At 60.1% G+C, this 56533-nt stretch carries 50 protein-coding genes and 13 pseudogenes (2 of these 63 cut by a window edge); 25 read left to right on the forward strand and 38 right to left on the reverse strand.

The window, feature by feature from the left end:
* Nucleotides 1-551 carry the 3' portion of an ATP-binding response regulator gene (locus ACZYHG_RS37165; protein WP_464615417.1) on the forward strand. It extends 547 nt beyond the left edge of the window, so 551 of the gene's 1098 nt are visible here — the last part of the coding sequence; its start codon lies off the left edge, out of view; it ends in the stop codon at nt 549-551.
* A gap of 1755 nt (nt 552-2306) precedes the next feature.
* Here ACZYHG_RS37165 and ACZYHG_RS37170 read toward each other — a convergent pair.
* The 5 genes and pseudogenes from ACZYHG_RS37170 to ACZYHG_RS37190 form a co-directional block, all read right to left on the reverse strand.
* A pseudogene (locus ACZYHG_RS37170) lies at nt 2307-2459 on the reverse strand (IS5/IS1182 family transposase); the annotation flags it as partial.
* A gap of 72 nt (nt 2460-2531) precedes the next feature.
* Entirely contained in the window at nt 2532-4103 is a 1572-nt protein-coding gene (gene tnpC / locus ACZYHG_RS37175; RefSeq protein WP_464615418.1) for an IS66 family transposase, read from the reverse strand.
* A 54-nt stretch (nt 4104-4157) separates the two neighbouring features.
* Nucleotides 4158-4511 (reverse strand): IS66 family insertion sequence element accessory protein TnpB, encoded by a 354-nt coding sequence (gene tnpB / locus ACZYHG_RS37180; RefSeq protein ID WP_464613070.1) that lies wholly within the window; start codon nt 4509-4511, stop codon nt 4158-4160.
* Nucleotides 4492-4944, reverse strand: coding sequence for an IS66-like element accessory protein TnpA (tnpA, locus tag ACZYHG_RS37185; RefSeq protein ID WP_464614636.1), 453 nt, complete (start codon nt 4942-4944; stop codon nt 4492-4494). Before tnpA ends, tnpB begins: the two co-directional genes overlap by 20 nt.
* A gap of 79 nt (nt 4945-5023) precedes the next feature.
* A pseudogene (locus tag ACZYHG_RS37190) lies at nt 5024-5863 on the reverse strand (IS5 family transposase); the annotation flags it as partial.
* Nucleotides 5864-5998: 135 nt separating this feature from the next.
* Here ACZYHG_RS37190 and ACZYHG_RS37195 point away from each other — a divergent pair.
* A pseudogene (locus tag ACZYHG_RS37195) lies at nt 5999-6692 on the forward strand (IS6 family transposase).
* A gap of 470 nt (nt 6693-7162) precedes the next feature.
* Here ACZYHG_RS37195 and ACZYHG_RS37200 read toward each other — a convergent pair.
* The 3 genes and pseudogenes from ACZYHG_RS37200 to ACZYHG_RS37210 form a co-directional block, all read right to left on the reverse strand.
* The gene (locus tag ACZYHG_RS37200; protein WP_464615419.1) at nt 7163-8521 is read right to left on the reverse strand and encodes an AAA family ATPase; all 1359 of its coding nucleotides are present in this window, start codon (nt 8519-8521) and stop codon (nt 7163-7165) included.
* Between the two features lie 917 nt (nt 8522-9438).
* Entirely contained in the window at nt 9439-10515 is a 1077-nt protein-coding gene (locus ACZYHG_RS37205) for a winged helix-turn-helix domain-containing protein (protein WP_464615420.1), read from the reverse strand.
* Between the two features lie 135 nt (nt 10516-10650).
* Nucleotides 10651-11744, reverse strand: a pseudogene (locus tag ACZYHG_RS37210) (IS1595 family transposase).
* Nucleotides 11745-11828: 84 nt separating this feature from the next.
* On the opposite strand from ACZYHG_RS37210, the gene ACZYHG_RS37215 reads away from it, so the two are divergent.
* From ACZYHG_RS37215 to ACZYHG_RS37230, 4 genes are all read left to right on the forward strand, one after another.
* A complete protein-coding gene (locus ACZYHG_RS37215; protein ID WP_464615421.1) occupies nt 11829-12137 on the forward strand; it encodes an FtsB family cell division protein in 309 nt (102 codons plus the stop codon).
* Between the two features lie 140 nt (nt 12138-12277).
* The gene (locus ACZYHG_RS37220; protein WP_464615422.1) at nt 12278-13906 is read left to right on the forward strand and encodes an IS1634 family transposase; all 1629 of its coding nucleotides are present in this window, start codon (nt 12278-12280) and stop codon (nt 13904-13906) included.
* 136 nt (nt 13907-14042) lie between these two features.
* Nucleotides 14043-14564, forward strand: a complete 522-nt coding sequence (locus ACZYHG_RS37225; protein WP_464615423.1) for an IS66 family transposase — start codon at nt 14043-14045, stop codon at nt 14562-14564.
* A 178-nt stretch (nt 14565-14742) separates the two neighbouring features.
* Nucleotides 14743-15351, forward strand: a complete 609-nt coding sequence (locus ACZYHG_RS37230) for an IS66 family transposase (RefSeq protein WP_464615535.1) — start codon at nt 14743-14745, stop codon at nt 15349-15351.
* Here ACZYHG_RS37230 and ACZYHG_RS37235 read toward each other — a convergent pair.
* From ACZYHG_RS37235 to ACZYHG_RS37250, 4 genes and pseudogenes are all read right to left on the reverse strand, one after another.
* Nucleotides 15350-15794: pseudogene (locus ACZYHG_RS37235) on the reverse strand (IS6 family transposase); the annotation flags it as partial. The gene ACZYHG_RS37230 and the pseudogene ACZYHG_RS37235 overlap by 2 nt on opposite strands.
* Before the next feature lie 235 nt (nt 15795-16029).
* Nucleotides 16030-17028: an ATP-binding cassette domain-containing protein gene (locus tag ACZYHG_RS37240; protein ID WP_464615285.1), complete on the reverse strand. Its 999-nt coding sequence runs from the start codon at nt 17026-17028 to the stop codon at nt 16030-16032.
* Entirely contained in the window at nt 16991-17524 is a 534-nt protein-coding gene (locus tag ACZYHG_RS37245; RefSeq protein ID WP_464615424.1) for an ABC transporter transmembrane domain-containing protein, read from the reverse strand. The genes ACZYHG_RS37240 and ACZYHG_RS37245 overlap by 38 nt, the downstream gene beginning before the upstream one ends.
* A gap of 20 nt (nt 17525-17544) precedes the next feature.
* Nucleotides 17545-17790 carry a hypothetical protein gene (locus tag ACZYHG_RS37250; protein WP_464615425.1) on the reverse strand — a complete coding sequence of 82 codons (246 nt, stop codon included), beginning with the start codon at nt 17788-17790 and terminating at the stop codon, nt 17545-17547.
* 165 nt (nt 17791-17955) lie between these two features.
* On the opposite strand from ACZYHG_RS37250, the pseudogene ACZYHG_RS37255 reads away from it, so the two are divergent.
* The 4 genes and pseudogenes from ACZYHG_RS37255 to ACZYHG_RS37270 all read left to right on the forward strand — a co-directional run bounded on the left by ACZYHG_RS37255 (nt 17956) and on the right by ACZYHG_RS37270 (nt 21066).
* Nucleotides 17956-18128: pseudogene (locus ACZYHG_RS37255) on the forward strand (phazolicin family TOMM bacteriocin).
* A 115-nt stretch (nt 18129-18243) separates the two neighbouring features.
* Entirely contained in the window at nt 18244-19092 is an 849-nt protein-coding gene (locus ACZYHG_RS37260; protein ID WP_464615287.1) for an McbB family protein, read from the forward strand.
* Nucleotides 19093-19109: 17 nt separating this feature from the next.
* The gene (locus tag ACZYHG_RS37265) at nt 19110-19907 is read left to right on the forward strand and encodes a nitroreductase family protein (RefSeq protein WP_183454955.1); all 798 of its coding nucleotides are present in this window, start codon (nt 19110-19112) and stop codon (nt 19905-19907) included.
* Nucleotides 19897-21066 (forward strand): YcaO-like family protein, encoded by a 1170-nt coding sequence (locus ACZYHG_RS37270; protein ID WP_464615288.1) that lies wholly within the window; start codon nt 19897-19899, stop codon nt 21064-21066. The genes ACZYHG_RS37265 and ACZYHG_RS37270 overlap by 11 nt, the downstream gene beginning before the upstream one ends.
* A 37-nt stretch (nt 21067-21103) precedes the next feature.
* Here ACZYHG_RS37270 and ACZYHG_RS37275 read toward each other — a convergent pair whose 3' ends face one another.
* The 6 genes from ACZYHG_RS37275 to ACZYHG_RS37300 form a co-directional block, all read right to left on the reverse strand.
* Nucleotides 21104-21550: a Ros/MucR family transcriptional regulator gene (locus ACZYHG_RS37275; protein WP_464615289.1), complete on the reverse strand. Its 447-nt coding sequence runs from the start codon at nt 21548-21550 to the stop codon at nt 21104-21106.
* 316 nt (nt 21551-21866) lie between these two features.
* Nucleotides 21867-22571, reverse strand: a complete 705-nt coding sequence (locus ACZYHG_RS37280; RefSeq protein WP_464615426.1) for an IS6 family transposase — start codon at nt 22569-22571, stop codon at nt 21867-21869.
* Nucleotides 22572-22726: 155 nt separating this feature from the next.
* Entirely contained in the window at nt 22727-23932 is a 1206-nt protein-coding gene (locus ACZYHG_RS37285) for an FAD-dependent oxidoreductase (protein ID WP_464615427.1), read from the reverse strand.
* Nucleotides 23929-24120 carry an FAD-dependent oxidoreductase gene (locus tag ACZYHG_RS37290; RefSeq protein ID WP_464615428.1) on the reverse strand — a complete coding sequence of 64 codons (192 nt, stop codon included), beginning with the start codon at nt 24118-24120 and terminating at the stop codon, nt 23929-23931. Before ACZYHG_RS37290 ends, ACZYHG_RS37285 begins: the two co-directional genes overlap by 4 nt.
* Nucleotides 24101-24421, reverse strand: a complete 321-nt coding sequence (locus ACZYHG_RS37295) for a (2Fe-2S)-binding protein (protein WP_464615429.1) — start codon at nt 24419-24421, stop codon at nt 24101-24103. Before ACZYHG_RS37295 ends, ACZYHG_RS37290 begins: the two co-directional genes overlap by 20 nt.
* Complete coding sequence (locus ACZYHG_RS37300; RefSeq protein ID WP_464615430.1) at nt 24405-25541, reverse strand: NAD(P)/FAD-dependent oxidoreductase; 1137 nt, start codon at nt 25539-25541, stop codon at nt 24405-24407. Before ACZYHG_RS37300 ends, ACZYHG_RS37295 begins: the two co-directional genes overlap by 17 nt.
* Nucleotides 25542-25912: 371 nt before the next feature.
* Between ACZYHG_RS37300 and ACZYHG_RS37305 the strand changes: the two genes are divergently transcribed.
* Nucleotides 25913-26206 carry a Rid family hydrolase gene (locus ACZYHG_RS37305; RefSeq protein WP_464615431.1) on the forward strand — a complete coding sequence of 98 codons (294 nt, stop codon included), beginning with the start codon at nt 25913-25915 and terminating at the stop codon, nt 26204-26206.
* A gap of 116 nt (nt 26207-26322) precedes the next feature.
* On the opposite strand, the pseudogene ACZYHG_RS37310 reads toward ACZYHG_RS37305, so the two are convergent.
* A pseudogene (locus ACZYHG_RS37310) lies at nt 26323-27035 on the reverse strand (IS6 family transposase).
* A 745-nt stretch (nt 27036-27780) separates the two neighbouring features.
* Here ACZYHG_RS37310 and ACZYHG_RS37315 point away from each other — a divergent pair.
* The 4 genes and pseudogenes from ACZYHG_RS37315 to ACZYHG_RS37330 all read left to right on the forward strand — a co-directional run.
* Nucleotides 27781-27915 (forward strand): annotated as a pseudogene (locus tag ACZYHG_RS37315) (IS6 family transposase); the annotation flags it as partial.
* A gap of 701 nt (nt 27916-28616) precedes the next feature.
* On the forward strand, nt 28617-28940 hold the full coding sequence (locus tag ACZYHG_RS37320) for a hypothetical protein (RefSeq protein WP_464615432.1): 324 nt from the start codon (nt 28617-28619) through the stop codon (nt 28938-28940).
* 1170 nt (nt 28941-30110) lie between these two features.
* Nucleotides 30111-30252: pseudogene (locus tag ACZYHG_RS37325) on the forward strand (DUF736 family protein); the annotation flags it as partial.
* 81 nt (nt 30253-30333) lie between these two features.
* Entirely contained in the window at nt 30334-30525 is a 192-nt protein-coding gene (locus tag ACZYHG_RS37330; protein ID WP_464615433.1) for a hypothetical protein, read from the forward strand.
* A 40-nt stretch (nt 30526-30565) separates the two neighbouring features.
* Here ACZYHG_RS37330 and ACZYHG_RS37335 read toward each other — a convergent pair whose 3' ends face one another.
* From ACZYHG_RS37335 to traC, 5 genes are all read right to left on the reverse strand, one after another.
* Nucleotides 30566-30826 (reverse strand): WGR domain-containing protein, encoded by a 261-nt coding sequence (locus ACZYHG_RS37335; protein ID WP_464615434.1) that lies wholly within the window; start codon nt 30824-30826, stop codon nt 30566-30568.
* Nucleotides 30827-30910: 84 nt separating this feature from the next.
* The gene (locus tag ACZYHG_RS37340; RefSeq protein WP_464615435.1) at nt 30911-31519 is read right to left on the reverse strand and encodes a thermonuclease family protein; all 609 of its coding nucleotides are present in this window, start codon (nt 31517-31519) and stop codon (nt 30911-30913) included.
* 266 nt (nt 31520-31785) lie between these two features.
* A complete protein-coding gene (traG, locus tag ACZYHG_RS37345) occupies nt 31786-33711 on the reverse strand; it encodes a Ti-type conjugative transfer system protein TraG (protein ID WP_464615436.1) in 1926 nt (641 codons plus the stop codon).
* Nucleotides 33698-33913 carry a type IV conjugative transfer system coupling protein TraD gene (gene traD, locus ACZYHG_RS37350; protein ID WP_464615437.1) on the reverse strand — a complete coding sequence of 72 codons (216 nt, stop codon included), beginning with the start codon at nt 33911-33913 and terminating at the stop codon, nt 33698-33700. Before traD ends, traG begins: the two co-directional genes overlap by 14 nt.
* 4 nt (nt 33914-33917) lie before the next feature.
* A complete protein-coding gene (gene traC / locus ACZYHG_RS37355) occupies nt 33918-34214 on the reverse strand; it encodes a conjugal transfer protein TraC (RefSeq protein ID WP_464615438.1) in 297 nt (98 codons plus the stop codon).
* Nucleotides 34215-34461: 247 nt separating this feature from the next.
* Between traC and traA the strand changes: the two are divergent.
* The 5 genes and pseudogenes from traA to ACZYHG_RS37380 all read left to right on the forward strand — a co-directional run bounded on the left by traA (nt 34462) and on the right by ACZYHG_RS37380 (nt 40579).
* Nucleotides 34462-37764, forward strand: a pseudogene (gene traA, locus ACZYHG_RS37360) (Ti-type conjugative transfer relaxase TraA).
* Nucleotides 37761-38288 (forward strand): annotated as a pseudogene (traF, locus tag ACZYHG_RS37365) (conjugative transfer signal peptidase TraF); the annotation flags it as partial. The pseudogenes traA and traF, both read left to right, overlap by 4 nt.
* A 19-nt stretch (nt 38289-38307) precedes the next feature.
* A complete protein-coding gene (locus ACZYHG_RS37370) occupies nt 38308-39447 on the forward strand; it encodes a conjugal transfer protein TraB (protein ID WP_464615536.1) in 1140 nt (379 codons plus the stop codon).
* Between the two features lie 14 nt (nt 39448-39461).
* On the forward strand, nt 39462-40094 hold the full coding sequence (locus ACZYHG_RS37375) for a TraH family protein (RefSeq protein ID WP_464615439.1): 633 nt from the start codon (nt 39462-39464) through the stop codon (nt 40092-40094).
* A gap of 161 nt (nt 40095-40255) precedes the next feature.
* The gene (locus tag ACZYHG_RS37380; protein WP_464615440.1) at nt 40256-40579 is read left to right on the forward strand and encodes a transcriptional repressor TraM; all 324 of its coding nucleotides are present in this window, start codon (nt 40256-40258) and stop codon (nt 40577-40579) included.
* A 14-nt stretch (nt 40580-40593) separates the two neighbouring features.
* Here ACZYHG_RS37380 and traR read toward each other — a convergent pair whose 3' ends face one another.
* Entirely contained in the window at nt 40594-41298 is a 705-nt protein-coding gene (traR, locus tag ACZYHG_RS37385; RefSeq protein WP_464615537.1) for an autoinducer-binding transcriptional regulator TraR, read from the reverse strand.
* 514 nt (nt 41299-41812) lie between these two features.
* Nucleotides 41813-42097 (reverse strand): annotated as a pseudogene (locus tag ACZYHG_RS37390) (transposase); the annotation flags it as partial.
* 114 nt (nt 42098-42211) lie between these two features.
* On the opposite strand from ACZYHG_RS37390, the gene ACZYHG_RS37395 reads away from it, so the two are divergent.
* The 4 genes and pseudogenes from ACZYHG_RS37395 (at nt 42212) to ACZYHG_RS37410 (ending at nt 45794) form a co-directional block, all read left to right on the forward strand.
* Nucleotides 42212-43825, forward strand: a complete 1614-nt coding sequence (locus ACZYHG_RS37395; RefSeq protein ID WP_464615441.1) for an RcgA family putative transporter — start codon at nt 42212-42214, stop codon at nt 43823-43825.
* On the forward strand, nt 43815-44840 hold the full coding sequence (locus ACZYHG_RS37400) for an RcgR family putative quorum lactone hydrolase (protein ID WP_464615442.1): 1026 nt from the start codon (nt 43815-43817) through the stop codon (nt 44838-44840). The genes ACZYHG_RS37395 and ACZYHG_RS37400 overlap by 11 nt, the downstream gene beginning before the upstream one ends.
* Before the next feature lie 73 nt (nt 44841-44913).
* A pseudogene (locus tag ACZYHG_RS37405) lies at nt 44914-45180 on the forward strand (biotin synthase BioB); the annotation flags it as partial.
* Nucleotides 45181-45191: 11 nt separating this feature from the next.
* Entirely contained in the window at nt 45192-45794 is a 603-nt protein-coding gene (locus ACZYHG_RS37410) for a poly-gamma-glutamate hydrolase family protein (RefSeq protein WP_464615443.1), read from the forward strand.
* Between the two features lie 164 nt (nt 45795-45958).
* On the opposite strand, the gene ACZYHG_RS37415 is transcribed toward ACZYHG_RS37410, so the two are convergent.
* Nucleotides 45959-46438, reverse strand: coding sequence for an Lrp/AsnC family transcriptional regulator (locus ACZYHG_RS37415; protein WP_464615444.1), 480 nt, complete (start codon nt 46436-46438; stop codon nt 45959-45961).
* 126 nt (nt 46439-46564) lie between these two features.
* Between ACZYHG_RS37415 and ACZYHG_RS37420 the strand changes: the two genes are divergently transcribed.
* Nucleotides 46565-47563, forward strand: a complete 999-nt coding sequence (locus tag ACZYHG_RS37420; RefSeq protein ID WP_464615445.1) for a hypothetical protein — start codon at nt 46565-46567, stop codon at nt 47561-47563.
* 300 nt (nt 47564-47863) lie between these two features.
* Here ACZYHG_RS37420 and trbI read toward each other — a convergent pair whose 3' ends face one another.
* The 11 genes in view from trbI to trbB are tightly spaced (at most 31 nt apart) and all read right to left on the reverse strand, a layout consistent with a single transcriptional unit that may run on beyond the window.
* Nucleotides 47864-49192 carry an IncP-type conjugal transfer protein TrbI gene (trbI, locus tag ACZYHG_RS37425; RefSeq protein WP_464615446.1) on the reverse strand — a complete coding sequence of 443 codons (1329 nt, stop codon included), beginning with the start codon at nt 49190-49192 and terminating at the stop codon, nt 47864-47866.
* The gene (trbH, locus tag ACZYHG_RS37430) at nt 49183-49635 is read right to left on the reverse strand and encodes a conjugal transfer protein TrbH (RefSeq protein ID WP_464615447.1); all 453 of its coding nucleotides are present in this window, start codon (nt 49633-49635) and stop codon (nt 49183-49185) included. The genes trbI and trbH overlap by 10 nt, the downstream gene beginning before the upstream one ends.
* Nucleotides 49636-49638: 3 nt before the next feature.
* A complete protein-coding gene (gene trbG, locus ACZYHG_RS37435; RefSeq protein WP_464615448.1) occupies nt 49639-50478 on the reverse strand; it encodes a P-type conjugative transfer protein TrbG in 840 nt (279 codons plus the stop codon).
* 17 nt (nt 50479-50495) lie between these two features.
* Nucleotides 50496-51158 (reverse strand): conjugal transfer protein TrbF, encoded by a 663-nt coding sequence (locus tag ACZYHG_RS37440; RefSeq protein WP_464615449.1) that lies wholly within the window; start codon nt 51156-51158, stop codon nt 50496-50498.
* Nucleotides 51159-51176: 18 nt separating this feature from the next.
* Nucleotides 51177-52370, reverse strand: a complete 1194-nt coding sequence (gene trbL, locus ACZYHG_RS37445; protein ID WP_464615450.1) for a P-type conjugative transfer protein TrbL — start codon at nt 52368-52370, stop codon at nt 51177-51179.
* Nucleotides 52364-52573, reverse strand: coding sequence for an entry exclusion protein TrbK (trbK, locus tag ACZYHG_RS37450; protein ID WP_464615451.1), 210 nt, complete (start codon nt 52571-52573; stop codon nt 52364-52366). Before trbK ends, trbL begins: the two co-directional genes overlap by 7 nt.
* Nucleotides 52570-53310, reverse strand: coding sequence for a P-type conjugative transfer protein TrbJ (gene trbJ, locus ACZYHG_RS37455; protein ID WP_464615538.1), 741 nt, complete (start codon nt 53308-53310; stop codon nt 52570-52572). The genes trbK and trbJ overlap by 4 nt, the downstream gene beginning before the upstream one ends.
* A 31-nt stretch (nt 53311-53341) precedes the next feature.
* Complete coding sequence (locus tag ACZYHG_RS37460; protein WP_464615452.1) at nt 53342-55798, reverse strand: conjugal transfer protein TrbE; 2457 nt, start codon at nt 55796-55798, stop codon at nt 53342-53344.
* 9 nt (nt 55799-55807) lie between these two features.
* Entirely contained in the window at nt 55808-56119 is a 312-nt protein-coding gene (locus ACZYHG_RS37465) for a conjugal transfer protein TrbD (RefSeq protein WP_464615453.1), read from the reverse strand.
* Nucleotides 56112-56480, reverse strand: coding sequence for a TrbC/VirB2 family protein (locus ACZYHG_RS37470; RefSeq protein WP_464615454.1), 369 nt, complete (start codon nt 56478-56480; stop codon nt 56112-56114). Before ACZYHG_RS37470 ends, ACZYHG_RS37465 begins: the two co-directional genes overlap by 8 nt.
* Nucleotides 56470-56533, reverse strand: partial view of a P-type conjugative transfer ATPase TrbB gene (gene trbB / locus ACZYHG_RS37475; protein WP_464615455.1) — the 3' portion only. It continues 905 nt past the right edge of the window; only the last 64 of its 969 coding nucleotides appear in the window; its start codon lies beyond the right edge, outside the window; it ends in the stop codon at nt 56470-56472. The genes ACZYHG_RS37470 and trbB overlap by 11 nt, the downstream gene beginning before the upstream one ends.

Below are 56533 nucleotides of genomic sequence, written 5' to 3' on the forward strand. Positions count from 1 at the left end.
ATACCGTGGAGGTTTATGTTGGCCGGCTCCGCAAAAAGATCGGCCGGAACCATATAGCGACAGGGCGTGGCGTCGGGTACAGTTTCGTGGCCGAATCGGCGAACGGCATCACAGATCACGTCGATCTTGTCGGACAGGTTCGGTCAGAGGTTAATGACCTCTTGAAAAAGCCGTGGTTTGCCGGACGGCTAATCCTTGACGTCGACGGCTGCCCCCCTTTGGTGCGCAAATTTGAAGACGCCCTTGCGGTTTCCCTCGCGCTTGATTACCTACTCGACAACGCACTCACACATGGGCTGCAGGATACCCCGACAACAGTTTCCGTCCGAGCTGATGCCATCGCCATTGTAAACGCAGGACCGGTGGTGCGCCTCCCAGACCTTGACGAAATAACAGAGCTATTTAAGCGTCGTACGACTCAGGCGGACTCAGGCCGTGGTCTACCCACCGCTAATCATGTTATCAAGCACGTTGGGGGCAGCCTTGAATTTGCCTCGCCTGCCCCAGGTCGCGAGGATGGTTTTGAGGCGATTATTCGAATCCCTCAATGACACTGGTTTGCTGCAGCGACCAGGTTGGGCGTAGGAAGCATTGTAGGCTGCTGGCAACGGAGAATGTCAAACAGGGGTGGTAACCAAACCCGCGGTGGGCCGGCTCGCCAGAGGAAGTCAGCACGGGCACACCACATCCCAATCCACTGGCGTGAGACAAGCATGCCACCCCAGCCGAAGCTTAAAGGCGTTTACGCCTGCACTCACAACTTCGGATTCCCTCCGTGAGAGCCCGTGCTGTAGCGTTGTTCTGAACGGTCTTTTTCATTCACATGGGACGTTGTTTGCAGTATGCCACGATCGGTGGAAGAACATGGCCGGCAACGCATCGGCGGCATGGCTCATCCCCATGAGGAGCGCCGGTGAGGCCCTTTCTGTGGAACTAATGCCCAGGCATTGCATTTATGCTGCAGCCAGATTGGACCCTTGGCTACTCCATTATCTCCCGCTGGCTTCGGCCGGCGGGTTTTTTCGTTCGCCCTCGGAACTTCTTTCCGACAGCTTGTTCATTCCCGGAGGCATCGGGGTCTGCCGCAGTTCCCTATGCTCTTGATCGGGTTCTCCTCGCTTATCCCAGTCGGTCCGCGCTTCCCCTACGTTGGCGCGGGGCACGCTTCCTTGCAAGACTAGGATCGAAGAGACTATGACCGTCATCTGGCTCGCGTTCGTTCTTATTCCGATCGTGCTGCTGGTGGTGGCTTGGGTGGACCACGGTGCTAATATATGATCACCGCCTTCAAAAGGCTGCGATTGCCGAAGCCAACTCGCTTGGCATCAGGCGAGGAGAGCGACGAAGATGTCGACAGCCTGTACCGAATTGACGGGCGGGCCGATCCAGTTTCAGTAGCGGCGCCAGGACTGACCGTTCGTGTAGAGCGGCCCATGCAGCCGATCCGATCAGTCGAGCAAGCAGGGCGTATTCCACCATGCCCCAAAGGCGCCTTCCAAGCGCGATATTCGTAGCGGGTCGGAAGTCGGCTAATGCTTCGGACCTTCAATGGCCTCTCGGTGACTCGTGTCCAGTCATCCTCACCCATCTTTCGTCCAGCGAAAGAGTTAATCATCTCGAACCTCGATCATTGACTCTTCCTGCCCACTCGCGCTTAGTAATCAACGTCAGCGACCACTTAAGGGCGTCGCTGCTTGAGAGCTAAGAACGCACTCTCGCCCGTCTAAGAGGCGCAAGAGATGCTGAAACGCTACCTTCCTAGTTGCACGCTATATCCTGCCAACTTAGCGCTGCTTCAGCGTGTGTTTGACCAGGTGTGTTGCGAGCGCGCCTACGAGGCACAATCGCTAGATGCGGAGATTGCGGCAACGACATTGCTACACCTGTTTCAGCATGGGATGACCAATGAGGCCGCACTTTTGGCGCAAATGCGAAGATGGCAGCAAGAATTCATCCGACGAGCGAGCTGAGCTGGCGCAATCGCGAGTGAAGCCGACCTTTGATCGCAAGAGAGAGCGCCAAAGCAGAGATTGTGGTACACACAAGAATACTTCACGCATTGCCCTGATGGGCGTCCAGCCCATTTTCGTAAATCCGCTTTAGCACGTCGCAGGCAGTCTCGGCACGCTGCCGCGCGCCCCGATAAGCATTTTTCCTCCCAACATCGAGAGCATGGGGACCGGAGCATCCGAAGGCCCTGCTTGCGACGCGTGCGCATTCAGTGACCGAAATTGGACTGACTGTCGGTTATTGGCGTTGGTGCGCGGATATGACATCGAACGCATTTCGATCTTTAATGTAGTTGGTTATGCCTGCGTGACTTGACGCCGGATAGACTCCGGGCGTGCCCATGCCAGCATGCGGTTGAGAACGATGCAACCGATGGCAACCTCGGTCTGTTGAGCCGGAAGAGAGCGTGCTCGCAGGCGCCGTCCGATCAGCCCCTTGTATCGTCCGATGGTAAGCGCTCATTTCCATGCGCGTTGACGCGGCCCGTTTGACCGGGGTCGCTGTCGGCCAGTTGCATCGGATCAAGTAGCGGCGGTTTTGGCGAAGTTGAATGGCAAGAGATCGGTGATGTCGGCATTGTCCGCGCGCTGCGGCAATTCCGTGAGGACGTGGCGCAAATAGGCCAAGGGCTCGATGCCGCAAGCTCGGCATGTCAGCATGAGGCTGTAGACGACGGCACTGGCCCTGGCTCCGTCCACAGTGTCGCTGAACAGCCAACTCTTTCTTCCAGTGGCAAAAATCCTGATGTCGCGCTCAAGCAGGTTGTTGTCGATCGGCATCCTGCCGTCTTCGGTGTAGCGCGTCAGGTACTCCCACTGGTTCAGGGTGTAGGACACGGCGTCGCCGATCTTGCTGTCGGGCAGGACCTTCGGGGCTATGTCGTCGAGCCATGCCTTGAGAGCGTTCATGATGGGGACGCTGTGTTGCTGGCGGAAACGGCGGATGCATTGATGTCGCGTTTCGCCCTTGTCCGGCTTTTCGTTGCGCGTCTGGCTTTCAATCCGGTAGAGCTGTTCGAAGAACTTCAGCGCCTGCTCCGGCGGGCCGCCGCCTTTCTTTCTGGTCTTCAGTGCATCGACGAAGCGACGTCTGGCATGGGCCATGCACCCCAGATGGGTCGCTCCTGCCAGCGTGCGCCAGGCGGTATAGCCATCGCTCATCAGGATGCCGCGGTAATCACCGAGGAAGGCCTGCGGATAGATCTGGCCGCGGCCGGGCTGATAGTCGAGCAGCACGGTCGGTTCGTCGCTGTCCTCTCCACTCCGATACGCCCACATGAAGGATGTGCTGGTGGCTTCCCTGTCCTTTTCCTTCAGGACCTGGACCGTCGTCTCGTCACCATGGATGAGCGGTTGTGACCGAAGCCGCAGCTTCAGTGCGTCATAGATGCGGGAGAGATGCTTCTCGCTCGATCCGATCACCCAATGCCCCAGAGCGCCGCGGCTGACGGGCACGCCGGCTCGCTCGAATGCCTGGCTCAAGCGGTAGAGCGGCGTGCCATCGACATATTTGTGGACGAGCGCGAAGGCCAGCGTCGAGGCCGTGGCGATGCTGCCCGGCAAGGGCTGCGCGGGCATCGGGGCAATGACAACAGGCGTATTGATGCCGGTCCGGTCGCAATGGCGGCATGCATACTTGAACCGCACATTCTGCAGGACCTTCGCCTTCACCTCGATATGGAGCTGCTCGGTGACGGCCTCACCCATGCGATGCATCTGGTGGCGGCAGCAAGGACAGGCCTTCTGACCGTCGGCAAGGTCATACTCGACGCGCTCGCGCGGCAGGTGTTCCGGCAGAGGCTTGCGGCCACGCTTCTTTCCCTCCGGCTTTTCGGTGGACGGAAAGCCGGTGTCCGGCAGGTCGACGACATTGCCATCTTCGCTGCTGGCGTCGTCTTCATCGGCAATCTGTTCGGCTTCATTGAAGAGGCGATCAACGTGCTTTTCGCTCTTCGGCGCAAAACGATGCAGCCGCGCTAGCGCCAACTCTTCCTCGAGCTTGGCCACGCGTTCTGCGAGCTGGCGGTTCTGCGCCTGCAGCGCAGCAATGCGCGCCATCAACTCCTCAACAGTCGGTTCGCCAGGTCGATTCATCGTAGTTTTGAATCTGAACCGCACCGACGCGTCAACCGCACAATTCGGGAGCCGTCAGCCCGCAACCTGATATTGCCGCACCGGATGGCGCACCATTGCATCGATGTCGATGCCGTCGAGAATCCAATGGAGCTGCTCGGTCGTCAGCGTAACCACCGCCGTCTCCCGGCGTGGCCATCGGAACCTGTCTTCGGTCAGCCGCTTTAGAACCAGCATGAAGCCGGACCGGTCAAAGAACAAGAGTTTCATCCGGTCGCGACGGCGATTGCAAAAGGCAAAGACCGCAGGCGCAAACGGGTCGAGCTCCATCACCTCCTGAACCAGGACCGCAAGGCTGTTGATGCCGGCGCGGAAGTCGATCGGTTCGCGATGCAGGTAGACTGTCAGGTCAGCGCCCAGTCTGAACATGACCCAGTGCTCCGATGATCGCCGTCAATGCATCCACATCACCGCATTCCAGCGTCAACTTCACGCCGTTCGGCAAAGACGCGCTCACCTTGGCTGGGAGTGGCGACGACTTCGACAGCCGCTCTTCACCACGCGTGGCAGGCCTCTCTACCGAATTGCCCTGCATAGGCAGGCTGTACTCCGCGGCGACGCTGACTTGAACTGGAATGAACGCCGACGGCGCAGGTGGCGGCAAAGCAACGGCGTCTTTGGTCGTCTTTATCCACTTCCGAAGAAGGTTGGCATTGATCCCATGTTCAAGCGCAAGTCGCGATACCGACACGCCAGGCTCAAGGCAGGCCGCAACGAGCCGCTCTTTTGACGCCGCGTCGTACCGCCGGCGGCCGTTACGCAAAATTCGCCTCACCAGCAGTTTCTGTTCATCGTCCTCAATCACGTGGTGTCCACCTCCAAAGTGGACACTTCATGCCAAAACACGCTCAATGGAAAAAGGTGCAGAGAAATTCGCGCTTTCTTCCGATGGCTGTTTCGCTCAGCGCCCGCTTGCCGTAGCCGGTGGCTGCCTGCCATTTCAGCCGACCATCGCTTGCGATTGCGGCAATGTGCTTGTCCCTTTGACCAGGCGGTCCGGTATCACCGCTTTCCACCGCCGTGGAACGCGGTGGAATGACGATGTTCGCGGTTGCGCTGTGCTGCAGGATAGACCGATAGGTTGGCTTGCCGTCATAGGCTCCGTCGGCTGTGAACTGGTCGATCTCGCCGGCGATCTGATCGAGCAGCGGTGCCACCTGGGAAGGATCATCCGTGTCCTGATCTGTCAGCCTTTGGGCAATGATCGCGCCACTTTTGGCATCCACTGCCAGATGCAGCTTGCGCCAGTTGCGACGTGATCTGGCGCCATGTTTCTGCTCCAGCCATTGCCCGGCGCCGTAGACTTTCAATCCCGTGCTATCGACAAGCACATGCAGCGGGCCGTCCGGCAGCGGCGGGTTTCGTCGGGCTGATGGCTCCCACTTCTGTGCCCGACGGCTCAGCGTCGTATGATCTGGAACTGGGACTTTCAGCCCCATGAGATCCAGCAGCGAGTGGAGCAATCCCTCGGTCTGGCGCAGCCGCATTGCCAAGACGCAACCCAGCGTCAGCGCTGTCTCAATGGCGAGATCGGAATACCGGGCTTGGCCGCCGCGGGTCTTGCGTCGCGGAGCGCGCCATCCCGCCAGTGCCTCCGGCGTTACCCATAAGGTCAGGCTACCACGCCGGCGCAGACCTGCTTCGTAGTCACGCCAATTCGTCACCCTGAATTTCATCTTTCCGACGTGATGACGACGATCTGCGTTGTGTTTGTACGGCATGGCTCTCGCATCAAGCTGATTTCGATCCTGCCTGCCTATCGCCAAACCGTTGACAAAGGATCCATGCACCAACGCTCTGTCACATTGATTTTGGCTTAACGGTTTGACGATAAGTCAGGTTGGCATGGTCGAAGCATGCGCCACCTGCAAGAACCATCGCTTCCCGATCGAAATCGTTGCTCATGCCGTCTGGCTTTATTACCGGTTCGGGCTGAGCCTGCGCGATGTTGAAGAAATGCTGCTGGAGCGGGGGATCGTCGTCTCCTACGAGACCATCCGCCGCTGGGGAAAGAAGCACAGTCCCGATTATGCACGTCGCCTGCGCCGCAAGGCGCCATCGAAAGACGATGTCTGGCATCTTGATGAGGTAGCCGTGCGCATCAACGGCAGGCGGTGCTGGCTGTGGCGCGCCGTCGACCAGGACGGCTATGTGCTGGATGAGATCGTGCAGACCCGCCGCAATACCAAGGCGGCCAGGCGTCTGCTCATTCGTCTGCTGAAGAAGCAAGGCCTGTCGCCGAAGCGTATCGTCACCGATAAGCTGCGCTCCTATTCAGCGGCAAGACGTCAGGTCATGCCCGATATCGAGCACCGGTCGCACAAGGGCCTCAACAACCGGGCGGAGAACTCTCACCTGCCGTTTCGAAAGCGGGAGCGAATTCGGCAAGGCTTCCGCAGCATTGGCTCCCTTCAGCATTTCGTCTCCGTCTTCTCCGCCATACGCAATCTCTTTGTCCCCTCCCGCTCAAACAGGTCCGCCACGCAGATCCGAACTCACCGCCTCAATGCCATGGCAGAATGGAAGGCCGCGGCGTTGCAGATTGCCTGAAAACAGCTGTGGGCTTCCCCGCGCCCACGCTTCAAACAATGTGACAGCGCCGTAAAGGTCCTTCGATGCTTTGCCGGTACTGGGCCAGTAGCGTAGTCCACCCTCGAACGAAAAGACTGAGGCCGCCGCCCCGGCTTCCGACGCCGACTCGGCAATCACCGGCACCGCGGCGGCGGTGGCGCCCGCCGTCAGACCACAAAGCGCCACACATGTCAGAAACAGTCGCTGCATCAGATATTTTCCTTATTTTCCTTGGATTCGATTGCCGGTTCTGTCGCAAACTATTCGCGTTGAAGGTTGAGGCTTGAGCGCTCTATAGCGCGACGATCTGGGAGACAGGTCGAATCTCATCCTGATCGCCGCGCCGCATAAGGGCTCGGGACAGCTTTCCATTCCGAGGTAGGCGCTTCCTTGGCTTCTCATACCGGCAAGGAAGGTGCCAACATAACGCGTTGGACGCCTTGCAAGCGTCAGCAACCGCAATCGTCTTCATCGTCTTCCTCGACGATGTGTCTCCTTACCGTTTCCTCATCCCTCTTGAGGGGGTTGAGCACTGCTTCAGCGTCGGCGAAGACCACCTTCACATCCTCGCATGAGACACTGAGGCTGCCGCCTCGCGCAACGCTTCGTTGCGCGAGACGGCGCACCATCTCCTTGACATAAGCCGCGCTGCCGCCCCTTGAACGGGCTACGGCTTCGGCCAAAGCTTCGCCCTGGAAGTTCAGCGCATGACCGTACTGCTCGATCAACCGCTCGCGGCAATCGTCATCAGGGAGAGGAATCTCGAGGGCCACATCTACGCGGCCCGAGCGCGAGGCGAGCGCCCCCTCGAGGGAGTTCAGCCGATTCGTGGTCATGATGATGATGATGTCTGAATCTACGCCAAGTCCATCCAACTCGTTCAACAGACGGTTCAGGCGGGTTTCTGCCTTTTGACCAGAAATATCTTCGCGCGAACGGCCAACCAGATCCACATCCTCAATCACCATCATGCATGGCTGCAGGACGCGAGCCAGCGCGAAGTATGGCTCCATATTCAGCATCTGCTCAGCCGTGACCAGAACTGTGGTGTGCTCGGGCAGGTTGGCAGCAATATAGTGGACGACATGGGTCTTGCCGGTGCCAGGATGTCCGTGGAGAAGAATACCCTTGCGCCCCGATTGGCCGAGGCGCTTCAACTCCTCCCGGCATTTAACAAAATCGAAGATGTGCGTATCGAGCTGGGCCATAGTCGCCTTGGAAAGCACTACGTCGTTCCGGCTTACAGCAGGAAGCTTATGAACCCGCATTGTTTCCTGCGTGCCCCCGAATTCAGTGGACTCGAAGGAGACAGCCTTGTTGCGGTAATAGCTCTTGCCCTGCGCCTGGATTGTGCGCAGAAAGCGCTTGGCGAAGGCATGGCCCAGCTCATTAGGCAGATGACCTATTTCGACCTGGACCATTGGCCCATAGCGGGTAAGGAACTTCGACAGCATGACTGCTGCAGGCATGTCGTCGTCGATCGTTATCAGCCAAATACCGTTGTTAATCGAAGGATATGGCTCATCTTCGCCAATGTCGATGCCCTGACGCTGGACGGGCGCCAGCTGCACGACGATTCTTCCCTCGGAAGTGGTCAAGTCTGACAGCTTCATCGGCAAAAACTCGACCATTTGGTGGAAGCCCAAGAGCTCAGGGGACCGAGGTGCGATTAGGTCCTCAATAAGGGATTGAAGATCCGGCAGGAGATGTGCGTTAAACTCCCAGCGGGAGCTCACGAGAGCTGTCAAATCATCGGTGTTGAAATGGCGACGAAGTTTCTGCCACACAAAGAGTACTGGTTCAGTCATGACGATGTTCCCTTGAATGTTGAGTGGAAGGCCTGGGTCTGTAGAAACAGCATTCGCATTAGATTTCTCTCCAAACGTTCTTCGGCAGATATCGGTCTTCGGCGGCCGCGAGCTCGCCATAGCCCGAACACCTCATCGAGTGTCGCTACCTCCGGCTCGATGCCAGCGACGCTCTCCTCGGCAATAATGCGGCCGCAGACCGACCCTGTCGTCGTCGACGATGAGAACCTGGTCCGCCATGCTCGTTTGTCTGCTCCGATTCGAAACTGTGCCGGCCCGACATGTAGCTTTCCTTCTTCTGTTCGATTCATCGCGGCTGCCCGCGACATGAATGCCGGTCGGCAGCTCTCGCCGCCTCGCACCGAAGGGCTTCAAGACTCGTGCCAACTTGGCCGAGTTGGGCCGAAGTTCTCATTTTATAAGGTCTCCTGATTGGTTGTTCCGATAACAACCCTTCTGCCAGCCCTAGCTGACAGCAGCCTGAAAGCTACCGGCGATTTTGCGCGACGGTGTAAGTTCCTGTCGGCCAGGCCAGAGTCTCCCTTCGAACTGGAAGCTCGGCACACCTGATTCGTATGCTGCTCATGAAAACGACATGACAAAAGCGTTGTTGAGCTGGAGACGAACGTTGGGTTGAAGAGGACGGATCAACGTCCCATGTGAATGAAAAGACCGTTCAGAATAACGCTACAGCACTGGCTCTCACGGTGGGAATCCGAAGTTGTGAGTGCAGGCGTAAACGCCTTTAAGTTTCGGCTGGGGTGGCATGCTTGTCCCACGCCAGTGGATTGGGATGTGGTTTGGCGAGCCGGCCCACCGCGGGTTTTGTCGCCACCCCTGTTTGACATTCTCGTTGCCTGCCAGCAGCGTACAATGCTTTCTACACCCAACCTAGTCGCTGCAGCAAACCAGTGTTATCAAGGGATTCGAATAATCGCCTCAAAACCATCTTCGCGACCTGAGGCAGGCGACGCAAATTCAAGGCTGCCACCGATCTGCTTGATAGCATAATTAGCAAACAATAGCCCCTCGCCTGAGCCCCTCGCTTCTAGGTCTGGGAGGGGCACCACCGGTCCTGCGTTTACAATGGCGATGGTTCCATCAGCTCGGACGGAAACTGTTGCCGGGGTATCCTTCAGTCCATGTACGAGTGCGTTCTCGAGTAGCGGCCCAAGGACGAGGCAAGCCCATTCGATCTTGTATGCTTTGCGCTTCAAAGTGGGGCAGCCGTCGACGTTAAGGATTAGCCGTCCGGCACCCCACGGCTTTTTCAAGAGGCGATCAATGTTTGACCGAACAAAGCGGACAAGATCGAACTCGCGGTCGTATGCGGTCGCCGATTCGACCACGAACTTGTACCCGACGCCACGCACTGTCGCTATACGGTTCCGGCCGATCTTTTTGCGGAGCCGGCCAACATAAACCTCCACGGTATTGCTCTCAACTTCCGCACCTGACGACAAGAGTACATCTTCGATCTTCGCCTTCGAAACTGTCTCTCGGCCGGGTCGCTTTAGAAGGCAGTCGAGAATCGTCCATTCGCGTCTCGACAGGGGGATCTCCCGGCCGTCGAGTTCGAGGCGCCGCTCAGCCGAGTTTATGTACAGCCTCCCGTCCTGATATGAGTGCGGGAACTGCCCACGATTACGCATCACGGCATGAATGCGCGCGGAAAGTTCCCTGGGGACGAGATGCGGCTTGACCAAATAGCCGTTGGCACCAGCGTTGAGCCACACGCAGTCCGAACGCTGACGGCGAGCTGCCACGATCATGACCGGTGTCCAATCAGACCGCTTCCTCATCTCCCGCAGGTAGTCGATGCCGTTACCGTCTGGCAGGTCAATTTCGAGCAGAACAAGGTCGTAGTTGGGCCCAGCGTGATACTGCGCTTCGGACAGGTCCTTGACCCATTCGAGCAAGTGGCCATACTCCGTCGCAAAACTGCGTACAACGCTGTAAAAGTCCTGGTTGTCGCCAATGAGCAAAATTTGCAAGCCGACCTCCATAATAGGGCAGGGTTCGTGCGTTATAGACGAAACCTGACAATAAGCTGAACCCTCGTGGCGCAAATATCCGGGGGCTTTCATGTTGGGGTCAGAAGAGCAGTTCAAAATCTTGCGCGGCCTTTATCAACCAAAGACAGCGACGGCTGATTTGATGATGATGCCGCCATCCGGGCTTCGGCGCATCTGACGACCCGTGGCGGTGCGAAAAACATTCGTCAATTGCAGCGCAGGCGGCACGCGCGACCACAAGGTTCGCACGCTCTCCCGGCCATGCCGGGTTTTGCGAATGACGTTTCCTGTGACGACGCGCTGCGACCATCGGAAGCCGACCTCGTGGAAATACAGGTCGGCATGCTGCGGGCTGATATGATGAAAGACGCCGGCGATGGTACGGCGGACGCGGGAGTTGAAACCTTCGACCGAATTGACGTGGACGGCGTCGCGCACATACTCACCGCTGGAATGCTTCACTGTCTCATGCTTGGCAAAGCTCTACCAATGGCCATGAATGCCTTCCACTCGTCGCTCATCAAATGAGCTCCCAATTCGATCTGCGCTTCAATGACGCGTTCGCTTGCTCGCGCCGAGAGACTGGTCACGACCGCGGCACGCGCGTCACCGGCCAGAGTGCCAGGCATGACGTCACTCGGGCGCCGCACCATTGCCATGACTGGCGTTTTGTCCGTATTCGCCTGGCCTTTCCGGCCGCGGCCCGGAGGCGGGTCGTCGGGATTCTTTCTGGGCCTTCCACCGAGATGGAAATGGTCGATCTCCACCGTGCCGGCGAGCATGTTCTCCCGCGCCACCATGAGACGCAGTGCATGTCCCATCCGCCAGGCCGTTGGCTGGCTCACCCCGAGCGCCTCGGCCAGGCGCACCGACGACAAGCCCTTGTCGGATTGCAGTAACAGCCACATGGCCTTCAGCCAAACACGCAAGGGAAGCTTCGTGGAGTGCAGAGGCGTGTGTGTCGTCACCGTGAACTGGAACCGGCAATCGCCGCTGGAACATTGATAAAGACCCGGTCGGGCGCGACGCTTGCCGGTATCGCGACCGGCAAGCGCAATCGAGCGTTTGTATCCGCAGGCGGGGCAGATCCGGCCATCCGGCCACACCATGCTTTCCAGCAACCGACGGCAATGCTGCTCATCCCGGAAGGCCGCGATCATTTCTTCAACAGTCCGAATGTTGGAAAGCGCTGCAAGTATTTCAGGCATTCTCACCTCCTTAGACCAGCCCGAAGAATCGCATGAAAAGCCATACATCACAAGGATATTGCGGTCTTTGGTTGATAAAGGCCCGTGACGCTACCATCGACTGATTCGCTTGAAGGCCTGTCGCTTGCGGAACTCCGCGGGCTGGTTTCTGCGCTGATCGGCGAAGTGCGCGGTCTTCAAGGCCGGGTCGAGAGCCTTGAGATTGAGAACCAGGCGCTACGCGCCGAGAACCAGACCCTGAAGGATGAGATCGCCCGGCTGAAGGACCTGCCGCCGCGTCCCCCGGTCAAGCCGACCAAGCCATCGGGCATGGAGAAGGCGACGCAGCCGACATCTGGCAAGGGCAAGCGCCGCCGGCGCGGCGCCAAGCCCGACTTGAACAGTTGGAGGTGAACGGATGGCGAACGCTGTCCGTTAAGCTATTGACTTCACTCGCCTCGAGTTTTCGGCGCGAAAATGTGTGGTAACAACATTTGATCTGCTAGCTGCATGTTGTATGGATTTTATGGCATTTATTCGCTAACAACGCTGGCATGTTTGTCGTTGAGAGAGTCGCGCGCGGCCACCGCTATCTTTACCTCGTGGAAAGTGTCCGCGACGGCAAAACCGTTCGCCAGCGCACGATAAAGGCGCTGGGCCGCAAGGATGCGCTGGTTGCCAGCGGCGAACTTGACAGATTGGCGGCCTCGATTGCGCGCCATGGCGAGCGCAGCCTCATCCTGTCCGACATTGACGCGGGGCGAATTGCCTCTCGCCGCATCGGCGGTCCGCTGTTGTTCGGGCGGCTGTGGGAGCGGCTCGGGATCGGCGATGTGCTGGAAGAGGTGCTGGAAGGGCGCCAGTTCGGCTTTGCGGTGGAACGGGCGGTGTTCATTGGCACGTTGCATCGGCTGTTCGTCTCGGGCTCGGACCGCGACTGCGCGAACTGGATGGCCGATTATGGTATCGAGGGCGCCGAGGGTCTGGCGCTCCATCACTTTTACCGGGCCATGGCGTGGCTGGGCGAGGAACTCGGCGAAAAGGCGCAAGGCGCGCTGGTGGCGCGCTGCGTGAAAGACGCGATCGAGGAAAAGCTCTTCGCGCGCCGGCAGGACCTGTTCACCGACCTCAGCCTTGTATTCATGGACACCACCTCGTTGTCCTTCCATGGCGCGGGCGGCGAGACGCTGGGCAAGCGCGGGCATTCCAAGGACTTCCGCCCCGATCTGGCGCAAATGATCCTGGCGCTGGTCGTTGATGCCGAGGGCCGGCCGATCTGCACCGAGATGGTGCCCGGCAACACCGCTGACGTGACCGTCCTGTTGCCGGTGGTCGATCGGCTGCGAACGCGCTTCGGCGTCACACGCGCCTGCGTTGTCGCCGATCGCGGCATGATCAGCGCCGATACCATCGCCGCGCTCGAAAAGCTGGGCATGGAATACATTCTGGGGGCCCGCGAACGCTCGAGCAGCGTGATCCACAACGTCGTGCTCAATGACGCGGCACCGATGGTTCCGCTCGTTCTCGAGCGCCAGCGCGGTGAAACTCAGTTGTGGGTCAAAGAGGTCAAGGTCGGTAAAGACCGCTACATTGTCAGCCGCAATGACGCCGAGGCCGAGAAGGACAAGGCCGACCGCCAGGCGATCATCGCCGGCCTCGAGGCACAGCTCAAGAAGGGCGACAAGGCACTGGTCGGCAACTCGGCCTACCGGCGTTACCTCAAGGCCAGCGGCAAGAACTTCAAGATCGATGTCGGCAAGCTTGCCGAGGAAGCCCGGTACGACGGCATCACCGTGGTGCGGACCAACGCGAAGGTGACCCCGCTCCAGGCCGTGCTGCGGTATCGCGATTTGCTCGAGGTCGAGAGCCTGTTCCGCGCCGCCAAGGCAACCTTCAATACCCGGCCGATCTTCCACCAATCCGATGCCGCCATCCGCGGGCATGTGTTCTGCTCGTTCCTGGGGCTCGTACTCAGCAAGGAACTGTACCGCCTCTGCCGGGCCAAAGGCCTGACGCCCGAATGGCAGCCGCTTCTACGCGATCTCGACCGCCTCCAGGAAGCCACCATCGAAAAGGATGGTCGCATCGTCACCACCAGAACCCACGTTACGGGCCAAGTAGGCAACGTCTTCAAGGCAGCTGGCATCGCTCTGCCACACAACCTCGACGAACAACTCGCCTGAGATCATCCCCAAAATGTAGTGGTAACACGCGCCGGCGCGCGCCTAACGTGCTGATATAATAACATATTCTTACAGGCGGTGTTTAAGTGGGGCCAAGCGCGACGGCGGTCGCGTGAGCCGCGAGGTGACGGTTGCGGTGAGCGCTCCTGCGGGCTCTCGCTTCAAGGGGTATGAGACGATCCTGGTGCGCGATCTGGCGTTGTCGGCCGAGGTGGTGCGCTATCGCCGCGAGCGCTGGGTGACACCGACCGGCGAAACGATGGTGGCGCCGTTGCCGGCGGGGATCATCGGCGGCTGGGGCGCGAACCTGCGCCGCTTCATTCTGGCCTGTCACATTCAAGGCCAGGTGACGACGGAGCGGTTGACGGCGTTGTTGACCGGGATCGGGGTCGACATTTCGAAGCGCCAGGTGGTGCGGCTGATTTCGGAGGGCCTGGAGGCCTTCGCGGCGGAGGACCGTGACGTGCTGCGCGCCGGGCTGGCTACGGCGCCCTGGATCACCGTCGATGATACGTCGGCGCGCCACGCCCACCAGGACGGCTACACCACCCAGATCGGCGATCGCCGCTTCACCGCGTTCCGCACCGGGCGATCGAAGTCACGGGAGGCGTTCCTGGCGACGCTTGCGTGCCGGGCACAGCGATTACTTCATCAATGAAGAGGCCCTGGCCTATATGCGCGGCCGCAACCTCGCCGGTCCGGTGATCGCGCGGCTGGCGGCTGCGCCGCACAAGGCATTTGCCGACAGCGCCGCATGGCAGGCGCATCTGGCCGCACTCGGCCTCGACCAGCTCGCGGTTGAGCCCAACCCAGTCAGGATCGCCACCGAAGGGGCGATGTGGGGAGCGATCCGCCACCACGGCTTTCTTGGCGATACCGTGGTCGTGTCCGATGATGCCGGCCAGTTCCGCATCGGCGACCATGCTCTGTGCTGGGTCCACGCCGAGCGGCTCGTCCACAAATTGATACCCGTGACCCCGGATCAACGTCAGGCCGTCGACATCATGCGCCAGTTGATCTGGTGGTTCTATCGCGACCTCAAGAGCTACCAGCGTGCTCCTTGTCCGCGCCACGCGGCGGCCCTGCGCGCCCGCTTCGAGCGCCTGTTCAAACGACGAACCGGCTACGTCATGCTCGACCGGCTTCTTGCCAGGCTGCATCGCCGCAAGCATGAACTCCTGCGCGTTCTCGATCGTCCCGAGATCCCACTCCACACCAATGGTTCCGAAAACGACATCCGCACCTTCGTCACCAAGCGCAAGATCTCCGGCGGAACCGTCAGCGAGGCAGGCAAGAACGCCCGCGACGTCCTGCTCGGCCTGATGAAGACCTGCATCAAGCTCGACGTCTCATTCTTCCGCTATCTCGGCGACCGCCTCGGCATACCAACACAAGAGTCGATTCCGCCGCTCCCGGATCTCGTTAGGCAAGCCGCTCAAGCCTGACTGCCCGGTAATCTGCCCCGGTTACATAGGAGCGCAGCTTATCGGTGACGATACGCTTCGGCGACAGGCCTTGCTTCTTCAGCAGACGAATGAGCAGACGCCTGGCCGCCTTGGTATTGCGGCGGGTCTGCACGATCTCATCCAGCACATAGCCGTCCTGGTCGACGGCGCGCCACAGCCAGCACCGCCTGCCGTTGATGCGCACGGCTACCTCATCAAGATGCCAGACATCGTCTTTCGATGGCGCCTTGCGGCGCAGGCGACGTGCATAATCGGGACTGTGCTTCTTTCCCCAGCGGCGGATGGTCTCGTAGGAGACGACGATCCCCCGCTCCAGCAGCATTTCTTCAACATCGCGCAGGCTCAGCCCGAACCGGTAATAAAGCCAGACGGCATGAGCAACGATTTCGATCGGGAAGCGATGGTTCTTGCAGGTGGCGCATGCTTCGACCATGCCAACCTGACTTATCGTCAAACCGTTAAGCCAAAATCAATGTGACAGCACCTTTCCTCGACATGGCGCAGGCCCAAGGGAAATCGGTAATAGAGCCAAACGGCGTGAGCAATGATCTCGGTCGGAAAGCGATGGTTCTTGTAGCGGCAGCTTCAGACATGCCCGGTGCCTATCGTCAATCCGTTAACGCTGAACAACGTGACAGCGCCAATCAGGGAGCGCGCCTAAGCGCGCTCACCATTATCGGGTTTGGACACGCCGGCAGGCACATCACTGTTGCGTTCTATTCCTTCTATGAACTGACGATATGTCGGATTTTCGGCCAGCAATTCGTTTTGCATGCCGTAAAAGGCCGTGTCGGACGCGCAAAGAAAGAGAACGCGTGACATTGGTTTTATCAACGAGAGGTCATGGGTAATGAACACGCTGGAGTTGTCTTTTTGAAGCGTCTCAATGGCAGCCAGAGCGCGCTTCCGGTTAACTTCGTCTAGCGCAGCTGTGGCCTCGTCCAAAAGAAGCAGACGCGGTTTTTTCAGTAGGGCACGGGCAAGCGACACACGCTGTTTCTCACCGCCAGATAATCGATTGCCGCGCTCTCCCACCGTTGATTCGGCTTGCGCCTCATGCCGATTAATGACGTCTGTCAGCCCAAGGATGGAAATCACCTCGTCGATATCCGTTTTCGGTCCGGAATAGCCGAAGGCAATGTTCTCCCGGATCGTCCAATCGAACAAAAGGCAGTCCTGCTGTACCACGGCGATGTCTTCCCGCAGCGCGCTTGCATTTTCGTCCGAAACAGCCTTCCCGTTTATCATGTACGCCCCATCGCTCGGCATGGTAAGGCAGGATAAGAGCTTGAGAAGAGAGGTTTTCCCAACACCCGACGGGCCCACGATGAAGAGCGGTTCCTTCGGCTGAACACTGAAGCTAAGGCCGGACAACACCGGATGGTCAGCGACATCAATTGAAACATGGCGAAGTTCCAGGGTGAAAGGCTGCTTTTCCGCCGGCAGCAGGACCTTCGTTGGTGCCGGAACGTCGACTGCCAGCAGATCGGCAAGAAGTCGGGCCTCCCCGAGGGCCGCATGCACGTCACGATAAACGCGTGCAAACGTTTCGACCGGCTGCAGCAGTCGAATAATGTAGGTATTCAGCAGGACGAGTTCCCCGATGCTGAGAATACCCTCACCGGCATTGACACCGCCGCGCCACAAATACGCCAAGTACGACCAAGCCGAAGACGAGCGCCTGGAGACCACCATAGTAGGCCCTCTGTCGGAACGTTATTGCCCAGGCCCGATCGTTCACTTTCAGTTTGTCGTCAAGTTTGCTGGTGAATTCGGAACCCAAATTCGATTGTTGAACCAGCTCGGCATTTGCCACCCCGTCGAGGCCGAAGCTCCAGGCATCGATGCCGCTTTCCATGGCTTCTTCCGTCGACGAGCGAATGCGCCGGGCAGCGATGTTTGCGATGAACCCGTACAAGAACAGTGCGACGACAAGAAACCCTGCGATCCAGCAATCAATCATGAAGGCAATCACCGACGCCGCGATTCCCAGTTCGATGATCGTTGGGATCAGAACGAACGTCAGATTCGACGTAATGTCTCTGACGGCATCCAAACCCTTTTCTATCGTACGGCCGATCTCGTAGGTCGTGTAGGTCTTGAGACGGTAGTAAGGTAACGAGACGGCATGTTGAAAGACATGGGTAGTCAAGTTGCGTTGGAGCCTCAGATTCATGGGCCCGAAGGTACCAGCGTTAAGCCTATGCCGAAGGAGAGGATGTAGGTAACGGCAGCATTGATCCGTCCGTTACCCTCTGTGAGGGCATCAATACCCAGTGAAAAGAACACCGGAAAGATCGCAGCACCTACCGCTGTCGCCGCAATGGTTAGGATCACCAGCGCAAGCAATGCCTTTTGCCTGCGATTTTGCGTAATTACCAGGAATACGACCTGTAGTATCTTTGATAGATCTGTCATCTAACCACCGTTACCATGTACAACCGAATGACTACCAATGTATAGCTAAACACAGATTGGTCGAATCACAATATACATTGAAACATACACATTGACAAATCGGAGTTATATCTTATGAATCGACCGTCACCGCGAGGTGCGGTGCGCTAACAGAAGGAGATTCCTATGAATCAGAACCTGAACCCTCCGCAGTTTGGTACGGCAATCGAATTCCTCGATGACGAAGACGCCACTCCGGGCGTCGCCCGGCAGCAGCATGCTCACGTTGCGACAGCTCCAGCCGCAGCGGCGCATCGGGCAAGTCTTCCGGCTCGTCGCGTTGCGGCCAGACCGCCTGATCTGACCAAGCCCACCCCGGCGCCAGCATCCTGAGCGCCGGGGTGACCACGAGCACACGCATGCAGAACAATTGACTGCATCGGTACCGCTGTCGCCATTCTAGGATCGGAAACTATGTACACAATATCGCCGTTTGTGCTTGAGCCCGCCGACATTGACGGGGTTTGCAAACTGTTCACGCCGACCGGGGCCGCTTCGATTAGCGATGCCAATCTTGCAGCGGCTCTGCGGGAATTTTCATCGATACGGCCGTACATCGATGAACACTGTGTCTCGGAAATTCTGGAGCGCAATGCCCTGCCCATCGATGCAGCGGAGCAGTTCCTGACCAAGCTCAAAGTTCTGCGTCGCATGAAATCCGATGAAAGCGTTGTGATCTATTGCCCTTCGGATGAGATTTCGCGATCCTTGGGGAAGTGCATTGAGAACAACGACGCCATAACCTGCACTTCGGTTGACGACCTGGCGCTCATAGGCAATCCGACCTTCCTTGTTGCGATTCAAGCCGCCTATTCTTCAACCACGGCGCGGGAAATCTACGCCGCATGTGCGCGGAGCCCTGAGTGCATCGTACTCCACGCATATTTTGTTTTTCGACACTTTGTCATTGACGGGTTCTACTCAGCGTCGATCGGCTTGCCTGACCATTTCAGTGGCCTTCATAACCTGGCCGGTCTCGACAGAAACCCAGGCTTCAAGCCAACCAGTTGGGCCGACTTCTTCCTTTCTGACCCCTATGCCCTCAACTCGCTCTCAGTTCCAACGTTCGCTGCGTTAGAGATAGAAGCGGCAGCAGCACTACACCTCCTATACACGCGCCTGCGCCCCCTCCTTGCCGACGGCGTTGCGCCGCTTTTCCCCGATGACCTCAGCACCATTATTGAGATGAATCTGGATACGGGTCGCATTGAGCGCCATCGAGGAGCCCATTCCACCTACAGTGCGGAACCGCGAACCATTTGAACGAGGGAGCAGATGCCATGCCGACCAACGACATATCAGCTTTGAACCAGATCGGTTTTACAAGCCAATTCGTCGACCCTGACGTCGAACATACTGTTCGCACCTTTCACCATCATTGTTTTACCTGCGCAGGGTCCACTCTGGAACAACGCATCAGTGCGCCGTTTCTTTCGAAGGAAACTCTACTTCTCGCAGAGACTAAGGAATCTCGATTTTCTCATTTCAGTCACATCGTCACCGGCCACTCCACCTCAACGCAGACAGCCGTTTCACGCTGGCCGTCCCTGAAGGAAGGGCAGCTTGGTATTGTGGAATTCGAAAAGATTGCCTCGATCCTGGGCCAGGCAATTGGAGCGGATGGCTTAGGACGCAGGCCATATCCATCCGGCGGCGCGCTCTATAGCGCTGAGGCCATCGTAGTAACCAGCGAAATGGTTGAGGGCATACCTCCATTTTCTGTCGCGCATTACCTCCCGGGCAGCAACCGCTTCGAACTGCTGCCGGCGCAATTTGATCAGGATCGGTACAATGCCATCGCCACCATTAACGGGGCCGTTTTCTACGTCGCCTACTTCATCAATTTGAAGAAAGCGACCTTCAAATACAGGTCGCGGGGCTACCGGCTTGCCTTACTAGAGATCGGTTCGATGTATCATCACATCACAACTGTAGCTCAGGAAAACGGGATTGCTTCGCGCGTCTTGGCCGGCTTCTCCGAGTATGAGTTTACCAAGACCTGTGGCCTGGACAGCAGGTTGCTTCTCCCCGCTGCCATTCAAGCCTTTGGTTTTCCGGGAGATGCGAATGTCCAATAGCTTCCGCAATTTCGACCTAAAGACGCCGAGATTCCGCCTGTCGGCAAGCTACCCTGCCTCTATTTACGAACCTGCCGTTTTCTCCGCTGTCGACCATCTTGCGGTCAACGGGCATGGTTTTGGTTTTGATGGCGACGCACATATCAAGGCAATTGGGGAATATTTGGAACGGTACGCCGCTTTTCGTACCATTCAGCCGACCCATACCGGGCGGTTACACGAGATGGGACTTTCAAACGCGGAGCAAGTGGCCCTCCAAGGTGTATTGCTGCAGACCTGCCAACCCGATATCTCCAAAGAAGATCTCGTGGAACACGCCTTTAACCTTGTCGAAGTGCAGCGGTTTTCGACGGGCGAACGTTGCCTATATCCTGCCGTCTATCTTTCTCTGCACAGGTTCAGCGGCTGTCGCGACGCTGATTTTCTGCCGGTGCGCGACACCTCCGGCAGTGCTATTCACCCGGATCGCGCCACGGCGTTCCGATCGGCGTTGTTAGAATTCGTTGAACGGCAATGTACAACCGCTATGTGGGTGTCGCGACGCTGCAACAAGATGGCGCCCCTTTACGAAAATCTCCTCGGCCGCGGCAAAGCCGGCACCACCTGCCGGCAGATGACGCGGGAGGGTTCTGTTACAGTGTACGACATCTCGTTTTTGAAGGGCGTTTCAGTGCTGTTTGCCGAGTACCGGTCACGCAAGGAGGACGACATTATCAATTTCGCATGCGGCTGTGCCGCAGACTACGACGCAGAGACCGCGGTGTTGAAGGCGTTTACTGAGGTATGGCAGACCTCGCTGTTGCTTCCGCAGATGGAATTCTTTGGCATGCACGAGTATGGAAGCGACAAACTAAAAGCAGATTTCAGGGCGGCCAACAGGCCGGATTTCGAACTAGAGGTGCGGGTTGCCCCCCTCCACATCGGCCCCGAAATCGAAAAAGGAACGCTGAAAGATAGCCTGCTCTCGGTCTCTCACAACATCTACGTCTACGAGAAGGCCATCACGGTCTCCGGCGCAAAGGTGTGGTTCTGCCGTGTCGTCTCCCCCGACTTCTTTGTTCACATGAGCCCTGGTGAGGGCAATAACAATGAGAATGATTGGATCAATCTGTTCTGCGCGCCGGGGACCGGAAGGCTGGAGCCGCTGCCATTCTCATGAAAGAGAGAGGGAGGTTTTGCCCCCCTCTAACTTACGTCTAGGTACTGCAGCGGCGCTTCGAGATCGTTACTCCCAATCCGACGTCTCTGGCGATTTTAGATCGGGCTCGTGCATAAGCAGGGGCGACCATTGGATAGTCCGGGGGGAGGTGCCATTTCTGCCTGTATTCATCAGGTGTCATCTGGTACTTCGTCTGCAAATGTCGTTTCAACGACTTGAAACGTTTACCATCCTCCAGGCAAATGAGATATTCCTCATTTATTGATCCTTCCTCTTTTACAATCGACCCCAGCTGCATGGTGCCGTTTTCCGCAAGACCAAGGGAAGGATCGTCATGACCCTTGCTGAGAATGTGCTGAAGACGCGCCACAAGCGGCGGAAGGTCGGCCGGCGATATATCGTTTCGATTGAGATAAGCCACAATAATGGCCGTTAGAGATGCGACAGTAACGTTCTCGGAAGTAATTGGAGACTTGCGATCCATATCTTACCTACAATAAAGATGGCCACGTCCCAGCTAAAAAGCCTTTTTTACGCGTTTCGCAGCCAAAATACTGTTGATCTGCTCAAACTCTGCCGGCTATCGCGGGCGAGTGTTGAGAATTACCGTAGATACAGAGCCGGTATTAGATCAGGTTGGATCGCAAAAAATCATCCCCCATAACTGTCCAAAGCTCTACCACAGCATCTGGTTTTGTTGCAACGGCTGAATAGGGGCGCAGAGAGGCCCTGATGCGAGGTCAATCAGGGGCGTTGTCACGTTGTTTGAATGTGGCCGCGTGAAGCCGATACCGCGCTTTTCAGGCAGGCCGTGCACTCACGGCTTCCCACGCGGCCATTGCCTGGCGTCGATGGATTCGAATTTGTGCGGCGGAGCGGTTGGTCTGGGATGGGACGAAGAGATTTCGGACGGCGGAGAAGATCGACACGAAATGCTGCAATGAGCCGACCGACCGGAAACCCTGTCGCGTTCGTTCCCGTTTTCGGAACGGCAGGTGAGAATTCTCCACCCGGTTGTTCAAGCCTTTATGCGAGCGGTGTTCCACGTTCGGCATGAGCTGGCGTTTGGCCGCCCCGTAGGAGCGCAATTTGTCGGTGATCATACGCTTTGGCGGCAGACCCTGCTTCTTCAGAAGTCGCGTCAGCAGGCGCCCGGCGGCCTTGGTGTTGCGACGCGTCTGGACAATCTCGTCGAGCACATATCCGTCCTGATCAACCGCTCTCCACAACCAGCATTTCTGACCGTTGATGCGCACCACGACTTCATCCAGATGCCAGACATCATCTTTCGTCGGCGACTTGCGGCGTATGCGGCGCGCATAATCAGGGCCGTGCTTTCGGCACCATCGGCGGATGGTCTCGTAGGAAACGACGATCCCGCGATCGAGCAGCATTTCCTCGACATCGCGCAGGCTCAGATTGAAGCGGAAGTAGAGCCAGACAGCACGGGCCACGATTTCGATCGGATAGCGGTGGTTCTTGTAGGTCGGTGCACTCACGGTCATGGGCGCGCTGCTACCTCAATTTCCTTACCGCTCAATCAATGTGACACCACCCATGGTTCTCCTCCAGTGAGTTTTTGAGCAACCTCACTTTGCCACAACGTAGGTCGCTATCCACTCCCCATAGGATCTCATGCTCCCCTGGAGGCAAAGCTCAGTCAATCCGGAAATACTGAGTCGGCGAGTTGCCCGAGTGTCAATGGTCGAATTGGTGGACGCACCGTCGCAGGCTCGTTCGGGCGCTTACCAGTGCGCAATCCTCGCGTCATGATCGCCATGGTCGCCATCGAGCACATCTGTGCACGGCAAACGCCCATGCCCACGCGGGTATGGACCTTGACCTGGCGTATCCCTGCGCCACCGCGAGCAATTGCTGCCTCAATGTCACCGGCTGAAATTTCTTCACAGCGGCAAACGATCGTCTCTCCGCTCGGTATCAACATACTTTCCGGTGTACGAAAGATCGCATCGATAAACGCCCGCCCGCCGGCGAGTCGAGCAAGTCCGCTCTGCAGTGGTCCTGCCAACCTGTTGAGCGACTGATCCGAGAGACGGCCCATCCGGTGAGCAATCCGATGTATACTCAGTCGCCCGGAGATTTCAGCGGCCTGGTCGCCCAGAATTCCGCCGCCATCCCCGGCGACCGTGAGGTTCTCGATCGATGTCTCCTGCCATTTGTCCACAATAGGGAACCAGTATTCCTGCATCTCATGCCAGCCATGGGCCGCACCGGCAAGGCGGGTGATCTGCGTGTTGGGAATAACGCCGAAGTGGAGCAAAACCGTATCGCATTCGACGAACCGTGAAGCCCCTCTGGCTTGATACTCCACTCCCTCGACACGGTCGTCGCCGACGATGTTCGCCTGACCCACCGAATATACCTTGGGAATGTGTGGCATCCGTCCGAGCAGTAGGATCCCTTGTTTGAGCAGAGCCGGCGATCTCAAGGCCGCAGGCAGATGATGGATGGCCTGCATGAAATCGAAAGGCGTGGTGGTCTGAAGCAGGGCGACGATGTTGGCCCCGGCATTGGCAAGTTGATGTGCCGTCAAAAGAAGGAGCGGGCCGCAGCCCAGCAGCACGATCCGACCTTCCATCGCGCGGCCAGATATTTTCAACATCGTCTGCGCCGCACCTGCGCCCAATACTCCGGGTAAGTCCCACCCCTGAATTGGTACCGGCCTCTCGTAGGCGCCAGCCGCGGCAACAACGGCCTCCGCGCGAATTGTGAAACTTCGACCCTGGCGAAGGTAGCTGATCTTCCGTCCGCCCGCAGCGATATCCCATACGGAGGCCTGGTCGAGATAAAGACTTCCGCTCTCGCGAAAACGGCGGGCGAGTTCCAAACCGCGTAGTTCGGTCACGGGAAGCGCTTTGCCGGCCGCGCGAAGGCGCCGTTCCCTAAGCTCGACCGCGCGAAACCTCTGCCCCCCGGGCCCGGCTGCTCATCTAGAACGAGTGCCTTCAGTCCGAAGGCCGAGGCTTCGATGGCAGCTGCCATTCCGGCCGGCCCAGCTCCAATGATCACGACATCATGGCTCATGCGTCTCATTCCCTGTCATCAACCGGTGGGGCGCTGTCTGTCGGCGAACCTTCATGTGTTGTCGCACTGTTGTCAGGCAGGCCCGCTGATCTGAAATGTCGTTTATCTCGACCAGACATTCATGGCAGACGCCGATGAGACAGAATGGTCCGCGCGCGCCACCGCTCACAGCTCGGGTCCCGGTGATTTTCACCCCCGATGCAAGAAGAGCCGTCGCAACGGTCTCACCTTCTGAAGCCTGGATCGTCCGGCCTTCGAAGTCGAATGTTACATTCGAAGCGGCGACTGCGGGATCATGCTGGGGGCGCATTTTTCAACCTCCCCAACCCAAAAGGTTCGATTAACGGATCTTTTGCTCCACCCAATATCCATTCGGCGAGCAGGCGGCTGTGAAGTGCCGCCAGCGTGATCCCACTATGACAGGTGACTACGAACGCACCGGGATGATCGGAGGACTCTTCATAAACGGGATAGCCGTCATCCGTACGAGGTCTCAAAGCGGCCCAGCACCGATTGATTTGCACCGAACGGAGAACCGGCAGTCGTTCAATGGCTTTCATCGCCAGTGACTTCAGGATGTCGACGGTGGTGCGATCGTCGTACCCCGCCTCTTCGGTGGAAACGCCGATCATGATCGTTCCCTCCGGGTTCTGACGCAGAAGCCCGCTGATTGGGTAGGGAAAGGAATGCTCGACACGCTCGGTAACCATCATCTGGCCCCGTTGGGGACGGACATTGACCTGAATGCCGATTTGTGATGCTAGGTCAGGAGTTCCCAGCCCTGCGGCAACCACCAATCGCGGAGCCGAAAATGTGCCACAGGCCCCATCGACGGTGAATAGACCTCTTTCGTGCCGAATGCGGGAAACGCGGTGATCCCGAAGGATCCATCCTTTGTTTTGCTGGATGGCGGTCAGAAGGCCTGAATATAGCCTCAGTGGCTCGGCAAGCCCATCAAGCGGACTGAAGGAACCGCCAGCCACTCGCTCGCCCAGTTTCACTTTGCCAAGTATTTGTTGCAGATCGGTCCGGCCCAGGATTTCATGGCTGTAGTCCGCACCGATCCGTCGAGCGTATTCGGCGATCTTGTCGGCATGGGCGGCGAATTCAGATTCTCCGACCGAGAGGTAGATCTTCCCCCTGAGATCAAAAGCCGGATCGACGCCGGTCCGGTCTCGCAATGTGCTGGCAAATTCTGGCCACAGTCTGCTCGAAGCCAGAGACAGGCGATAATATGGGATGTTATTGAACCCCTTGTTGGAGATCGAGATCATTCCGAAGTTGCCCCGGCTGGCGCTGAAGTCGGACTCATTGCCATCAAGGACTCCGACGCAAACACCGCCGACGGCCAGACCATAACCGATGCTTGCCGCGACTACGCCCCCGCCAACAATCAGAACGTCGGGATCTTGCAGACTTCCGCTATTCATTCAACCAACCCAGCTCCCGGATTTCGCAGCATGACAAACGTCCGTCCACCAACAAGTTGGCCATTCTTTAGAACACTCGAATAGCACAATTCTCTCCAGCCCTTCGATTGTGGCAGTGCTGCCAATCAACATTGGAGTGCGACATCCAGTATGTTGCACTATTTTATGCGCTATCTTCAAGAGATCACTCGAATATATTCGAGAATGCATTATGAAATACATCTGAGGAAACGTTGACATTCAGATCTCCGCTACTTATCTCTCTCGAAGAGGCCATCGAAAATGGGAGGCGAGGAGTGACAAATGACTTTCCCATTGAACGAGCACCCGGCGTGGCGCCCGGAAGGAGCTCTGCTTCGTCTTACGGAGGAATGGTCTGGACGGTCGCGACGGCGCTGGACAAGACCCTCGAGTTGAAGGGCCAGATGGCGGCAAGTTTTGATAAAATAGAGCGTATGCTTGACCAGTTCGGAACCGACAAGCGCTACCTTCTCTCCGTCAATGTCTTTCTTTCCAACCTGGAAAACAAAGACGAATTTGACGTTGCGTGGAAAGAGTGGCTCGGCGACAATCCCAACCATTGGCCGCAGAGGGCTTGCATGGGTGCGGTCCTGTCACCGGGCACCCTGGTCGAGATTGCCATTGTCGCCGCAAGGCCAAGGTGATCGGCCTCAACGCAAGAATCGTCGTTCGTTCGCTTTGGTTTCGTCTCTGCGCTGCAGCCGAAAGGGCACCGTAAACTTAACGCTGTGAAAACAAGATCTGGGAGTGAGGCTTTGGTTCATTCGGCGTGAAGGCGCGCGATTTGGCGCCATGCTTGCATGGCAGTTGCTCGCAGTTCTCGATGGTGGGTGGATGGAATATCGTGGCGGAACGTTAAAGAGGTTGGCGATCGGGTCGTGGACGGAAACGAAACGCTGAAGATGTCGCGCTGACTTGAAGCGCTTCATGATCCTCTCCCGCCGTCGGACGGGTTGATGAGAGTTCTCCGCCCGATTGTTCAGGCCCTTGTGCGAGCGATGCTCGACGCCTGGCATGATCTCCCGCTTCGCCGCACCGTAGGATCGAAGCTTGTCGGTGATCATCACACGCGGCGAACGGCCTTGCCCTTTCAGAAGCTTTCGCATCAAGCGCTTTGCCGCCTTGGCATTGCGACGGCAGCACCAACACGTCGAGAACAAACCCGTCCTGATCAACGGCGCGCCAAAGCCAGTGTTTCTTTCCACCGATGGTGATGACAACCTCATCGAGATGCCATTTGTCGCCGAGCTTGCCGGCCGATCGCTTCCGGATATCATTGGCAAAGTGTCTGCCAAATTTCTCAGCCCAAAGTCGCACGGTCTGGTGAGAGACGATGAAGCCACGAGCTGCCAGCATATCCTCGACCATCCGCAGGCTGAGCGGAAACCGGAAATAGAGCCAAACGGCATGGGCAATCACCTGCGCCGGAAATCGGTGGCGACGATAAAGAGGATCAAGGGAAAATCTGGTCATGCCGCCAGATCCCACATTTTGATCGATGCACGGTTAACGTTACGGTGCCTTCTGGCCAGTTCGTCACCCTGAACTTCATCTTCTCAATATGATGGCGGCGGCTGGTGTTGTGTTTGAAAGGCATGGTTACGCTACAAACGCTATTGCGGTTACCGCTTGCCTAAACCCACACCAATAAACGATCCGTGCACCAACGCCCTGACCAATGCGCCGACGTGACATCACATCCCTCAATCCATTGTATTGATTGAGACAATCACACATCAACACGCCAGTCCAGACACCCGCGCACAGGTCTCCTAGAAGCGCGCCGGCAGCCTGGGCGGGGGGCTTGGGGTTAGACTGCCGGCGCACGCCACTCATGAAGAGCGGCCCCTTTTTGCGGTTCCGACACCCATAGTCAACCCGGCAGTGTCTGGGTGCAGGGCAACGAACTCGGGTTAACGCGCTTTTTGGATTGCAGTTGATCTGATTTGGTGTCCGTGACCGCGCCTGCCGGCGCCACGAACGCGATCCGCATGAAGAAGCGGTCGTCTGGCGGTCCCAGACTGGTTGCTCTCGGCGATGTTGGCGCAGTAGCGCGGCCCGATCACAGTGTCCTATCTGATCGACGATCAACCAGAGCACGGTATGAGACACCCTGTGTCCAGCCTTAATTCTTCGGGCTGTGATTTTGATGGATGTGTTGCAAAGTTTTTGGTCACGAGGCGAGGCATTGGGCTCCGGTGTTCCCCGGAGAGTTGAGATGTTCAAAGGCCGCCATTTCGACCAATCTGTGATCTTGCTTTGCATTCGCTGGTATCTGGCCTACGGACTGAGCCTACGCGATCTTCGAGAAATGATGGCGGAGCGTGGCATTAGTGTCGATCATTCAACGATTCCTCCCGCCGCATCGAAGGAGAATTTCTGTTCCACGGCCGGGTCCGTTGGCTCAATGTGATTAGCCGGCGTCCAATCTCCCTTGTGATCGCCACAGATCCGCAGCGTACCCTTTTCGTTGGCTGGCCCGCAACTCGCATAGAGATTGCCCCAGCTGAATCGAAGGGTCGCAAATTTCGACGAAGGCCAGAAATGCTCGATGTGCGCGTCGGGCATCAACCCTAGGACGACGGGCGGCGCCCAGGCTGCTGTGATGATCAGGAGGCTAAATCTCGACGATCCCAGCTTACGATACCAGCGCGGCGATCATTAGCGCGCTCAACGCCCTGATTGAGGCGGGAACCATCACGGCAGTCAATGTCGCCGATGAAATCGCGATGTGGCGTAGCGTAGACGGTGATGGCCGGCTTAAGTCCTTCGGGCATGTCGCCGCACGCTATCTCGAGGACGAGCCGATTGCGTAGGTTACCGCTGGACATCTATTGTCTGGGAACCGACCTTTTGCTGACGGCGAAATGCGGTCGGGAGGCGACGTCTCATTTGCGCCGAACGCTCAGTACAGATTGAGATCGAGCAACATTTGACTACTGATCCAGAATGAGTCCCTTGCGAGACACGACGATTCTCTATTACTTGCTATTTGAACTCATGAGAATACGTCTGCCGCCGCAATAACGCAGGCGCGTTATTCTGGATGGAAAGATGACGGAAGAGAATGAGGAGCCGGTGCTCCCAGCGGACGGTTCCGACGGGCAGGATGCAGGTTCAGGCGCCTATTCGCTCGCTGGCTACGACTATCAAGTCGACGTCTCCATCTGGCTGGCCCTTGACCTGATGCTTGGTTCCGGTCTGACTCAGATGGTCGAGCTTGAGCCCGCTACCGAAGAGGATCTCGAAGCGCAACTGGCCAACGACGGGCCGGGGCGCGTAGCGACCTGCGTTGTCTGGATGGCTACACGCTCGTTGTGCAGGCGAAATTGCGTGGCGGCGACGCATGGACTGTCGGCGGCATCAACCGTCTGCTGAAGCATGGAAGTGCGACCCGGCTGTCGGCCGCGCGACGGCTGGCCACCCCGACCATCCGATACCTTCTGGTCACCAGCGCGGCGTTGAACGGAGGGACAAGAGGGCTAAAAGTGAAGCGCGCCGGAAGCTGGCCGAAGCAGAGTGGAATGCCAGCCTCGACGGCGAAGGCGCTCCCGGGTGACGCTCCGGGACGGGTGGCCATCATCGGCAACTTAGACGAAGACCGGGTGGTCGAGGAAATCAGACGGCTTTTGACCGAACGATTTGGCGTTCCGAATTCGCGCTGGGTGGAGTGTCTTCGCGCGCTTCGGGAGGAGGCCCGCCTGCGTGTCCGGCGCGTCGGCGAAGGGCGATGGCGTCGGGAGGAGCTCTCGCATATCATCCGGACCCACGACGGTTATCTCGCAAGCTCGCCGCAACTCGACGATTATGTGCGTCCCCGAAACTGGCAGGAACTGCGCGACGTCATGGGGGCGCCCAAATACGCCGCCATCATCGTCGGGCAATCGGGAACAGGAAAGACGCTCGCGACGAGCAAACTCTACGAAGAGCTTCGCCGCGAAAACCCGGGGTTGACGCGCGTTCCGATCCGCCGGGGTCCGCAGCAGCTGCGCGATGACCGGACGCCTCGGCCGGTTCTTTACGACATCGAGGACCCTTGGGGCCGCTACGACTTCGATCCCGCAAGCCGCCCTTGGAACGACGAACTCGCTCAATGGCTGGGACGGGCGCGCGCCGACAGCATGATCATAGCCACGAGCCGGCGGGACGTCGCCATGTCGTCCGGCGCGCTGAAATCAGTCGAGCGGTGGGTCGTCCCTCTTGAAGCCGAACACTACGGCAAGCCTGAACGGCAGCGGCTCTATCGCACGAGGATCGACACCCTGCCGCGTGACGTGCGCCTGCTGGCGGCCGGCGCCGAGCGGCAGGTGCTCGACAACTTGGCGACCCCGCTTGAAATCGAGAAATTCTTCGATGCGCTGCGCACCATGGGGCGCCCGAAACGAAACCGGGAGCATCCTTTCATAAGCGATGCGATCGCCAAAGCTCATGAGCAGTCGATCGAATTGACTGTCATCCAGCAGATCGAGGAACGGGACGATGTCCGTGCGGCCAGCGTCATCTGGGGGTTCCTGAAGGCAAACGATCGCCTGTCGATCCGGGTCCTTCGCCGCCTGGCAGAAGACCTCGAAGGAGACGGAGCGCGACTACCTCTCGGTCAAGCTGGACGACCCGAGCTTCCCCGCCCCGATCTACGCCACCCTGCGAGGAGGGCCCGCAGCTGATCTGGTCCAGGCCGAACCGGGACTGAGGCTCCCGCAAGAGGGCTCCGCTGCAAGGCGGGGCCTTCAGCTTCATTGGCGGCGAACAGCCACAACCGAAGGAACCTGACATGACCACCACCGGAACCGCGGCAGCACGAGCCCTCCACCGCGACGATATCGCCATCCGGCCGGACGGAACCTGGGGCCATCTCGACGATGTCTGGAACGGCGGCTACAGCTTCATGTCCGACGACTACGAGATCGTGCGCCTCGACGAAGCGGCGCGGCTGAAGAAGCACGGCATCGACGTTGACGCGTAGAACACGGCGTTGCCGGCCGGCCCCACCAACGCGGGGGCGGTTATGGCGCGTTCCTCACCCGTTCCGCATATCCACGCCTGCGCTTTCGGCGCTCGAGACGTGCGAACGCCTTGCCGGCATCCGCGCTCTCGTCAAACGTCTGCATCATCGCCTGGCCATTCGTGCCGATCCGGCCCCAGTTACGGATCAAGGAAGCACCGCCGAACAAGGTCGGCTGAACGGACAGCACGTAGAAGCGCCGCATGTTGCGGGCGTCGTCGATATGGCGAAGATGAAGCGGTCCTGGATCGGGTTTCGGCATGGACGGATTCTCGCTTCCTGCGGAAGCGAGGTCCAACGACTTTGGTGAATCGATGAACGCCGACCGATTCACGCTGCTGATGCATCAGTCGCACCAGGGATGCCGCGATCCGTCCCACTGTCGAGCAAGCCCTTCCGAGACAAGTATGTCGCCGATCGAGCGGCCCTGGCGCGTGACGGTGCGGAGCTTGCGTCCATACCGGTCTTCGTCGCGCCAGCCGGCGTTGAGCGAGAAGCGGCCGGCATTGAGCAGGGCGTGCAGCCGGCGCTTTGCGGCTTCGCCGAGCTGCCTCTCGCGCGCGCAACGCGGCGGGCTGAGTTCCGGCGTATCGATATCGGCGATCCTGATCTTTTCGCCCTGATGCCAGAAGGTGTCGCCGTCAACGACGCAATTGGTTCGAGCTCCGGCATCGCAGATCGAGAATGACGCTGACAGCGCGTCTGCAGCGGGACCCGTGAACGACGTCAGCGAGCTGTCGAGGCGGCCCGGCTCCTTCAGATGAAACGCGCCCAACGCTCCAACGGCGATGACGGCCACAACTGCGAAGGAACGCAGGAGCGGCGCCGATTGCCGCGCCGACGCACCTCGTCTCGAACTTCCGGACGATGACGACCTTGTGCTGAAGCGCCTCGGCGGACGGCTTTTGTATCTGTCGACGTTGCTCAAGTCCGGCCCTGTCTCCCGTTCGGTCATGGCGAAACTACCACCTCATGCTTGAGTCCTGTTTGCCAGGATCATTCAAAAGCCAGCGATCAGAACTCGCTCCGGCACCGCATTATGCAGGGGGGTTGGGCGAGCCGCCTGCGGCGGACGGCTCCATTCGCTCGCACGGAGCCCGCAAGCGGTCTCCGCCTGTCCGTGACGATCCTCTCGCGGCATGAGACCGTCCGGATCGACCGGCCGCCTCATCACGAGGGGCATCCCCTCGCTCACCCCGCCGGCTGGATGCTAGGTGACGATCATGCCTCGGTCTCCTTCCGGTGGAAGCGGTTCTCGCCGACGCAGGCCTTCATGTCAGCGCGCCGGAACCAGATGGCACGGCCGCAGCGCAGCGGTGGATTGCCGGCGGTGAAGATAATCTGCTCGTCGGCCCGCATCTGCATCACCTCATGCGGCAGAATCAGCGGCCGGCGCGTGAGCTGCTTGGAGCGTGTGCGCGACGAGCCCGACATTTGCGATGAGCGGCTGGTCTGGTCGACCTCGACCGTCGTGTCGCCGCAACGCTTCGAGATGTAGTCCGCCGTCTCCGGATCGTTGATCGCGGCGAAGGAGACCCATGATGCGCTCTCGAACCATTTCGAGGTGGCGTCACGGCCGCCATAGGCCTCGCGCATCTGCCCAATCGATTGGTAGAGCAACGTCATGGTGATGCCGTACTTGCGCCCGGCGTCGCGTGCGGTTTCGAGGACGCGCAGGAAGCCCAGCCTCGCAACTTCGTCCAACAGGAACAGCGTGCGGCCCTTCACGTCGCCGTTGCGATTATAGATCGCGTTCATCAGCGCGCCGATGATGACGCGGGCGAGACCCGGATGGGTCTCCAGCACCTTCAGGTCGAGCGCGATGAAGATATCGGTCTCGCCGGCCGCGAGTTCGTCCGTTGTGAAGCTCGATCCTGAGACCAATGCAGCATAGTTCGAATAGGAGAGCCAGTGGGTCTCCTTGACTGCATTGGCGTAAACGCCGCTGAATGTTTCGGGGGTCATCGCGATGAACGGCGCGACATTCTCTTTCACGAATACGGATTCCGATTGGTCGTGGATTGCCGTCAGACGCTCCCGCAGCTTCGGTTCCGGCTCGGACAAGTTCGACCGGACCCGCCGAAGCGTCTGGTCCTTTTCTTCCGTATGACCTGACAGGCAGACGTCAGCGATCAGCACCGTGAGGAGCTGAAGCGCCGAGGCGCGGAAGAAGTCGTCGCGGGCTGAAGCTTGGCGCGGATTGTCAGTGATGATCCATGTGGCGACCGCGACGATGTCTTCCTCCTTCGTGCTGCCGAACCGGCCGATCCAGTCGAGCGCGTTGAAGCCGATCGCCGCGTTTCCCGGATCGAGTAGAAAGACATTGCGCCCCGCACGCCGCCGATGGTCGATGACCATCGGCGCGACCTCGCTCGACGGATCGAGCACGACGAGGCTGCCGCCCCATTTGAGCGCCGTTGGCACGGTGACGGAAGTGGTCTTGAAGCCGCCCGAGCCTGCGAAGACGACGCCGTGCGACGAGCCGAACGAGCCGTCGAAGCAGAGGAGGGGAGATCGCCCACCGGCCCCCCATGTTTCTCGCGCGTCGGCGCGGAACGATTGCGCCGACACGCTGTCGCGACCGACGCGATAGCGCTCACCGATGACGATCCCGCCGCTATCCGGAAACAACCGCGCCGCCGCCGGCATAGACATCCAGTCGGCCTCGCCATGCACAGCGCGTTTCCCGCGGATACGTCGAGGCGTAGCCAGCGCGAAAGCGGCGTTTCCGCGCATCGCAACGCGCAGAGCGAAGCCGCCACAGATCATCGCGATCGTCGCCCCGACCATCGTCGCCGGATCGACATAGGAGAGGATCGCTTTGCCGGCCGGCACGCGATTGGCCAGCGCCGACAGCCGCACCGCCTCGCGCGCGATCGCTATCGCGATCACGCCGACCGCGCCGCCGGCGACACCCCATCCGGCGGCGCGGATCGCGCTCGCTCCCACTGATGCGAAGAGGAAGATCACGCCAATGACGGCCGCCGCTATATACGGCAGGGCGATGCCGATCCGGCCGAGCAATAGACGCGCCGCATCCGAGTTTCCGACCCCCGCAAGCCAGGTCTCGACATCTGAAATCCCGATGCAAGCGCCGAGCATCAGCGTGGCGGCTGAACCGGCGAGCAGGAGCTTATTCGCTGTCATTGCCGAAGGCTTCCGTGCCGATCGCCGTTAGCCGCGCGCGCTCTGCTTCGTCGTCCCGAATGCGCGAGCCAGCGTCGATCAGAAGGCCGAGCAGCAGCGCGCGCTTCTCGTAGCGCAGGCCCGCCTTCACGATCAGGCCGCCGAGCTCGATCTTCTCGCGCGTATCTTTCTTTCTGGCCTCCGAGGATGTCGACCGGCGCATGCGCTCAAACCTCGCTATCGCTGCTCGCAGCCGCGCCAGCCGCGACCATCGCGGCCCCGGCCGCCTCGCCCTTCCTGCCGGCGTTCCCTCTCTTTCCGGATGCCTTTTCGTCGCGATCGCGAAACCGCGCGGCGAGTTCCTCGAACGCCGCCAGCAGCGCCGTCTCCTCGATTTCGATTTCGCCGATACCTGCCTTCAGGGCGATGCGTCCGATCCGTTCGGCCTCGCGCGTTTCGGCCTGCCTGAGTTGATCCTGGAGTTTTACGATCTCTTCTCTGATCTTCGACGATGGTTTCTTCATTCCGGTTGGGCCTTTCGCATCTGGTCGTTCTGGAGTTCGTCCAGAATCCCCCGGATGCGCGCCATGGACGACTAGTAAAAATGCTAGTCGGCAGAGCCGACGCTGCCTGAGACCATCCCGCCGTTCCGAAGGAATGGATCCAAGGGCGCAGTAATACGTCGCTGACGCGACGTCCTGCTCCCGCCCCGCTGGGCTGGTCCTATCCCGACGAACGCGATGTTCGTTCATGTCGGGAGCCGTCGTCACCATGGCGATCACGCACTTCACGCCCCAGCTCATCGGCCGCGGCAATGGCCGCAGCGCCGTGCTGTCCGCTGCGTATCGCCATTGCGCGAAGATGATCTACGAGATGGAGGCGTGCACCGTCGACTATTCCAACAAGCGCAACCTCGCCCATGAGGAGTTTTTGTTACCGCCCGACGCTCCGGACTGGGCGCGCAAGCTGATTGCCGATCGCTCCGTCGCCGGCGCGGTCGAGGCCTTCTGGAACAGGGTCGAGGCATTCGAGAAGCGCGAGGATGCGCAGTTCGCGAAGGAGTTCATCATCGCGCTGCCGGCCGAGCTTACGAAGCAGCAGAACATCGCGCTGATGCGGCAGTTCGTGTTCGAGCAGGTCCTGGCGCGCGGGCAGGTCGCCGACTGGGTCTATCACGACGAACCCAGCAACCCGCATGTGCATCTGATGACCACGCTGCGCCCGCTCACGGAGACCGGGTTCGGCGCCAAGAAGGTCGCCGTGCTTGGCGAGGACGGTCAGCCGCTCCGCACGAAAACCGGCAAGATCCAGTACCGTCTCTGGGCTGGCGAGAAGCAGGAGTTCCTTGAGCAGCGCAACCGCTGGCTCGACCTTCAGAATCAACATCTCGCTCTCGGCGGCCTGGAAGTCCGCGTCGATGGCCGCTCCTACGCCGAGCGCGGCATCGATCTTGTTCCGACCGTCCATATCGGCGTTTGCGCCAAGGCGATTCAGCGGAAGGGCGTGCAGCAGGGATGGACGCCCTCACTCGACCGGATCGAGCAGTTCGAGGCGCAGCGAGAGGAAAACGCCCGCAGGATACAGCGCCGTCCCTAGATCGTCCTCGACCTCCTATCGTCGGAAAAGAGCGTCTTCGGCGAGCGCGACATCGCCAAGGTCCTGCATCGCTATGTCGACGATGCCGGAACCTTCCAGCATCTGATGACGCGCATTCTCCAGAGCCCGGACCTGCTGCGGATCGAACGCGAAAGCGTCGATTTCGCCACCGGGAAGAGAGTGCGCGCCCGGTACGCGACGCGCGAACTGATCCGCGTCGAAGCCGAAATGGCGAAGCGAGCGATCTGGCTTTCGGAACGCACGAGCCATGGCGTCCGGCAGAAGGCGCAGGAGGCGACTTTTGCCCGTCATCAGCGCTTGTCGCAGGAGCAGCGTGTTGCCATCGAACACGTGGCGGGCGCCGCCCGGATCGCAGCCATCGTCGGGCGCGCCGGCGCCGGCAAGACAACAATGATGAAGGCCGCGCGCGAGGCGTGGGAATCGGCCGGCTATCACGTGGTCGGCGGCGCGCTCGCCGGAAAGGCGGCTGAGGGCCTTGAGAAAGAAGCGGGCATCGCCAGCCGCACGCTGGCGTCGTGGGAACTGCGCTGGAATGAGGGCCGGGACGCCCTCGATGGAAAGACAGTGTTCGTCCTCGACGAGGCCGGCATGGTCGCCTCGAAGCAGATGGCGCTGTTTGTCGAGGCAGCATTGCGGACCGGCGCCAAGCTGGTCCTGGTCGGAGATCCCGAGCAGCTCCAGCCGATCGAGGCAGGAGCTGCATTCCGGGCGATAGTAGAGCGCATTGGCTATGCCGAACTGGAGACCATCTACCGCCAGCGCGAGGACTGGATGCGCAAGGCATCGCTCGATCTCGCGCGCGGCCGCATCGATCAGGCGATCACCGCCTATCGGGGCCGCGGCAAGGTGATGGGATCGGACCTGAAGGCGCAGGCCGTCGAGAATCTGATCGCCGATTGGAACAGCGACTACGATGCCACGAAGTCGACGCTGATCCTCGCCCATCTGCGGCGCGACGTGCGCCTGCTCAACACGATGGCCCGCGAGAAGCTGGTAGAACGCGGCATCGTCGGAGAGGGCCATGCCTTCCGGACGGAGGACGGCACGCGCCGCTTCGACGCCGGCGACCAGATCGTCTTCCTGAAGAACGACGGCGCCCTCGGCGTGAAGAACGGCATGATCGGCAAGGTCGTCGAAGCCGCGCCGAACCGGATTGTCGCCGAGATCGGCGAGGGCGATCAGCGCCATCGCGTTTCGGTCGATCAGAGGTTCTACCGCAACCTCGATCACGGCTACGCCACCACCATCCACAAGTCTCAAGGGTCGACCGTCGACCGAGTGAAGGTGCTGGCGTCCCTATCTCTGGATCGTCACCTGACCTATGTCGCACTGACGCGTCACCGCGAGGATATGGCGCTCTACTACGGGCGCCATTCGTTTGGCATGAACGGTGGACTCATCAAAATCCTGTCGCGGCGCAACGCCAAGGAAACGACGCTCGACTATGAACGAGGCTCGCTCTACCGCCAGGCACTGCGCTTCGCCGAGAACCGCGGCCTGCACATCGCCCGCGTCGCCCGCACGCTGGTCCGAGATCGAGTGGACTGGACGCTCCGGCAGAAGCAGCGTCTCGCAGACCTGGGGCTGCGCCTGAGGCGATTGGGCGAGCACCTCGGCCTTCTCGACACACGTCAAACCCAAACGCTGAAGGAGTCCGCGCCGATGGTGAAGGGCGTTACCCAATTCCCGTATTCGGTCCAGGATTCGGTCGAGGAAAAACTGCTTGCCGATCCGGCCGTGAAGAAGCAGTGGGAGGAGGTCTCGACCCGCTTCCGCTTCGTCTTCGCCGATCCCGAGACGGCCTTCCGGGCGATGAACTTCGATGCGATCCTCACCGATCCGTCGACGGCCAAGGCGACGCTCGATCGCCTGGTCAGCGAACCGGCAACGATCGGTCCGCTCAAGGGAAAGGTCGGGCTTCTCGCCGGCAAGGCCGATCGCGAAGACAGGCGCATCGCACAGGTCAATGCGACGGCGCTGAAGCGCGACATCGAGCGCTATCTGCGGCTGCGCCAGACGGCTGTGCAGAAGATCGAGGCCGACGAACAGACGCGCCGCCGCCGCGTCTCGATCGACATACCCGCAATGTCGCCTGCGGCTATCCAGGTGCTGGACCGCGTGCGCGATGCGATCGATCGTAACGACCTCCCTGCTGCGCTCGGCTACCCGCTTGCCGACAGGATGGCGAAGGCCGAGATCGACGGCTTCAACAAGGCGATCACGGAGCGGCTCGGCGAGCGGACGCTGCTCACCAATGCGGCGCGCGAACCGTCCGGCAAGCTGTTCGACAGAGCGGCGGAGGGACTCGCGCCAGACGAGCGCCAGAAGCTCGCGGAAGCCTGGCCGGTCATGCGCGCAGCGCAGCAGATCGCCGCGCATGAGCGCACGGTGGAGACCCTGAAGCAGACGGAGAATCTTCGCCTGTTGCCGCTCCAGACCCCGGTCCTCAAGCAGTGAGCCGTCGTTGCGCCATCACCCTGATCGCCATCACGGCAATGACCGTCACCACGCTGATCGGCATGGGTTGGCTTGGTGGTATCCGGCTCAATCTGACGCCGAGCTACCCGCTCGGTCTTTGGCGCATCGAGGCGCTCGATCGCGCGGCTGCTGTCGGCGATCTCGTCTTCATTTGCCCTCCGGACTCACCGCCATTCAGGTCGGCCCGCGAGCGCGGCTATCTCCGGCGCGGCCTCTGCCCGGGCTGGCTAAGCCCGCTCATCAAGACAGTCGCGGCGATCGAAGGGCAGCGTGTCGACATCGGCGCCGGCGTCGCGATCGACGGCCGGCTGCTCGCGCATTCGCGGCTGCATGCCGCCGACGCAAAGGGCAGGGCTCTGGCTCCCTTCGCTGGCGGGATCGTTCCGCCGGCGCACCTCTTTCTTCACTCCGATTTTGCGGGTTCCTATGACTCACGATATTTCGGGCCGATCCCCGGAACCGGCCTCCTCGGTCGCGCCCGCCCGGTCCTCACCTTCGATCCCCGACACTGTGCGTGCTGTCATGCTGACGGCGGCTGCCTCGCTCGTTGGCGCTGTCGCCTGGAGCGGCGATCCGCTGACCCTGCCGCTCGCCTTCGCATTCCCGGCACTATGGGCGCTATCGCCGTCCCGGATCGTCGCGGCCCTGGTATCGGGAGGTTATTTCCTTGCCGCCTCGCGCGGACTGCCGCAGGGCGTCGCCAATTACTATGCCTCCGATCTCTGGCCGGGCCTGATGCTCTGGTTTACCGCGTCGCTTGGCTTCGTCGCCGTGCATACGGCTCTGTGGACGAGCCGACCGGGAGGGAAGAGGGCGGCGCGGTATGGGCTGGCTGTGCTCCTGATGGCGGTGCCGCCGTTCGGGATAGTCGGCTGGGCGCATCCGCTGACGGCCGCCGGCGTGCTGTTTCCGGGATGGGGATGGTTCGGCCTGGCAGCCGCCGCAGCCGGTCTTCTCGCCATGACGACGAGATGGTGGCCGACAGCGGCAATAGCCCTGGGAGGATTTTGGCTCTGGTCCGCCACGTCATGGACGGAACCATCCCTGCCGGACGGCTGGAACGGCGTCGACCTGGAACTCGGCCAAAGCCTCGGCCGCGATGTCAGGCTGGAACAACACCATGACCTGATCGCCACGGTGCGGCGAGCGGCCGGCGAGGGCGCCAGTATCGTCGTGCTGCCCGAAAGCGCTCTTGGCTTCTGGACCCCAACCGTCGAGCGGCTATGGCGCGACGAGTTGCGCGGCGTCGACATCACCGTGATCGCCGGCTCCGCGATCGTCGACGCGCAAGGCTACGACAATGTCATGCTCGCGATCTCCGCCGTGCGCGCCGGTGCTCTGTATCGGGAACGTATGCCGGTCCCGGTCTCCATGTGGCAGCCATGGCTGGCATGGACCGGGCAAGGCGGGGGCGCGCGGGCGCATTTTTTTGCAAACCCGGTCGTCGAGCTCAACGGCCGGCGTGTAGCACCTCTGATCTGCTACGAGCAGCTCATCCTCTGGCCCGTCCTTCAGTCAATGCTGCAATCCCCCGAGATACTCATTGCCACGGGCAATGGCTGGTGGACGGCCGGCACCTCAATCGTCGCCATCCAGAACGCCAGCGTCGCGGCTTGGGCCAGGTTGTTCGACCTGCGTCTCGTCACCGCCTTCAACACCTGAACCGTGGGGCTGCCATGATCGATGCCGCCCTCGTCCAGCAATGCGCCGATCCCGGCCTCAAGCCGGCGATCGTCGAGAAGTTCATCGCCGAGGCCGGCTCGAGCGATCCGCTGGCCGTCACGGTCCGCGTCGGCGATCGTGTCGTGCTTGTGCCGACGCCACGCGGGACGGATGAGGCGATGGCGCTCATTCGCCAGCATCTCGGCAAGGCCGTCGTGCGGGTCGGCGTCACGCAGTATCCGGCCGGGCTCGGCGTCGCCGACGTCTCGGAACTAGAGCCTGACCTTCTCGACACCTGCGCCAACATCCGCATGGGCACGACGCTGTTCGGCAAGGTCTATCGCATCGTCACAAAATGGTACGGCAATGCGGTGGACGAGGCGTTCGACGATGCCATCTATGCCTGGAAGACGGGATATTTTGAAGGTCGGGCCGTGTTCAGCGAACCGGATCCCGGCGAGATGAGTCTTGCCGAACCGAAGCAGGCGCCGCCCGAACCATCAGAAGAGACAAAACCATCGGAAGAGAATGCCTCTGAAGGGGCGGTAGCAGGCGGGGTCCCCACGCAGCGCGACACCCAACCCGGTGATCCCAACAAGGCGGGGATACGCATCGATCTTTCGGGGATAGGCGGCCCATATCCCTAAACTTTCTCCCCGGCTGTCGTTTGCGGGTGTGGGTGGAAACCCGAACGGCTTTTCAAAGGTCACAGGGACCGTGTAGACACGGTTTTCTAACCCCCGGCTTGGGTTCAAAGGATGTCTGTCGGCGGGGGCGTACCGCGGACGCCTTTTTGTAGAAGATTACGATGCCAGATGATGAAAAAGGCTATGTGCAGCCAAAGCATAAACTCGTCCTGAGACCGGTCGTAGGCCTGACTGAGAACCTTCCAGCGTCAGATCTCGAACAGATCACCATCCAGGCGATCAAGACTCACCGGCGACTTCGTGACCTTGCTGATGCACGTCAAGACGAGTGGCATGCGATAGAGGCTGGTGATCCCTCCGCCAAAGCGGCACGATCGGCCCATATCGCCTATGTTACGGCGATGATCGACATGCACGCCCAGCAGACTGTGCTGTCGACCCTGCTCGATGTCCTCGGCTACATTCCGCCCGTGCCCGGGGACTGAGCTCCGCCGTCTGGTCAGATCAGCTTGAGTTTGGTGGCTAGTGCGGTCGCATGGGGCAGCGTTCCGACGTCGAGCGCCTTGCGTGCATTGTTTAGATGGAACGTCACTGTCGCGAAAGAGATGTTCTCGATCGCCGCGATATCCTTCATCGTCTTGCCCTCTGCCGACCATTTCAGGCAAAGTGCCTGCTTGGCTTTAAGGTCGACATGAAAGCTTGCCGTCGGCTCCACGTCCTGCTGTTCAAGTGCCGCATGAAGCTGCGAAACCGCAGTGACTGCGGCGATCTGGTCGATGTCCTTTTCAAGCGACAGGGACGGCTTGTAAGACGCGACCGTCAGCATCGACATATGTCCGAACGCCGTGCGGATGGGGATAGTGACACCCGATCGGATGCCGAAATCGCCGGCTTCCCGATAGAAGCGCCGAACCAGCTTGTCCATTGACGGACGAAGGCTCTCGGCCGTCCAGGCGAACGCCTGCATCCGTGCTTGGGCCATCGATACGACGGGGTCGACGTTGGTGTATTTCTGGGCGAGGTATCGAGCCAGCCATTCCGGCGGATAATTCGACACGGCGTATGTTCTGATGGGATGTAGGTTGACATAGGCGTAGCAGTCAAAACCAAGCTCCTGCACCAGTTCGGCCAGCCCTTCCTTCAGCATCTGCTCCGTTCGTGCCACGGACGAGATGTCGGTCAGCTTCTGGAAGAACGTATTCAATGGATAGCCTCTCCTATGTAACTGTCTCCGCCCCGGTTCCGCCCGATTGTTTGGCCGTACGATCACTTCGCCAGTTCGGCGACCCTGTTCATGGCAGAAGCGAACCCTTCGAGCGACACAGTGAACACCGCGTGGTCGTCTGCATTGGGGTTCGTACTGTGATAACGAGGCTCTCACTCCTCTTCATCGCGTCCGTAGCAGCCGAAGGGTATCAGCAGAGTGCCATGGGTCTGCAGTCCCTCCCCTTCTCTGCATCTCTCGCGGGCGCGACCGGCCGATGGTGTGGATGATGCGGTCCTTCTGCTCGGCGAAGGGATGATCAACGCGGGCGCTGGTTCTGGAGCGTGTCCGGTTGCCGTGCTCGGTATTCTTCGGCATCGGCCTGCCTCTTGGCTTCGAGATGCAGGCGGCTGATGAAGCTTGGTCTATTCGACCGATACGCCGTCGGCCCACACTTCGGAGCCGGTGTTGGTGCTGGCCAGCAACCCGCGTCGACCCTGTCGCCGGCATCGAGAAGACCAAGGAACCGGCCGAAGGTGCGTCGGTCCATGATCTGAAACTCGGCCTGCTCATCCGACAGCCCGTAAAGTGCCTGTAACACCAGGATCTTGAACATCATCACCGCATCGTCAGGTGGGCGCCCGCCCTGCGCCCGATCCGGGCGGTTCGGTGCCTTGGCCAGCGGTTTGCGAAACATCTCCCACGCAACAACCTTGTTCAGCCTCTCCAGCGGGTCGCTGGCAGCGCTCAGCCGCGCATAGCGTTCATCGACATCCCACAAACCCGCCTGTCCCTTCATTCGATCCTCTCCGGTGCCGGCCAAAATCGAGTTGATAAAAACGTTGATCAAGGACGAGGGCACGATAGGATACGAAGACGAGCGAAACGAAACGAAGCCAGAGTCTGTAAGTCATTGTTTCAGAATGGAAAGTTATTTCTCCCTCCGCCGGGAGACGGAAGTGATTTCAAAGAATTATTCAAACGATTAGCCGCAGCGGGTGCGGGTCGGCCATTCGGCAAGGATGGATTTCCTGCTGGCCCGTGGACGCCCGAGCTTCTTGCAGAGGCGATTTCACAGATTGATTCCAACCGGATTGGGGTTGATCTGCGAACGGTGCAGCTTTGGTTTCAAGAGAATGAGAAGGGAATTAGCACTGCCAACATTCGTTGGCTGGCGAGAATTTTTGGGTGCGATGATCCGGTAACAACCAGCGAATGGCAGATGGAGCTCAGTGCGGCAAAATCGCGGTTATCGGCCAAGAGGCGAGAATGGAAGAGAGCCGGAAGCAGCGTTGCACAGGAGATTCCAGATACGGCACTGACTGCGACCTTCGATGACGGGACAGACTCCCCGGCAGAGCTAACAGGGCATGCTGCCGCCAAGGTGCCGAGTCGACGTTTTAGTTTGGCGAGGAAATCGGAGGCGTTCTTTAGTCACGGATCTCCCCTGAATTTACCGGCGTCGGTGTTTGCAGGTGTCACCGCTCTTGGGTTTTCGTCGTATATTACGGGGATTCACAACGTAACGTATGGCCGGGCGGATGGCGTCGTCAAGCAGGTTGGGTTTCTTTGGTCAGCGAATTGGACATCCGTCTTCATGTTGTTTTTGCCACTGTTTTTTGCCTTCGTGACCGAGCTGGTGACCTTTTGGAAAGTTGAGGGGCGCTTAAAGCTTACAGCGCAGGGCGATCGGGTGGAAAGCGACGAAGCCTGGGCGCGCAACGTCGAATCCTCTTCGTATTCATATTGGGCGGTTTTTTTGATTTGTGTGCTGTTCGCCGGTCTTTTTCAGTGGATCGGCGTGTCATTGATCCCATTGATGAAAGGTGGTGGCAACTATGCGACGGATTGGGGCTCGTTGGCGATCGTCCGCCCTGAGGTCATATCGGTTCCAGAAGCGGTCGTATTCACGGGGCTCGCTTACCTATACATGTGCCTCTGCTTTTATCTGTTCTTCGTAGGCCTAATTTTGCTTTACACGGTGGTTCATGATCTTTGGAGAATCGGTGAATCAGTGAGTAATCGGCCGGAGATAGATTGCCAACACGAGCTTTATGAAGCCAGTCTCAGGGTGATGCGGGGGATTTTTCGGTGTACTGTTTTGGGGGTACTGATCGCCATAGCCATGAAAGTCCAGAGCGCTTACCTGACATCGCGTGGAGAGAATATTGTGGCATGGTTGGTGGGCGATATGTCTTCATCGTTCTATGGGCGCATTGATGTGCGCGCCGGGATCATCTATCGTAGGCCGACGCATTACAGCAGCCTTCTTATCTCTATTTCGACCTGTGTTGTATTTGTGTATGGATCCATCCGTTTAGGTGCCGATCGTCGGTTTTGTACCCCTATGTGGAGGATGTCGGCGGTCGTAACGTTGCTCGTCGCTGGCTACTTGTTGATCGATGCATTTGCTGGCTTTTCGATCCTTCTGACCGTTGGAGTGCTGCTCGCGATATACGGCCTGTTTGATCCAGGGTTTGGGCGATGGCGAGCGAGTGAGTTAGGAAACAATCAGAGTGTATCATAGTTGGCTAGATCGTTGGGATGAGCGGCGGGCGCGACGCGGTGAGGAAGGGAAGAAAACAACGGGTTTTGCCCTTGACGCGGAACGCGCCTTTCCAGGTGCGAATAAGATAACAAGTATCGAGGAATTCTGTGTTCTTGCGGACCAGGCCGTGGCTGGCCCAGCCTTTTTCGATGAGCCGAGTGGGAGCGATCATGGTTTTGAAAGGGAAGATGGGTGGCTAAAATTTACATCGGACATTTCGACAGACATCGAAGAGAACAATGTAGTCTGGGCGAAAATCACAGAAAGCGGGTCGTTCGATCAGGCGATGGTGATTTTTCACCATTGGAATGCAAGCTCCCGGAATCGTCAGATTGCCAACTTTTTCTCGCAACGTGGCATCACGGTTGTCGAGATTGCTATGCCTTATCACTTCGAGCGCAGCCGTCCCGGCTCCGTGCACGCCGACTATATGCTTAGCCCTAATCTCGGTCGAACGATCCAATCTATAAGGCAGGCAGTGTTGGATGGGCGAAAACTCATACGTTGGTTGAAAAGCGAAGGCTATCGAGGGATTTCGGTTCTCGGAATGAGCTTAGGTTCCTGGGTTGCGGCCATAGTCGCGGCACACGACTTGGCTGTGTCAAAAGCCTCGTTGTTTCTGACGGCGGGGAGTCTAGCGGATATGGTTTGGACGGGCCGCGCGACACGATCGATACGCGATAGCCTCGAGCCTGAGATTGAGCTGACCGATCTCAGAAGGGCCTGGGGTCCACTTAACTTGGAGAATTACGCACCTAATTTGGCACGGCCTGATCTCGATCTTCACGTTGTGTTGGCTAAGAGAGACAAAGTGGTGTTGTCAGAGCTATCGGAGAGGTTCATGCAGCGGCTGAAGGACGCCGGAGCTAGGCCGTATATTTTGGAGTTAAACTGTGGTCACTATTCGCTCGCCATGCCGCCTTACATTTTGTGGGCCGGTTTGAGCTTGAAGCGGTTTCTGTCGTGCGCTGACAAGCCGGCCCGGCGAGCATGAGTTTGGCGTTGGCCGTCAACTTACGCGGTTCCTCCACCACTCAAAGACGGGATCGAACCACGCCCGATAGGCGTCAAACCCCGAATTTTACGGTCGGATCATCACCACCCGCGCACCTACCGATCGGCTGGACACGCTAGCGACGGTGAGATCCTTTGGTATCGACCTGTGTTGCGGCGGTATCATCGGCATGGGCGAGACGACCCGCGACCGGGCCTCGATGCTGCACGTCCTCGCGGGAATGGACCCACATCCGGAAAGCGTGCCGATCAATGCGCTCGTGCCGGTCGAAGGCACCCCGCTGGCGAAGCGCCCACGTATCGATCCACTGGAACTTGTGCCGTCACCTGCATGAAGGAAGAGGACCAGATGGCCGATAGATACCGCACCTTCGCCGATCTTGCTGCCAATGAGCGGGTTGGGATCAACTATCGCATCCGCGTCGAGGACCGCGGCACGCCGCTCGTGATCTTGACGCCGCACGGCGGATGGATCGAGCCGGGCACGTCGGAAGTCGCCGAGGCAATCGCCGGAACCGACCTGTCCTTCTACGCCTTTGAAGCGCTGAAAAGCGGCCCCCACGCCGATTTCCATATAACCTCTCACCGCTTCGACGAACCAAAGGCCATCGACCTTGTCGGAAGATCCCGCACCGCAGTCGCGATCCATGGGCGGAAGGACGAGGGGAAAGAGGCGGTCTGGTTGGGCGGCCGCGCCACCAACCTACGCGATGCCATCGGCGCTTCCCTGCGCGACGCCGGTTTTGACGCCGATCTCAACAAGAGGCTTCCCGGCTCCGACCGAGCGAACATCTGCAACCGAACGCTCTCCGGCGAGGGAACTCAACTCGAACTTCCACGATCAATGCGCCGCCGACTGACTAGCGAAGCGAAATTGCTGCGGGACTTCTGCGAAGCTGTTCGAAACGGGTTGCTGTCTTTGCCAGCTACCTGAACGAAAGACTGCCTTCGGCTGCGATGCAAACCGCATGGAATGGGAGTTGGGGCGCGGCGCCGTCGAAGTGCGTCGCCACCTAAATGGCGGCTTTTCCAGTTACGCTGCCCGGAAGCGGTCGGGCAGCAATCCACCTAATCTCAGCCGGCTAATTTTCGCTAAACTTAGGAATTGCGCGACACAACAAAATTCATTGCGGCCGGCGAAACGTTAAAGGACGGAGCGATCTTCGTCGTTTCCTTATAGGTCTCGACAGCGAACAGCGTCGTGTAGCGGACCACGTCCGGATCACTGTCGAAGAGGCGGTCGCAGAGCGCCTGATATTCTTCCATGTCGCCGAAATCCCCGATCAGCACCGCGTCCAGATCGCCAGTGACACCGAACGCCTGGGTGATCGCCGGTTCCTCTGAAACGCGTGACGCAAAGGACGACCGCACGTCCCTGGTGTGGTTGCGCGTCGTGACAGTGATGACGGCCCGAATGCCGCGCCCGAGTTTGGCCGGGTCGGCGAGATAGACGCAGGCTTTCAGGACGCCCGTTCGCCGCAGCTCCGCGACCCGGCGCAGGCAGGTGGAAGGCGTCGAGCCAGCCGCCTCTGCCAGCTTCGCCTTGGTAAGCGCACCGTCTGCCTGAAGCGCGGCCACGATCCGCAGGTCCAGCTTATCCATGTGCAGCGCCTCCCGTGGTCTGAATCGCCATTTTATCGGATATTTTGGCCACCCTATCCGCCATTTTCGCCGTATCAAAATAGAAAATTGGTGGGTGAGACGATGAATAATGCAACGCTCGGGCTGATCTGGGCCTTTTCCGTTGTGATCCTGGAAGCGGCACAGGCCGTGTTTTTTGGTGGCGTATTTCAGGACTATGACCCGTTCCTCATCGGCGGGGCAGTCTTTGGAGTCACCGCTGCCGGAGCGCTGGTCTGGGCGAAGGTGCGGACCCCGGAGCAACTGAGAATTGCGTGGGCCAACAGAGCCAGCCTGTTCGGGTTAAACCTCTCGACGGCCCTTGTCTGGATCGCATATTTCTTCGCGCTTCAAATGATCGAACCGGCTGTGGTGTTCACCGTGTTTTCAGGGCTGATACCCATTGCCATCGTGATTGCCTCGGCTTGCGGGGTCCCAGAAGCTTCACCGCTGCGCAACCGGGTCGAAGGCGTCGGCCTGATCACTGTGGTGATCGGCGTCGGTTATCTGGCGGCGATCACGCTGCTTGGACAATCAGGCTTCGTGCGGGGCGGCTGGACTGCCGCGATGGTCGGACTGCTGCTGACCTGTGTGTCTGCCGTCAGTCTCGCGGCGATGATGATCTACAGCCGGAGGCTCGACTGTTTCGGTATCGCGCCGGTTGCGCAATATGCGCTGCGGTTTCCGCTCTACATAGTGGTGGCGCTTTCGGCCGCATGGCTCGGCCTCGATGGGAAAGGTCCGGTCGATCCAAGCGGGCTGCTCGTTGTTGTTGTGATCGGCTTCGCGATCATGGCGTTTCCGGTCTTTGCGATGCAGAAGGCGATATCGCTGATGTCCACCCTGACACTGGCCGCGATCACAGCGCTCGGTCCACTGTTCGTTTTCCTGTTTCAGCTCGTTGAAGGTCGCGTGGCTTACGCACCGGCCACTATGACGGGTCTGATGATCTATTTCGCAGGGGCTGTTCTGGCGGCCTATGGCGGGGCCAGACACTCGGGTGGAAAGTCGCTCGTCCACAAGCGGAAGGACATTACAACAAAGCTCGACGGCGCAAAGCCGCACACGACCCATCTTCGCTGAGGGCGCGTTGCGCCGGCAGACAGCCGTCGCAGAACTGCTGATTTTCGCTAGAAGGTCGGAGCGACATCGAAGGGCTGCCTATCCGCCACTCGGTCCAAAAAGTCGCCTGGCTGCTTTCCACCCCTTTGCGGCCGGTCCGACAGGCGAGGGCAAATTCGTTCGCCGAAAATGGTCAAATAGCTGACGCAGGCGAAATCTATGGCATTTCCGATAAGATGCGCCTTGTCCGGATAGCGACGATGGCGAAACGCTCGTTCGTCTAATTAAGCAACATTGCCAGTAAAATCTCTGATCCGTCCATCAGCTCCGATAAGCGCCGGGGAAGATGGCATCCTGATCGACGAGGATGTTGAACTTGTATCCTGGGCGAATCTCCAGTGTCGGTTGAACGTCGAGATTCTTGTTGATCGTGCGTTCGGCGACGCGGCCGAACGTCTCCGCGAAATTTCTCCTCGCGGCGTCGGACGCCGTGTCCTGGGTGGCGAGCGTCGAGCTTTCGGGCACCGCCATGTCCATGCCCGTACCGATAATGGCGAGCAGAATCGCCGAGCCGAAGGTCTTCAAATAGTGGTTGTCGACCTTGTCCTTGAAGCCTCCGTAACCCCTGGCGTCGGTGCCGGCCATGCCGCCGATCTGAAGGGTGGAGCCGTTCGGGAAGATGATGTCGGTCCAGACCACCAACACCCTGGACTGGCCGAACGAGACCTTGCTGTCGTAGCGGCCGAACAGCTTCGTGCCCTGCGGGATCAAAAGCCGGTGGCCGGTGGCGCTGTCGTAGACGTTCTGGCTGACCTGCGCGGTGATGCGGCCGGGAAGATCTGAGTTGATGCCGGTGATGAGCGTCGCTGGGATCACCGATCCGCGCTTCAGCTCGTAGAGCGACTGTTGCGGGACGACCCGGTTCGGGAGATAGCCGAGCTCCTTGATGTCGGCGTTGAAGAAATCCTCCTTGGTACGCTGGGCGTTTGGATCGAGATTCTGGCCGCCAAGACCGGCCTGAAGCGCGGCGGCGTAAAGATCGGCGGCCGAGCCGGTCTGGCCCGTTCCGGCCGCATTGCCGTTGACTGCTTCCGGACCGCCTGGGGCATCTCCCCGCTCCTGGAGCCTATCGGTGTTCACCGCGAGCGGTGAATCATAGGCCGCGTCGTTCGCCTGGACGCGCGCCATACGCTGCCGCTGACGCTCGCGCAGATATTGCTCCTGCGCCTCCCGCTCCAGACGTGCCCTCCAGATCGCCTCCGGCTCGATCGGTGGTTCCTGTCGCTCGACGGTTTCACGCACCGCCGGCTGCGGCGTGAACGGATTGACGCTTTCCTCGCGCTGTACCGGCGCCGGCTGGAAGGACGGGGACCGCACGGGTTCACCGATGATGCCGTCGGAGACGCCACGCTTGAGCTGGTCGGCATAGGTTGAGGCGGGGTTACCGGAACTCTCTCCGATTCCGGGATCGCCCCCAAATATAGCCCCCGAGACGTCAGCCCGTACATAATGACGGCAAGGAAGGCGATGACGAGGCCGATCGCGATGATGATCGGCAGCCGGTTCACCCTGCGGATCTTCGGCTCCGCACCCGCGGGCGCGCCGCCGAGCTTGAGGGACTGCACCATCCTCCCCCTCCCCTATCCGCACCGCATGATGGAAAGTGGGCTGGCCGGCTTGGCGCCGGCTGCGGTCGCGTCATAGGCACGGCCGAGATCGATTGTGCCCGTCGACAGACGCGCCAGGACCTGGCCCTCAAAATTGTCGATGACATAGGCGAGTGGAATTAGCTTCTCCTTGTCGGTCTTCTGGTCGCTCACCACAGCGTAGCCCCAGACCTTGAGCGAGGCCTCGAGCGCGCTTCCGAACGGCGAACCGTCCGGCTTCAGCAGGATCGTGCCGGCACCGGGCCCGACTTGCTCTGCAAGGCGGCTCACCATGTCGCCAGCGATGGCGCTGGCCGCAGGCCCGGAGAGTTCCTGCGGCGCGGAGCTGGCGACCAGGCCGTCTGCCCCGAGGGTCTGGCAGCCCGCAACCAATGCGGCGACAGCGGCGATACCGGCAAGCCGGGAAAGGAGATGGTAGGTCCGCACCCCCTACCCTCCCCGCCGGATCGTGATCTTCTCCTGTTTCCAGCCGACGCCGGAGACGAGGACCGCGCGGTCGACATGATAGTCGACCACCATCATGTTGCCCTTCATGCGATAATTTACGATGCGGTTCTCGCCGCCGGAGACGACGAACAGAACCGGGGCGTCCTGTCCGGATAGCGAGCGCGGGAATTGGATATAGGTCTTCTGCCCGTCCGAGTAGACCCGCGTTGGCCGCCAGCCGGCGCGGCCGCTGACGCTGTACTGGAAATTGAGCTGCTCGGCCGGCACGCCCGCGCCCGGGATCGTGCTTGCTTCCAGCCGCGCATTGATGTCGGCGAGCTTTGTCGAGACGTCCTCGGGATATTCAAACCCGACGCGCGCCATGTAATGGCTCTGATGCGACTTGAGCTGGATGTGATAGGTCCGCCGCGATGTGGTGACAACCATGGACGTCACCAGCCCCGGCTCCGACGGCTTGACGATTAGATGGATAGCCTGCCCGCCGACCGCCCCCGACGTTGCCGGCTCGACCTTCCATCGCACCGTGTCGCCGACCAGCACGTCACGAACCACCTCGCCAGCCTGAAGCTCGATGTCGCACACCTGCAAGGGCGAGCAGACCACCGATGGCTGCACCTCGCCGAACAGAAAAATGACCTTGCCGTCCGGCCCCTTGGTCACGAGGCCGCGCGAGCCACGCCATTGCCCGGAAATCCCGGCGCCCTTCGCTTCGTTGGCACTCATCCCCTGAGCCAAGGCAGGCGCAGTGGCGGTGATAGTGCCGGCCGCGATCAGTGAGGCCGACATCAGCGCAGCCCAAATTCTTGTCTTCGTGATGATCATCGGCGTGCTCGGGCCTTTCACAGCTGGGCGGTCCATTCGAAGTCCCGCAAGTACAAGCCGATCGGATTGAGGCGGATCACGCCTTCATCCTGCGGCGGGGTCAAAGTAACGGTCGCGACACCGCGAAAGCGGCGGACGGCCGTCTCCTTGCCCTTCCGGTCGCGCTCATATTCGGTCCAGTCGATCTGGTAGCTCTGGTTCGAGAGCGGCACGACGTTGTTCACCTCAATGGCGACGGTGGCGTTCCTTGCCTTGTCGAAGGGCGAGTTGCCGCGGAACCAGGCGTTGATCTTCTCGGTTGCCGGGTCGGAGGTGCGCAGCAGCGCATAGGTGCGGTCGATGTACTGCTTCTGCACGACGGCATCCGGTGTCACCGACCGGAAGTTCGAGACGAAGCTGCCCAGCGTGGCGCGCACCACGCGCGGGTTCGCATATTCGATCTGCTGCGGGAAGCCGGTGCTCGCGGCCGTGCCGAGCTTGTCGACCTCGACGATGTAGGGGACGAGCTTAACCTGCGTGCTTTGATAGAGCGCGTAGGATGTGCTGATCACCGCGAGCAGCATCCCGACGATGCCGACGATGCGCCAGGCGGCGGCCGCCTTCACATAGGAGCCATAGCGCTCGTTCCACTCCTGGCGTGCAGCGACATAGGGGTTTTCGGGCTGGGTGCGCGCGGCCATGCTTCAGCTTTCTCCGGCTCACTTGTCCTGCAGGGGCGGCGGCGGAGGGGGAGGCGGAGGCGGAGCCTTCTGCCGGGTCTGGTCGAGCTTTGTGTTGGCAAGCCCGAGCAACGAACCGGCATAGGCGCCGGGCGAAGCGATGGCCTTTTCCTTGGCCGCGGAGCCGGCCGCCCAGCCGGCATTGCCGATGCCCGATGCCATGCCGCGCAGAGCAGCAACTGCCATCGAGGAGCCGCCGGCGCGCGCCGAACTCGCCGCGGACGCGCCTGATCTCGCCGCGCTCGCTCCGAGAAATGCCCCCCCTGCGGCCATCGTTGCGGCCTGTCCGCCATGTCGGAGCGCCTCCATGCCGCCGGCGATCGACGCGCCCTGCACGACGCCCTGGATGATGGGCGGCACGTACATGGCGATGATGAACACGACGACCGAAATACCGGCAATGGCCAGCGTGGTCATGAACTGGTCGGACGTCGCCGTTGGCGCCTCAGCCAGGCCGAGCAGAATGTCGGAGCCGATGCGCGCGATCATCACCAGCCCCATCAGCTTCATGCCGACGCTGAACGCGTAGATCAGATAGCGGATGGCAAAATCCTTGGTGTAGGACGATCCGCCGAGGCCGAGCATGATCATGCCGGCGAGGAGCCCGACATACATCTCGACCATAACGGCAACAAAGATCGCCGCGACGAGGCTGAAACAGACAACGACGACGATCATCGCGAACACCGCGGCGATTGCCAGCGCATTGTCTTCGAACAGCCCGAACTGAGCCTGCTCGGACATCTTCGATGCGACGCGGATGCCGGCGTCGAAGATGTTCGCCGGCGATGCCGATCCGCCGTTGGCTCCGATCTGGAACAGGCTGTCGACCACGGCCTTGGCGAAAGCCGGACCTTGATCAAGGATGAAGGCGAAGAGGCCAATGAACATGATGCGCCGCACCAGTTCCGCGAACCACGAGTCCAGCGAGGCGGCGTTGATGGCGAGCCAGACGGCGGCGATGCCGATCTCGATCCCGGCAAGAATCCAGAACAGCGAGCGGGCCGCGTTCATGACGGTCGTTTCCCAGCCCCTGGCGGCCGTCACCACCCGGTTCTCCAGAGTGGTCAGCACACTGCCCTCCTGGGCGAGTGCGGGGACGCTCGCCAGCAGAACGAGAGCGATGGCAACGAAGGTCAACTCAAGCGCGCGGGATGGATGGGTCCTCACCATCGCGGCTTCATCTCCTGCCCGCCGCGTATGTCGCGATCCGGATCGCCACCGAGGAAGTCATGCGCCTTCTGATGACGGTTCTCCGTTGCGGCCGGCGTCGACGCCGTTGGCTCCGAATCTGGCGCGACGACGAACCATGTGATCGCCAGGACGACGACGACCAGCGCGGCGGCGCTCAGCGCGATGACGACGGGGCGGCTCACCAGCGTGGCTCCATGGTCTGGCCGCCCCGCACGCTCGGCGGCGTCGTGTTGAAGAACTTCTCTCGGCGCGCCTGGGCGAGGTCCTTGTCTGCTTGTTCGGATTGGAACCAGGTCCCCATCATTGTCGTCTGCTGCGAGACGAGCCCGCGCAGCTTCTGGAACTGCGCGACCTGTTGGGCAGCGATCTCATGGCCGACCTGCAAGGCCTTCATCTGGCCGTCCGCACTCTCCGACATGGAGCGGAGAGAGCTCATCGTCGACTCCTCGGACGTGAACTGATCGGCCGTCAGCCCCGCCGCCTTCAGTGTTCCGGCGATGGTATCGCGGTTCGTTGTCGACCAGTTCTGATAGCTCGACGAGAAACTCTCGCCGTTGGCGAGGCCTGTCTTGAAATCGGCAAAGCTCTGGAAACGCTGCTTCAGCACGTCGTCGGCATTCGCCATCGAGAAGGCGATGCCCTGCCCTTGCGCGGCGATGTCGCGGAGGCGGTTGAGGTCGCTCTCGACCTGCCCCCAAATGTGGTTGGGTAGCTGCATCGTGTTCTGCAGCATGTTCTCGTAGATACGGATCTGGTTCTGGATCTGCTCAGCCAGCTGCGAGATCTGCGTGACCTGGTTGTTGATCTGCTCTGTCGACTTGCCGACCATTGTGATCAACTCGCCATTGTTCAGAAGCTGCGTCCATTCCGTCGCCTGCCCGGTTACGCCGCCCGACAGCGCGGGTGAAACGTTGAACATGCTGGTGGCAATCAACGCCACGGCCGCGGTCCTAGCCGCGTTCAAGGATGGTTTCGGCATCGCCTATTCCTCTCTGCTGGAGCCAATGGACCGGCCAGTCGCCGCCGTGCTCGGCACTGAGCGCGTGAATACGCTTCAGGTCCTCCTTGCCGGAGGCGCCGGCGAAGGCGAGCGCGACGGGACCGAGCGCCATGTCGAACAGGCGGCGTCCGCCCGGCGAGACGACGTAGTATTCGCGCTTCGGCAGGGCCGTCGCGACGATCTCGATCTGGCGCTCGTTGAAGCCGATGCGCTCGTAGAACTCCCGCGTGCCCCGTTCGCGCGCCGCGCCGTTCGGTAGGCAGATTTTGGTCGGGCAGCTTTCCTTCAGCACGTCGATGATGCCGGAGCGCTCGGCGTCCGAGATCGACTGGGTCGCCAGAACCACAGCGCAATTGGCCTTGCGCAGCACCTTCAGCCATTCCCGGATCTTGTCGCGGAAAGTAGCATGGCCGAGCATCAGCCATGCCTCGTCGAGGATGATCAGGCTGGGCGCTCCCGTCAGGCGCTTCTCGATGCGCCGGAACAGATAGAGCAGGACCGGAACGAGGCTCCGCTCGCCCATGTTCATCAGCTGCTCGATCTCGAAGGTCTGGAAGGAGCCCAGCGACAGGCCGTCCCTCTCGGCGTCGATAAGCTGCCCCAACGGTCCGTCGACCGTGTAGTGATGCAACGCCTCCTTGATCTCGCGCAGTTGGACGCCGGAGACGAAGTCCGACAGCGACCTGCCGCTGGAATCCGCCATCAGCGCGACCTGCCGCGAGATCGCATTGCGGTGGTCCGGCGTGATGGGCACGCCCTGCAGCACGACCAGCGTCTCGATCCATTCCGACGCCCAGGCCCGATCCCCGTCCGTCGCGAGATCGGAAAGCGGACAGAACGCCAGGCGAGGACCGCCCTCCCCTTCGGTCTCGCCGATTTCGTAATGGTCGCCGCCGGCGGCCAGCGTCAGCGGCAGCATCGAGCGGCCCTTGTCGAAGGCGAAGATCTGCGCGAAGGCGTAGCGGCGGAACTGCGCCGCGATCAGCGAAAGCAGTGTCGATTTGCCCGAACCGGTCGGACCGAAGATCAGCGTGTGGCCGACATCGTCGACATGCAGGTTCAGCCGGAAGGGAGTGGAACCGCTGGCGACCAGCATCAACGGTGGGGACGACGGCGGATAAAACGGGCATGGTGCCGCCGCCGCGCCGGACCAGACGGAGTTGAGCGGGATCAGGTCTGCGAGGTTGCGCGTGTTGATCAGCGGCTCGCGGATATTGGCGTACCAGTTGCCCGGGAGGCTGCCGAGGAAGGCCTCGGTCGCGTTGACCGTCTCGATCCGCGCCCCGAAGCCCTCGGCCTGGATCAGGCGGCGCACGGCCTCGGCCTTTTCGCGCAGGCGCGCTTCGTCGTCGTCGAACAGGACGATGACCGGCGTGTAGTAGCCATAAGCGACGAGTTGCGAGGAAGCCTGAGCAATCGCGTCTTCCGTCTCGGCCACCATCATCATCGCATCCTGGTCGACCGAGCGCGATTGCGTCTGGAAGAGCTGGTCGAAGAAGGGCCTGACCTTCTGTTGCCATTTCTTCCGGGTGCGCTCGAGCTTCTGGCGCGCTTCCTGATCGTCGAGAAAGATGAAGCGGCTGGACCAGCGATAGGTCAGCGGCATCAGGTCGAGCGAATTGAGGATGCCGGGCCAGCTCTCGGCCGGGAAGCCGTCGATCGCTACCACGGCGAGGTAGTGGTTCTCGACCATCGGCGAAAGGCCGTGATGGAACTCCGCTGTTGCCAGCCAGTCGAGATACATCGGGATCTCTGGCAACCGGATCGGATGGTTCTCGCCGGTGATGCAGAAGCGGATGAATTGGAACAGCTCGTCGTAGCGCGCGGTCTGGAAGCCGCCGCGCTCCTCGACCGATTGGGTCACCATTCGTCGGATCGACAGCACGTTTCCGAGATACTGCTCGACCTCGCGGATCGATGTTTGGAAACTGTCGAGCACGGTGTCGGCATAGCGCGCTGCGCGGCTCTCGCTGTCGGAATAGACATAGCGCGCGAGTCCGGAGCGCGTCTTCTCAGGGGGTCGCCAGGTTAGGATCAGTGCATGCCGGCTCTCGTAGTGCCCCCTCTCCTTCTGGAAATGCGCCCGCCGCTCGCCGTCGATCGCCAGCGTTACCGGATCGGGAAAATGGCATTGCTCATGCGCCGGGTAGTCGGATGTCCCGACGCGTACTGCCTCGACCTGGATCATCCAGCCGGAGCCGAGCCGCGACAGAACCGTGTTGATCTGACGCGAGACCTCGTTGCGCTCGGCATCCGTCGAGCTCTCCGAATCCGGGCCGGCGAAGTACCAGCCCGCCATCAGCGATCCATCCTTGAGCAGGATCACGCCGTTGGCGACGAGCGCGGCGTAGGGGACCAGGTCCGAGAAGGACGGCCCTGAATGGCGGAAGGAGCGCAGTGCAGCCATGTCGTCGCCTCAGGACCTGCGCCAGGGCGTCGACGTTGGCCGGTAGTGCGGCCGGTACGCGACATGGCGGGCGTAGACACGACGCATCATCGGATCGGCCTTGGCCATCATCCGCAGCGCCGCGACGACGACGATCCAGATCGCGATGCCGAACAGCGCCGAGTAGGGCGTCAGCACCACGAAGATCAGGATAATGGCGGCGAGCCCTGTCAGCAGGACCAACTCGCGATCCGCGCCGATCAGGAGGTTCGGCCGTGACAATGCCCGATGGATGCGCGATCGGTCGAGGCCGGAGCCGGGAACAGAGCCGGTCTCAGACACGAGCGCCCTCCCCTGCCCTTTCGACTTTCGGTGTGAGCGCTACATCGCCGATGGATGCGCCGCTCGCACCGAACAGAGCGACGATCTGGGTGGCGCCGAGCAGGATGCCTGCGACGAGCACGACGTATATCAGGCGCCGCGCGAAATCGTTCAACTCGCCGCCGAAGATCAGCATGCCGCCGGCGATCGCAACGGCGGCGAGCGCGATGAACCCTGCGACCGGCCCGGTGATCGATTGCTGGATCTGCTGCAGTGGACCCTCCCATGGCAAGCCACCACCGCCAGCGGCAAGAGCCGGTTCGGCAAGAAGGCCAAGAGCAAGGGCCGAGATCGCGAGCGCGCAAATCCGTTCAGGCGACATGGCGTTCCGTCTTTCGTGAGTAGGATTCGGTCTGGTAGCGGCCGTTGGCGAAG

This window comes from Mesorhizobium subarcticum (assembly GCF_055456085.1).

What these genes read in the sequence shown, in the direction of transcription:
- trbG (WP_464615448.1), bottom strand. Translation starts at nt 50,478, where the DNA reads ATGATCATCACGAAGACAAGAATTTGGGCTGCGCTGATGTCGGCCTCA.
- ACZYHG_RS37200 (WP_464615419.1), bottom strand. Translation starts at nt 8,521, where the DNA reads ATGACTGAACCAGTACTCTTTGTGTGGCAGAAACTTCGTCGCCATTTC.
- ACZYHG_RS37335 (WP_464615434.1), bottom strand. Translation starts at nt 30,826, where the DNA reads ATGCCGAAACCCGATCCAGGACCGCTTCATCTTCGCCATATCGACGAC.
- ACZYHG_RS37220 (WP_464615422.1), top strand. Translation starts at nt 12,278, where the DNA reads ATGTTTGTCGTTGAGAGAGTCGCGCGCGGCCACCGCTATCTTTACCTC.
- ACZYHG_RS37370 (WP_464615536.1), top strand. Translation starts at nt 38,308, where the DNA reads ATGCTGACGGCGGCTGCCTCGCTCGTTGGCGCTGTCGCCTGGAGCGGC.
- traD (WP_464615437.1), bottom strand. Translation starts at nt 33,913, where the DNA reads ATGCGCCGGTCGACATCCTCGGAGGCCAGAAAGAAAGATACGCGCGAG.
- ACZYHG_RS37330 (WP_464615433.1), top strand. Translation starts at nt 30,334, where the DNA reads ATGACCACCACCGGAACCGCGGCAGCACGAGCCCTCCACCGCGACGAT.
- ACZYHG_RS37340 (WP_464615435.1), bottom strand. Translation starts at nt 31,519, where the DNA reads ATGACCGAACGGGAGACAGGGCCGGACTTGAGCAACGTCGACAGATAC.
- ACZYHG_RS37375 (WP_464615439.1), top strand. Translation starts at nt 39,462, where the DNA reads ATGATCGATGCCGCCCTCGTCCAGCAATGCGCCGATCCCGGCCTCAAG.
- ACZYHG_RS37265 (WP_183454955.1), top strand. Translation starts at nt 19,110, where the DNA reads ATGCCGACCAACGACATATCAGCTTTGAACCAGATCGGTTTTACAAGC.
- tnpC (WP_464615418.1), bottom strand. Translation starts at nt 4,103, where the DNA reads ATGAATCGACCTGGCGAACCGACTGTTGAGGAGTTGATGGCGCGCATT.
- ACZYHG_RS37320 (WP_464615432.1), top strand. Translation starts at nt 28,617, where the DNA reads ATGACGGAAGAGAATGAGGAGCCGGTGCTCCCAGCGGACGGTTCCGAC.
- trbL (WP_464615450.1), bottom strand. Translation starts at nt 52,370, where the DNA reads ATGGTGAGGACCCATCCATCCCGCGCGCTTGAGTTGACCTTCGTTGCC.
- ACZYHG_RS37305 (WP_464615431.1), top strand. Translation starts at nt 25,913, where the DNA reads ATGGTCTGGACGGTCGCGACGGCGCTGGACAAGACCCTCGAGTTGAAG.
- ACZYHG_RS37410 (WP_464615443.1), top strand. Translation starts at nt 45,192, where the DNA reads ATGAAGGAAGAGGACCAGATGGCCGATAGATACCGCACCTTCGCCGAT.
- tnpB (WP_464613070.1), bottom strand. Translation starts at nt 4,511, where the DNA reads ATGTTCAGACTGGGCGCTGACCTGACAGTCTACCTGCATCGCGAACCG.
- traC (WP_464615438.1), bottom strand. Translation starts at nt 34,214, where the DNA reads ATGAAGAAACCATCGTCGAAGATCAGAGAAGAGATCGTAAAACTCCAG.
- ACZYHG_RS37420 (WP_464615445.1), top strand. Translation starts at nt 46,565, where the DNA reads ATGAATAATGCAACGCTCGGGCTGATCTGGGCCTTTTCCGTTGTGATC.
- ACZYHG_RS37295 (WP_464615429.1), bottom strand. Translation starts at nt 24,421, where the DNA reads ATGCGCCCCCAGCATGATCCCGCAGTCGCCGCTTCGAATGTAACATTC.
- trbJ (WP_464615538.1), bottom strand. Translation starts at nt 53,310, where the DNA reads ATGTTCAACGTTTCACCCGCGCTGTCGGGCGGCGTAACCGGGCAGGCG.
- traG (WP_464615436.1), bottom strand. Translation starts at nt 33,711, where the DNA reads ATGACAGCGAATAAGCTCCTGCTCGCCGGTTCAGCCGCCACGCTGATG.
- ACZYHG_RS37275 (WP_464615289.1), bottom strand. Translation starts at nt 21,550, where the DNA reads ATGGATCGCAAGTCTCCAATTACTTCCGAGAACGTTACTGTCGCATCT.
- ACZYHG_RS37260 (WP_464615287.1), top strand. Translation starts at nt 18,244, where the DNA reads ATGTACACAATATCGCCGTTTGTGCTTGAGCCCGCCGACATTGACGGG.
- ACZYHG_RS37280 (WP_464615426.1), bottom strand. Translation starts at nt 22,571, where the DNA reads ATGACCGTGAGTGCACCGACCTACAAGAACCACCGCTATCCGATCGAA.
- ACZYHG_RS37440 (WP_464615449.1), bottom strand. Translation starts at nt 51,158, where the DNA reads ATGGCCGCGCGCACCCAGCCCGAAAACCCCTATGTCGCTGCACGCCAG.
- ACZYHG_RS37300 (WP_464615430.1), bottom strand. Translation starts at nt 25,541, where the DNA reads ATGAATAGCGGAAGTCTGCAAGATCCCGACGTTCTGATTGTTGGCGGG.
- ACZYHG_RS37470 (WP_464615454.1), bottom strand. Translation starts at nt 56,480, where the DNA reads ATGTCGCCTGAACGGATTTGCGCGCTCGCGATCTCGGCCCTTGCTCTT.
- ACZYHG_RS37290 (WP_464615428.1), bottom strand. Translation starts at nt 24,120, where the DNA reads ATGAGACGCATGAGCCATGATGTCGTGATCATTGGAGCTGGGCCGGCC.
- ACZYHG_RS37380 (WP_464615440.1), top strand. Translation starts at nt 40,256, where the DNA reads ATGCCAGATGATGAAAAAGGCTATGTGCAGCCAAAGCATAAACTCGTC.
- ACZYHG_RS37230 (WP_464615535.1), top strand. Translation starts at nt 14,743, where the DNA reads ATGTGGGGAGCGATCCGCCACCACGGCTTTCTTGGCGATACCGTGGTC.
- ACZYHG_RS37250 (WP_464615425.1), bottom strand. Translation starts at nt 17,790, where the DNA reads ATGACAGATCTATCAAAGATACTACAGGTCGTATTCCTGGTAATTACG.
- ACZYHG_RS37270 (WP_464615288.1), top strand. Translation starts at nt 19,897, where the DNA reads ATGTCCAATAGCTTCCGCAATTTCGACCTAAAGACGCCGAGATTCCGC.
- ACZYHG_RS37460 (WP_464615452.1), bottom strand. Translation starts at nt 55,798, where the DNA reads ATGGCTGCACTGCGCTCCTTCCGCCATTCAGGGCCGTCCTTCTCGGAC.